The organism is Streptomyces sp. NPDC031479 (genome assembly GCF_055581065.1).
Genome location: NZ_JBVIKC010000018.1, coordinates 26,929 through 82,461, shown reverse-complemented (window position 1 = coordinate 82,461; position 55,533 = coordinate 26,929). Strand labels below are relative to the sequence as shown.

Below are 55,533 nucleotides of genomic sequence, written 5' to 3'. Positions count from 1 at the left end.
CCCCGCCAGCCCCCGCCACTGCCGGGCCAGGACGAAGAGCAGACCGATCGGCACCAGCATCGGCTTGCAGGCGATCGCCAGCCCCACCACCAGCCCCGCCGCGGCCCACGAGCGCCGGTGCGCCAGCAGCAGGGCGACCGGCAGGGCGGCCGCCGAGATCGCCGTCCAGTTCCCGATCAGCACGAGGTTCGCGTACGGCTTGTAGGCCAGCGCGAGCAGCCCGAGACCGGCCACCGCGAACCGCGAGCACAGCGGCACCGCGAACAGCCGCAGCGAGGCCCACCAGCCCACCCCCACGAGCCCGGTCATCCCCAGCGGCAGCAGCCAGCGCAGCGCCTCCCGCGGGACCATCGCCTCGGGCACCGCCATGATCACGGCGCTGGGCAGGTACAGGAACCGCTTGTCCTCGTACGGCGAGACCCCCGACAGCAACGCGTCCGCGGCCTTGACCACGAACGCGTTGTCGGAGCCCCAGTTCGGGCGCAGGCTCGCCGAGACCGAGACCGTCAGCAGGACCAGCAGCGAGAGCGCCCGCCAGGACCGGGGCGCCGGCTCCGTCAGCCAGGCGGTCCGCCGGCCGGCCGCCGACGGGCGGTCCCGCTTCATGAGCCAGATGCCAGGCCGCAGCCCCACAGCGCCTCCCCTTGCCTCGCAGGGGTCGACGGCCTACCGCTTGCGCTCGACCCTGCGTTCGTCCCAGACAGGCTCCTGAGTCTCCCGTACAACACCGTCCGAACCGAAGACCAGGTAACGGTCAAATGTCCGCGCGAACCAGCGGTCGTGCGTCACGCACAGCACCGTGCCGTCGTACGACTCCAGCCCGTCCTGCAGCGCCTCCGCCGACTCCAGGTCGAGGTTGTCCGTCGGCTCGTCCAGCAGCAGCGCCGTGGTGCCGGCCAGCTCCAGCAGCAGGATCTGGAAACGCGCCTGCTGCCCGCCCGAGAGCTTCTCGAACGGCTGCTCCGCCTGACGCTCCAGCTCGTAGCGGCGCAGGGCGCCCATCGCCGCGCCCAGCGGCTTCGCCGCCTCCGTCCACAGGATGTCGACGAGCGTGCGGCCGAACAGCTCCGGATGCGCGTGCGTCTGCGCGAAATGGCCCGGCAGCACCCGTGCGCCCAGCTTCCAGTCGCCCGTGTGCTTGACGTCCTCGCCCGCCAGCAGCCGCAGGAAGTGCGACTTGCCGGAACCGTTCGAGCCGAGCACCGCGACGCGCTCCCCGTAGAACACCTCCAGCGAGAAGGGCTTCATCAGCCCCGTCAGCTCCAGGTTCTCCACGGTCAGCGCGCGCACCCCGGTGCGCCCGCCCTTCAGCCGCATCCTGATGTCCTGCTCGCGCGGCGGCTCCGGCGGCGGTCCGGCCTCCTCGAACTTCTGGAAGCGCGTCTGCATCGCCCGGTAGCGCGAGGCCATGTCGGGGCTGGAAGCCGCCTGGTTGCGCAGCCGCAGCACCAGCGCCTTCAGCCGGGCGTGCTCCTCGTCCCAGCGCCGCTTGAGCTCCTCGAACCGCGCGAAGCGCTCCTTGCGGGCCTCGTGGTACGTCCCGAAGCCCGCGCCGTGCACCCACACGTCGCTGCCCGTCGGGCTCGCCTCCAGACTGATGATCTTCTCGGCGGCCTGGGTCAGCAGCTCCCGGTCGTGGGAGACAAACAGCACCGTCTTGCGGGTGGCCCGCAGCTGCTCCTCCAGCCACCGCTTGCCCGGGACGTCCAGGTAGTTGTCCGGCTCGTCGAGCAGCAGCACCTCGTCCGGCCCGCGCAGCAGCGCCTCCAGGACCAGGCGCTTCTGCTCACCGCCCGACAGCGTGCGCACCTCGCGGAACTGCGCGCTGTCGTACGGGATCGCCAGCGCGGCCATCGTGCAGACGTCCCACAGGGTCTCCGCCTCGTAGCCCTGGACGTCCGCCCAGTCGCTGAGCGCCTGCGCGTACGCCATCTGCGCGGCCTCGTCGTCCACCGTCAGGATCAGCTGCTCGGCCCGGTCCACGGCCTTCGCGGCCTCCCGGATCCGCGGCTGCGCCACCGACACCAGCAGGTCCCGCACGGTCGTCTCGTCCCGCACCGAGCCCACGAACTGCGACATCACGCCGAGCCCGCCGCTGATCGTCACCCCGCCGCCGTGCGGCTGGAGCTCACCGGAGATCAGCTTCAGCAGCGTGGTCTTGCCGGCCCCGTTCGCCCCGACCAGGGCGACGACCGACCCCTCCCCCACACGGAAGGAGACGTCGGGGAGCAGGACCCGCCCGTCGGGAAGGTAGTACTCCAGGTGGCTGGCTTCGAGATGTCCCATGCGGGGCATTGTCCCGGCCCGGCGGCGATCCGCCCAAACGGTTTGGCCCGGTGAGGCCCGGTGGGGCCCGGTGGGGCCCGGTGAGCGCCGCCGGACCGGGGCTCAGCAGCCCCCGCAGCCGCCGCCCGCCCCCGGCAGGGTCCGCATGTTCCGCGCCTCCTTGCTGCGGGCGGCCAGCAGCTCGTCCGCCGGGTAGCCGACCTCCTCCAGGGTCAGCCCGTGCGGCTTCACCACGTGCACCGAGGAGTCCCGTACGGCGGCGGCCAGGACCTGTCCGGGCCACTCCACGGGCCGGTGCCCGTCGCCCACGTGCAGCAGCGCTCCGACCAGCGAGCGGACCATGTTGTGGCAGAACGCGTCGGCCCGCACCGTCGCGGTGACGATCCCGTCCGCGTCCCGCACCCAGCTGAGCTCCTGGAGCGTACGGATGGTCGTGGCACCCTCGCGCTTCTTGCAGTACGCGGCGAAGTCGTGCTCGCCGAGCAGCGCGGCGGCGGCCTCGTTCATGGCGTCCACGTCCAGCGGCCACTGGTGCCACAGCACGTGCCCGCGGCGCAGCGGGTCGACGCCCGCCTGGTGGTCGCCGACCCGGTAGGCGTAGCGGCGCCAGATGGCGGAGAACCGGGCGTTGAAACCCTCGGGGGCCTCCGCGGCCTTCCAGACCCGCACGTCGTGCGGGAGCCGGCCCGCGAGGCGGCGCAACAGCTTGTCGTGGTGCTCGGCCCACACCTCCCCGGCCAGGTCGAACTGCGCGACCTGCCCGCGCGCGTGCACCCCGGCGTCGGTGCGCCCGGCGACGGTCAGGTCGACGGGCTCCTTGAGGCGCATCACGGTCTGCAGGGCGCTCTCCAGCTCGCCCTGCACGGTCCGCAGCGTCCGCTGCTTCGCCCAGCCGGAGAAGTCCTTGCCGTCGTACGACAGGTCCAGCCGCACCCGGACGTGACCGGGCTCCACCTCGTCACCCACGTGACAGATCCTCTCTCAGAAATGCAGAACGGGCCCGCCCCGGGAAGGGGCGGGCCCGTTCAGAGCCGATCAAGAAAACTCGATCCCGTAGCGGGATCAGGCCTCCTTGGTCTCCTCGACAGCCTCGGTCTCGGTGGCCTCGGCCTTGGCCTCCGCCTCCTTGACCGCGCGCTTGGTGGCGGCCTCGGCCTCACCGGTGGCCTGCTGGGCGACCGTCAGGGCCTCGACCAGCTCGATGACCGCCATCGGGGCGTTGTCGCCACGACGGTTGCCGATCTTGGTGATGCGCGTGTAACCACCGGGGCGGTTCTCGTAACGCGGGGCGATCTCGGTGAACAGCGTGTGCACGATGCTCTTGTCCGTGATCGTCTGCAGCACCAGGCGACGGTTGTGGATGTCGCCCTTCTTGGCCTTGGTGACCAGACGCTCGGCGTAGGGACGCAGGCGACGGGCCTTGGCCTCGGTGGTGGTGATGCGGCCGTGCTCGAAGAGCGCCTTCGCGAGGTTCGCGAGGAGGTGCTTCTCGTGCGCGGCGGAACCGCCCAGGCGGGCACCCTTTGCGGGACGCGGCATGGTGTTACTCCTTCATATCTGCACCGGCCGTGTCAGGTACCGGTGTCAGTTCCCCCGGGGCGGACGCCGCGGGAAAGATCTACGGGTGCTGCTTAGTACTGCTCGGTCTCGACGAAACCGGCGTCCGCGTCGTCGTCGGCGCCGAAGGCGTCGGCGGCGGCGGTCGGGTCGAATCCGGGCGGGCTGTCCTTGAGGGCCAGGCCCATGCCGGCCAGCTTCGCCTTGACCTCGTCGATCGACTTCGCACCGAAGTTGCGGATGTCGAGCAGGTCGGCCTCGGAGCGGGCGACGAGCTCACCCACGGAGTGGATGCCCTCGCGCTTGAGGCAGTTGTACGACCGAACGGTGAGCTCCAGCTCCTCGATCGGCAGCGCCAGGTCGGCGGCCAGGGCGGCGTCCGTCGGGGACGGGCCCATGTCGATGCCCTCGGCGTCGATGTTGAGCTCGCGCGCCAGACCGAACAGCTCGACCAGGGTCTTGCCGGCGGACGCCATGGCGTCGCGCGGGCGCATGGCCTGCTTGGTCTCGACGTCGACGATCAGCTTGTCGAAGTCGGTGCGCTGCTCGACTCGGGTCGCCTCGACCTTGTAGGTGACCTTGAGGACCGGGCTGTAGATGGAGTCGACCGGGATGCGGCCGATCTCCTGGCCCAGCTGCTTGTTCTGGACGGCGGAGACGTAGCCGCGACCGCGCTCGACGGTCAGCTCCATCTCCAGCTTGCCCTTGCCGTTGAGCGTGGCGAGGACCAGGTCCGGGTTGTGCACCTCGACACCGGCCGGGGGCGCGATGTCGGCAGCGGTGACCAGGCCGGGACCCTGCTTGCGCAGGTACATCACGACCGGCTCGTCGTGCTCCGAGGAGACGACCAGCTGCTTGATGTTGAGGATGATGTCCGTGACGTCTTCCTTGACGCCCGGCACGGTGGTGAACTCGTGCAGGACGCCGTCCACGCGGATGCTGGTGACAGCGGCACCCGGGATGGAGGACAGGAGGGTACGGCGCAGGGAGTTGCCGAGGGTGTAACCGAAGCCCGGCTCCAGCGGCTCGATCACGAACCGCGAGCGGTACTCGTCGACGACCTCTTCGGTCAGCGAAGGACGCTGAGCGATAAGCATGTCTGTGTTCCTTCAGTCGTGGACGCCCACTATTTGACGCCCGACGGGTGCAGCACGGGGCTGCGGACTAACAAGGGTACGGGCGGTACGTCCCCCGTGAAGGGTTCGTACCGCCCGGACACTCAAGAACGCACAGGTGCGTCCGCTGCGTCAGACGCGGCGGCGCTTGGGCGGGCGGCAGCCGTTGTGCGGGGTGGGGGTGACGTCCTGGATCGAGCCGACCTCAAGGCCGGTGGCCTGGAGGGAGCGGATCGCGGTCTCACGGCCGGAGCCGGGACCCTTGACGAAGACGTCGACCTTGCGCATGCCGTGCTCCTGCGCGCGGCGGGCGGCCGACTCGGCGGCCATCTGCGCGGCGAAGGGGGTGGACTTGCGCGAGCCCTTGAAGCCGACGTGGCCGGCGGAGGCCCAGGAGATCACGTTGCCCGAGGGGTCCGTGATCGAGACGATGGTGTTGTTGAACGTGCTCTTGATGTGGGCGTGCCCGTGAGCGACGTTCTTCTTTTCCTTGCGGCGCACCTTCTTGGCAGCGCCCTGACGACCCTTGGGGGGCATCTAAATCTCCTACGGGAGGTGGTCGGTCCTACAGCGCAAGACCGCTGAACAGGACTACTTCTTGCCCGGCTTCTTCTTACCGGCGATCGCGCGACGCGGGCCCTTGCGGGTACGCGCGTTCGTGCTGGTGCGCTGACCGTGCACCGGGAGGCCGCGACGGTGGCGGATACCCTGGTAGCACTGGATCTCGATCTTGCGGCGGATGTCGCCCTGGATCTCGCGGCGGAGGTCACCCTCGGTACGGAGGTTGGCGTCCACGTACTCGCGGATCTTGACGAGGTCCTCTTCGGCCAGGTCACGAACGCGGGTGTTCGGGTTCACGCCGGTCGAGGCGAGGATCTCCTTGGACCGGGTGCGCCCGATACCGAAGACGTAGGTGAGTGCGATCTCCACGCGCTTTTCGCGCGGGATGTCAACACCGGAAACGCGTGCCACAAATGGCTCCTGTGTGTTCGGGGGTCTTCCGCAGAACCACTCCCGACCGCCGACCACCCTGATGGGTGGTGGTACGTCCGGGTCCCCGGCCCCCGCCGGAGGTGCCGCCGGCCCTTCTCAGGGCTGGGCGGGTTCTGCGTATGTACGTTTTCTTACGTCGCGCGAAGAACTGCGGAAGGCAGGTCGGTCGGCGTGCGTCAGCCCTGGCGCTGCTTGTGGCGCAGGTTGTCGCAGATGACCATGACCCGACCGTGACGGCGGATCACCTTGCACTTGTCGCAGATCTTCTTGACGCTCGGCTTGACCTTCATGTTGGTGAGGTTCTCCGGGTCAGTGCCACCACCCGCACCGGGACGGATGCCCAGGCAGGAGTGAGGACAAGATCTACTTGTATCGGTAGACGATCCGGCCACGCGTGAGGTCGTACGGAGACAGCTCCACAACGACCCGGTCATCCGGGAGGATGCGGATGTAGTGCATACGCATCTTGCCGCTGATGTGCGCGAGGACCTTGTGACCGTTCTGCAGTTCCACCTTGAACATCGCGTTCGGGAGGGACTCGATCACGGTGCCCTCGATTTCGATGGCACCTTGCTTCTTGGCCACGCTTCGCCCTTCGAATCGGCTACCTTGATCGGCCTCGCGCTCCATGCAGGCATGGAAGTGCACGAGAGCCGACGAGTCAGTCTACGTCAGGGCACCCAGAAAGACGAATCCGGAAAGTTTGCCCCAGAGTGTAGATCATTACGCCAGGGGGTCGGGAGCCGTGGTGACCCCGTACTCCGCCAGCTTCGCCTTGCCACAGTCAGGGCTGGTCAGGACGATGGGACCCGCCTCGGTCAGGGCGATGGAGTGCTCCCAGTGCGAGGACCAGGTGCCGTCCGTCGTGATGACCGTCCAGTCGTCCGCCAGTACCTCCGTCTGGGCGGTGCCCAGGGAGACCATCGGCTCGATCGCCAGGCAGAGGCCCGGGACCAGCTTGATCCCCTTGCCCCGCTTGCGCGAGACGTAGTTCAGCAGGTGCGGGTCCATGTGCATCTCGGAACCGATGCCGTGGCCGCCGTAGTCCTCGATGATCCCGAACTTGCCGAGGCTGTGCTCACCGGTGGACGGCCGCGGCTGGCGCTTGATGTACGTCTCGATCGCCTTCGAGATGTCCACCAGGCGGTTGCCGAGCTTCATCGCCGCGATACCGGCCCACATGGACTCCTCGGTGACCCGGGAGAGCTCGACCAGCTCCTGAGCGTGTCCGGTGCCCACGAAGGCCGTGTAGGCCGCGTCGCCGTGCCAGCCGTCCACGATCGCCCCGGCGTCGATGGAGATGATGTCGCCGTCCTTGAGGACCGTCTTGTCGTCCGGGATGCCGTGGACGACGACCTCGTTCACCGAGGTGCAGATGGTCGCGGGGAAGCCGCCGTAGCCGAGGAAGTTCGACTTGGCCCCGGCGTCCGCGATCACCTTGCGGGCCACCATGTCCAGATCACGCGTGGTGGCACCCGGTACGGCCGCCTCGCGGGTCGCCGCGTGGATCGCGGCGACGACCAGCCCCGCCTCTCGCATCTTCGCGATCTGCTCGGGGGTCTTGATCTGCACCATGGGGCGTGCCTTCCAGCTTCGAAACGGGTCTTCTCAACAGTACGGCCGCGATGCCCTGGGGACACCGCGGCCGTACCTGTACGACAGGGGTACTACTTCTTGAGGGCGTCCATCGCCCGCTTGGTGATCTCGTGCACCTCACCGAGGGCGGCGATCGTCACCAGGAGGCCCTGCGACTTGTAGTAGTCGATGATCGGCTCGGTCTGCGTGTGGTAGACCTCCAGCCGGTTGCGGACCGTGGCCTCGGAGTCGTCGTCGCGCTGGTACAGCTCGCCGCCGCAGGTGTCGCAGACACCCTCGGCCTTCGGCGCCGCGTACGTCACGTGGAAGACGTGCGAGGAGTCCAGGCGGCAGATCCGCCGGCCCGCGATGCGCTTGACGACCTCGTCCTCCTCGACCTCCAGGTCGAGGACCGCGTCGAGCTTCATGCCCGCACCCGTGAGCATCTCGTCCAGCGCCTCGGCCTGGGAGACGTTGCGCGGGAAGCCGTCGAGCAGGAAGCCGTTCGCGGCGTCCGCCTGCTCCATACGGTCCTTGGCCATGCCGATGGTGATCTCGTCGGGGACGAGGTCACCGGCGTCCATGAACGCCTTCGCGCGCCGGCCCAGCTCCGTGTTCTGGCTGATGTTGGCGCGGAAGAGGTCGCCCGTGGAGATGTGCGGGATCGACAGGTTCTTGGCAAGGAACGCGGCCTGCGTTCCCTTGCCCGCACCGGGAGGTCCGACGAGGACGATTCGCATCAGCGGAGGAACCCTTCGTAATTGCGCTGCTGGAGCTGGCTCTCGATCTGCTTCACGGTTTCCAGACCCACACCCACGATGATGAGGATGCTCGTCCCGCCGAACGGGAAGTTCTGGTTCGCTCCGAAGCCTGCCAACGCCATTGTCGGCACGAGAGCGATCAGACCCAGGTACAGCGACCCCGGCCAGGTGATCCGGTTGAGTACGTAGCTCAGGTACTCGGCGGTAGGCCGGCCGGCGCGGATGCCCGGGATGAACCCACCATACTTCTTCATGTTGTCGGCAACTTCCTCGGGGTTGAACGAGATCGCCACGTAGAAGAACGCGAAGAAGACGATCAGGAGGAAGTAGGCGGCGATGTAGTACGGGTGGTCGCCCTTGACGAAGTGCTTCTGGATCCAGGTCGCCCAGCCGGCCTGCGAGCCGCTGAACTGCACGATCAGCGCCGGGATGTACAGCAGCGACGAGGCGAAGATGACCGGGATGACACCGGCCTGGTTCACCTTGAGCGGGATGTAGGTGGACGTACCGCCATAAGCCCGGCGGCCGATCATGCGCTTGGCGTACTGAACAGGGATCCTGCGCTGCGCCTGCTCGACGAAGACCACCAGGGCGACCATCGCGAGACCGACCAGGATGACCACGCCGAACTCGACCCAGCCTCCAGCGATCTTGCCCTGGAGCTTGATCGTCCACAGCGCGCCGACGAAACCGGCGGCGATGGAGATGAACATGAGGATCGACATGCCGTTGCCGATGCCGCGGTCGGTGATGAGCTCACCGAGCCACATGACGACACAGGTGCCGGCGGTCATGGTGATCACCATGACGACCGTGGTGAAGATCGTGGGGTTCGGGACGATCTCCCGAGCGACCGGGCAGCTACCGAACAGAGCACCGGTACGCGCGGTGGCGACCAGGCCGGTGCCCTGCAGGATCGCGAGCGCGACCGTCAAATAGCGCGTGTACTGAGTGATCTTCGCCGTGCCGGACTGTCCCTCTTTTTTGAGGTTCTCCAGCTTCGGGATGACCACGGTCAGCAGCTGCAGGATGATGCTGGCGGTGATGTACGGCATGATGCCGAGCGCGAAGATCGTGATCTGCAGCAGCGCACCGCCGCTGAACATGTTGACGAGACCGAAGAGGCTGTTGCTGGTGCCCATCGAGTCGACACAGATCTGAACGTTCTTGTAGCTCACGCCGGGTACCGGGATGTGGGACCCGAGCCGATACAGCACGATGATGCCGAGCGTGAAGAGCAGCTTCTTGCGCAGGTCGGGCGTCTTGAACGCCCGGGCGAACGCGGTGAGCACGGTGCCTCCTGCGACCCCCGCGCTACTGCGTCAGAGGTGACGGTCTGAGGGATCGACGAATACGTACGAGCAAAGGTGCAGGCCACCTTACCGGCGTCTGCGCCCCCCGTGGAACGACCAACCGGGGATGCCCCATATGTGAGGCATCCCCGGTCGGGTTTCTAGCTATTTGTCACTGAGGTTTCGTCTTAGACGAGCTCGGTGACGGTGCCGCCGGCAGCGGCAATCTTCTCCTTGGCGGAGGCGGAGACGGCGTCAACCGAAACCGTCAGCGCCACGGAGATCTCGCCCTGGCCCAGGACCTTGACGAGGCTGTTCTTGCGAACCGCGCCCTTGGCGACCAGGTCGGCCACCGTGACCTCTCCACCCTCGGGGTAGAGAGCGCCGAGCTTGTCCAGGTTGACAACCTGGAACTCGGTGCGGAACGGGTTCTTGAAGCCCTTGAGCTTCGGCAGGCGCATGTGGAGGGGCATCTGCCCACCCTCGAAGCGCTGCGGGATCTGGTAGCGGGCCTTCTGGCCCTTCGTACCACGACCGGCCGTCTTACCCTTCGACGCCTCACCACGACCGACACGGGTCTTCGCGGTCTTGGCGCCGGGGGCGGGACGGAGGTTGTGGGCCTTCAGCGGGCTGTTCTCAGCCATGATTAGTCAACCTCCTCAACCGTCACGAGGTGGCGGACGGTGTGAACCATTCCGCGGAACTCGGGGCGGTCCTCCTTGACGACGACGTCGTTCAGGCGCTTGAGCCCGAGCGAACGCAGCGTGTCGCGGTGGTTCTGCTTGCTGCCGATGTACGACTTCGTCTGCGTGATCTTGAGGCGGGCCATTAGACACCCGCCCCAGCACGCGCACGAAGGAGAGCCGCGGGGGCGACGTCCTCGAGGGGCAGACCACGGCGAGCCGCGATCTCCTCGGGACGCTGCAGGCCCTGGAGGGCCGCCACGGTCGCGTGCACGATGTTGATCGCGTTGTCGGAGCCCAGGGACTTCGACAGGATGTCGTGAACGCCGGCGCACTCCAGAACGGCGCGCACCGGGCCACCGGCGATAACACCGGTACCGGGGGAAGCAGGCTTCAGCAGGACAACGCCGGCCGCCTTCTCGCCCTGGATCGGGTGCGGGATGGTGCCCTGGATGCGCGGAACCTTGAAGAAGTTCTTCTTGGCTTCCTCGACACCCTTGGCAATGGCCGCGGGAACTTCCTTGGCCTTGCCGTAACCGACACCTACAGTGCCGTCACCGTCGCCCACCACGACCAGCGCGGTGAAGCTGAAGCGGCGACCACCCTTGACAACCTTGGCGACGCGGTTGATCGCGACAACGCGCTCAACGTAAGCGGTCTTCTCGACGGCAGCACCACCGTCGCGACCCTTCCGGTCCCGCCGCTCGCCGCCACCGGCACCGCTTCCGCGGCGCTGGGGTCCAGCCATTGGATTACCTCTCTCTGTTACGTCCGTGAGTCCCGGAACCGGGGCTTAGAACTTCAGCCCGGCTTCGCGGGCGGCGTCAGCCAGAGCGGCAATGCGCCCGGCGTATCGGTTGCCACCGCGGTCGAACACGACGGTCTCGACACCCGCAGCCTTGGCACGCTCGGCGACGAGCGCGCCGACAGCCTGGGCCTGGGCGCTCTTGTCGCCTTCGCCACCGCGGATCGAAGCGTCCAGGGTCGACGCGGACGCCAGGGTGTGACCCTGGAGGTCGTCGATGACCTGAGCAACGATGTTGCGGTTCGAACGCGTCACGACGAGGCGCGGACGCTCCGCCGTACCCGAGACGTTCTTGCGGATGCGGATGTGGCGGCGAGCCTTGGCAGCGCGCTTGTACGCGTCGCCCTTGGCGATCTTCACACCGTATGCCATGGCTACTTACCAGCCTTTCCGACCTTGCGGCGGATGACCTCGCCGGCGTACTTGACACCCTTGGCCTTGTACGGGTCGGGCTTCCGCAGCTTGCGGATGTTGGCGGCGACCTCGCCGACCTTCTGCTTGTCGATGCCCTCGACCGAGAACTTGGTGGGCGACTCGACCTTGAAGGAGATGCCCTCGGGCGCCTCGATCAGGATCGGGTGGCTGTAACCAAGCTGGAACTCCAGGTCGGAGCCCTTCGCGGCGACGCGGTAACCGACACCGCTGATCTCGAGCGCCTTGACGTAACCCGTGGTCACGCCGGTGATCATGTTCGCCACCAGCGTGCGGGACAGGCCGTGCAGGGCCTTGTTCTGACGCTCGTCGTTCGGGCGGGTGACGTTCAGAACGCCGTCCTCACCCTTGACGATCTCGATCGGCGCCTTGACGGTGTGCGTGAGGGAACCCTTGGGGCCCTTCACGGCGACCGTCTGGCCAACGATGGTGACGTCCACACCGGCGGGAACCTGGATGGGGAGCTTGCCGATTCGCGACATTGCTTTTCCTCCGTTCCCGACTACCAGACGTAGGCGAGGACTTCCCCACCTACGCCCTTCTTGCCTGCCTGCTGGCCGGTCAGGAGACCGTGGGACGTGGAGATGATCGCCACGCCCAGGCCGCCGAGGACCTTCGGCAGGTTGGTGGACTTCGCGTACACGCGCAGACCGGGCTTCGAGATCCGCTTGATGCCCGCGATGGAGCGCTCACGGTTCGGCCCGAACTTCAGCTCGAGGACGAGGTTCTTGCCGACCTCGGCGTCCTCGACCTTCCAGCCGGTGATGAAACCCTCCTGCTTGAGGATCTCTGCGATGTGCGACTTGATCTTGCTGTGCGGCATCACGACGGTGTCGTGGTACGCCGAGTTAGCGTTACGCAGACGCGTGAGCATGTCTGCGATCGGGTCAGTCATGGTCATGAAGTGGCCTTCGGCCTCTCTCGCCGGGGTTTCCTGTATGCGCCATCCCTCTCCCCGCTCAGTGGCGGGACGGGTGCGGTGCGGGGACCTACGGCGTAGTAAGTCGATTAGGGCGGCGGACGCCCAACCCCACAAGCCTACGGCATGCGGAGCTGGGCACCCACCGACCAGATGCTTACCGAGAGTCTCTGGAACTTCCCAAGTCCTTGCGGACCAGGGGGAGTTACCAGGAGCTCTTGGTCACGCCCGGCAGCTCGCCACGGTGAGCCATCTCACGAAGGCAGACGCGGCACAGGCCGAACTTGCGGTACACGGAGTGGGGACGACCGCAGCGCTGGCAGCGGGTGTACGCACGCACACCGAACTTGGGCTTGCGGGCAGCCTTCGCGATGAGAGCCTTCTTCGCCATCTCGCTTACGCCTCCTTGAAGGGGAAGCCGAGGTGACGAAGGAGCGCGCGGCCCTCAGCGTCGTTGGTCGCCGTGGTGACCACGGTGATGTCCATACCCCGGGTACGGTCGATCTTGTCCTGGTCGATCTCGTGGAACATGACCTGCTCCGTGAGACCGAAGGTGTAGTTGCCACGGCCGTCGAACTGCTTCGGCGACAGACCACGGAAGTCACGGATACGCGGCAGCGCGAGCGACAGCGTACGGTCCAGGAACTCCCACATGCGGTCACCACGGAGGGTGACGTGGCAGCCGATCGGCTGACCCTCACGCAGCTTGAACTGCGCGATGGACTTGCGGGCCTTCGTGACGGCCGGCTTCTGACCGGTGATCGTCGTCAGGTCGCGGATGGCGCCGTCGATCAGCTTGGAGTCGCGGGCGGCGTCGCCCACACCCATGTTGACCACGATCTTCACGAGGCCGGGGATCTGCATGACGTTCTCGTAGGAGAACTCCTCACGCAGCTTGCCCGCGATGTCCTCGCGGTACTTCGTCTTGAGACGCGGAGTGGTAGCCATCAGATGTCCTCACCCGTCCGCTTGGCAACGCGGATCTTGTTGCCCTCGTCGTCGAAGCGGAAACCGACGCGGGTGACGACCTTCTGGCCGTCCTTCTCCACGACCAGCTGAACGTTGCTGACGTGGATCGGCGCCTCGGTGATCACGATGCCACCGGTCTGCGAGCCACCAGCGGTCTGGCCGGCCTTGGTGTGCTTCTTGACCCGGTTGACACCCTCGACGAGGACGCGGTCGTTGGCGGGGAAGGCCGCGATGACCTTGCCCTGCTTGCCCTTGTCCTTACCGGTGATGACCTGGACCAGGTCGCCCTTCTTGATCTTCATGCTTACAGCACCTCCGGCGCGAGCGAGATGATCTTCATGAACTTCTTCTCGCGCAGCTCACGGCCGACGGGGCCGAAGATACGGGTGCCACGAGGGTCGCCGTCGTTCTTCAGAATGACGGCGGCGTTCTCGTCGAAGCGGATGTACGAGCCGTCCTGGCGGCGGCGCTCCTTGACGGTGCGAACGATGACCGCCTTGACGACGTCACCCTTCTTCACGTTGCCACCGGGGATCGCATCCTTGACGGTGGCGACGATGACGTCACCGATGCCCGCGTAGCGGCGACCGGAGCCACCGAGAACACGGATGCAAAGGATCTCCTTGGCACCAGTGTTGTCGGCGACACGCAGTCGCGACTCCTGCTGGATCACGTCTATCTCCTGTTTGTCTGCCGGTTCCCGGCCGGGGCTTCAGAGAAGCCCCGACCGAGCCTGGCGGAACGAACTTGAAGGGTTACCCCTTCAAGAAATTACTTGGCCTTCTCGAGGATCTCGACGATGCGCCAGCGCTTGCTCGCCGACAGCGGACGCGTCTCCATGATGAGGACGCGGTCGCCGACGCCGGCAGCGTTCTGCTCGTCGTGAGCCTTGAGCTTGTTCGTACGGCGGATGACCTTGCCGTACAGCGCGTGCTTGACGCGGTCCTCGACGGCGACGACGACGGTCTTGTCCATCTTGTCGCTGACGACGAGACCCTCACGGGTCTTGCGGAAGCCGCGCTCGTTCGTCTCAGTCACGTTCTTCTCGCTCATCAGGCGCTCTCCACCGTCTCGATACCGAGCTCACGCTCGTGCATCAGGGTGTAGATGCGAGCGATGTCCTTACGGACGGACTTGAGCCGGCCGTTGTTCTCCAGCTGACCCGTGGCCGCCTGGAAGCGGAGCTTGAACAGCTCCTCCTTGGCCTCGCGCAGCTTGCCAACGAGCTCCTCGTTGCCGAGCTCACGCAGCTCGGACGCCTTGGTTCCCGTCGCCATCACGACTCACCTGCCTCGCGCCGAACAATCCGGCACTTCATCGGAAGCTTGTGAGCAGCGCGGGTGAGCGCCTCACGAGCAATCTTCTCGTTCGGGTAGGACAGCTCGAACATGACCCGGCCCGGGTGCACGTTCGCGATCCACCACTCGGGAGAACCCTTACCGGAACCCATGCGGGTTTCGGCCGGCTTCTTCGTCAGCGGACGGTCCGGGTAGATGTTGATCCAGACCTTGCCGCCACGCTTGATGTGGCGGGTCATCGCGATACGAGCCGCCTCGATCTGGCGGTTCGTGACATAGGCGGGGGTGAGCGCCTGGATACCGTACTCGCCGAACGAGACCTCAGTACCGCCCTTGGCCATACCGCGGCGCTTCGGGTGGTGCTGCTTACGGTGCTTGACCCTACGAGGGATCAGCATGTCGGTCAGGCCTCCGTTCCGGTGCTCTCAGCCGGAGCGGCGGCGGGAGCGTCGGCCTTGGGGGCCTCGGCACCAGCAGCCTGCTGCGGCTTGCGGCCACCACGGCCGCCGCGCTCGCCACCACGGCCACCACGGCCGGCGGGACGGTCGCCAGCGCCGGCACCACGGGCCGGGCGGTTACCCGCACGGGCCGCAGCGTTCTCGGCGCGAACCTCGGCGATGTTCTTGACGTCGCCCTTGTAGATCCAGACCTTCACACCGATACGGCCGAAGGTGGTCTTGGCCTCGAAGAAGCCGTAGTCCACGTTCGCGCGCAGCGTGTGCAGCGGCACACGACCCTCGCGGTAGAACTCGGAGCGGGACATCTCGGCGCCGCCGAGGCGACCGCCGCACTGGATCTTGATGCCCTTGGCGCCGGCCTTCATCGTGCCCTGCATGCTCTTGCGCATGGCACGACGGAAGGAGACGCGGGAGGAGAGCTGCTCGGCAACGGCCTGGGCAACCAGCTGAGCGTCGAGCTCGGGGTTCTTGACCTCGAGGATGTTCAGCTGGACCTGCTTGCCCGTGAGCTTCTCGAGGTCACCGCGGATGCGGTCGGCCTCGGCGCCACGGCGGCCGATGACGATGCCCGGACGAGCGGTGTGGATGTCCACACGCACGCGGTCACGGGTGCGCTCGATCTCAACCTTCGAGATGCCGGCGCGCTCCATGCCGGACGTCATCATCCGACGGATGGCGACGTCTTCCTTGACGTAGTCCTTGTACAGCTTGTCGGCGTACCAACGCGACTTGAAGTCGGTGGTGATGCCGAGCCGGAACCCGTGCGGGTTTACCTTCTGGCCCATTACCGGGAACCTTCCTTGCTGCTGACGACCACGGTGATGTGGCTGGTCCGCTTGCGGATCCGGTAGGCACGGCCCTGGGCACGCGGACGGAACCGCTTCAGGGTCGGGCCCTCGTCCACGTACGCCTCGCTGATGACCAGCGTGGAGGCGTCCGGGTGGTTGTAGTTGTGTGCGGCGTTGGCAATGGCGCTGTCAAGCACCTTGCCGACCGGCACGCTCGCGGCCTGCGGGGCGAAACGCAGGACCGCCTGAGCCTCCGTGGCATCCATGCCACGGATAAGGTCCACCACTCGGCGGGCCTTCATGGGCGTGACGCGGATGTACCGCGCCTGGGCCCTGGCTTCCATGGTTGTCCCTTCGGTGTAAGTCATAGTCGTAACCACCCCGCCTTTAGCGGCGCTTCGACTTCCGGTCGTCCTTGACGTGGCCGCGGAAGGTGCGAGTCGGCGAGAACTCGCCGAGCTTGTGGCCGACCATCGACTCGGTGACGAACACCGGGACGTGGGTCTTGCCGTTGTGCACCGCGATGGTGTGACCCAGCATGCTGGGGATGATCATCGAGCGACGGGACCAGGTCTTGATGACGTTCTTGGTGCCGGCTTCGTTCTGGACGTCCACCTTCTTTACGAGGTGGTCGTCGACGAAGGGCCCCTTCTTGAGACTGCGCGGCATCTAAACCCGCTCCTAGCGCTTCTTGTTCGTCTTGCGGCGGCGGACGATGTACTTGCTCGAAGCCTTCTTCGGCGAGCGAGTACGACCCTCCTTCTGACCCCACGGGGAGACCGGGTGGCGACCACCACTGGTCTTGCCCTCACCACCACCGTGCGGGTGGTCAACCGGGTTCATCGCGACACCGCGGACGGACGGGCGAACGCCCTTCCAGCGCATGCGGCCGGCCTTGCCCCAGTTGATGTTCGACTGCTCGGCGTTGCCGACCTCGCCGACCGTGGCGCGGCAGCGCGCGTCGACGAGACGGATCTCGCCCGACGGCATGCGGAGGTGGGCCATGGTGCCCTCCTTCGCCAGCAGCTGCACGGAGGCACCAGCCGAACGCGCGAACTTGGCGCCGCCACCGGGACGGAGCTCGATCGCGTGGATCGTGGTACCGACCGGGATGTTGCGGAGCGCAAGGTTGTTACCGGGCTTGATGTCGGCCGTGGGGCCGTTCTCAATCCGGTCGCCCTGCTTCAGAGCCTTCGGCGCGATGATGTAGCGCTTCTCGCCGTCCGCGTAGTGCAGGAGCGCGATGCGCGCGGTGCGGTTGGGGTCGTACTCGATGTGCGCGACCTTGGCCGGCACGCCGTCCTTGTCGTGACGACGGAAGTCGATCACGCGGTAGGCGCGCTTGTGTCCACCACCCTGGTGGCGAACGGTGATCCGACCGGTGTTGTTACGGCCGCCCTTGCTGTGCAGCGGGCGAACCAGCGACTTCTCCGGCGTGGACCGCGTGATCTCGACAAAGTCGGCGACGCTGGAGCCACGACGGCCCGGGGTCGTCGGCTTGTACTTGCGGATACCCATTTCTCAGTCCTCGTCCGATTCCGGACGACTAGACCTCCGTTAGGAGGCCTGGCCGCCGAAGATGTCGATTCGGTCGCCCTCAGCGAGGGTCACGATGGCGCGCTTGGTGTCAGCGCGCTTGCCGAAACCGGTCTTGGTGCGCTTGCGCTTACCCTGACGGTTGATCGTGTTGACCCCGGTGACCTTGACCGAGAAGACCGCTTCCACAGCCTGCTTGATCTGGGTCTTGTTCGAGCCGGGCGCGACGATGAACGTGTACTTGTTCTCGTCGAGCAGCGCGTAGCTCTTCTCCGAGACAACCGGCTTGATCAGCAGGTCGCGCGGGTCGGTGAAGGTCTTGCTGGTAACGGTCGCGTCAGACATTACGCGTCGCTCCCTTCGGTCTCATCGGCCTTGGGGCCAGACACGAAGGACTCGAAAGCGGCCTGAGTGAAGACCACGTCGTCAGAGACGATCACGTCGTACGTGTTCAGCTGGCCCGGCTCCAGGATGTGAACCTGGGGCAGGTTGCGGGCGGACAGCCACGCGGCCTCTTCGCTGCGGTCGACGACCAGGAGCAGGTTCTTGCGCTCCGAGATCTTGCCGAACAGCGTCTTGGCGGCCTTCGTGGAGGCGGCACCCTCGACCACGCCGGTGACGACGTGGATGCGGGAGTGACGCGCACGGTCCGAGAGGGCACCGCGGAGGGCGGCGGCCTTCATCTTCTTCGGGGTCCGCTGCGAGTAGTCACGCGGCTGCGGGCCGTGGACGACGCCACCGCCGGCGAACTGCGGAGCGCGGGTCGAACCCTGACGGGCGCGGCCGGTGCCCTTCTGGCGGTACGGCTTGCGGCCACCACCACGGACTTCGCCACGGGTCTTGGTCTTGTGCGTGCCCTGACGGGCAGCAGCCAGCTGAGCGACAACGACCTGGTGGATCAGCGGAACGCTGGTCTTGGCGTCGAAGATCTCCGCGGGGAGCTCGACGGTACCGGCCTTGTCGCCTGCCGGCGAAAGGATGTCAATGGTGCTCATTACCTCAAGCCCCCTTGGCCGCGGTACGGACCAGGACGAGGCCGCCGTTCGGACCGGGGACCGCGCCCTTGATGAGCAGCAGACCCTTCTCCGCGTCAACCGCGTGGATGGTCAGGTTCTGGGTGGTGACGCGCTCGTTACCCATGCGACCGGCCATGCGCATGCCCTTGAAGACACGCCCAGGGGTGGCGCAGCCACCGATCGAACCGGGGGAGCGGTGCTTGCGCTGCACACCGTGACCGGCGCCGAGGCCCCGGAAGTTGTGCCGCTTCATGACACCGGCGAAGCCCTTGCCCTTGCTGTTGCCCGTGACGTCAACCTTGACGCCGGACTCGAACACCTGGGCGGTGATCTCCTGGCCGAGCGTGTACTCGCTGGCGTCGGAGGTGCGGAGCTCCACCAGGTGGCGGCGCGGGGTGACGTCGGCCTTGGCGAAGTGGCCCTTGAGGGGCTTGTTCACCTTGCGCGGGTCGATCTCGCCGAAGGCGATCTGGACCGACTCGTAGCCGTCGATGTCGTTCGTACGGACCTGGGTAACGACGCAAGGTCCGGCCTTGACCACGGTGACCGGGACGACACGGTTGTTCTCGTCCCAGACCTGGGTCATGCCGAGCTTCTCGCCCAGGACGCCCTTGATCTGCTTTGCCATCTTCTCGACGCCTCTCAGAGCTTGATCTCGATGTCAACGCCGGCCGGAAGGTCCAGGCGCATCAGCGAGTCAACGGTCTTGGGCGTCGGGTCGAGGATGTCGATCAGGCGCTTGTGCGTGCGCATCTCGAAGTGCTCGCGCGAGTCCTTGTACTTGTGCGGCGACTTGATGACGCAGTACACGTTCTTCTCAGTGGGCAGCGGCACCGGGCCTGCGACCGACGCACCAGTGCGGGTCACCGTCTCGACGATCTTCTTCGCCGAGGAGTCGATGACCTCGTGGTCGTAGGCCTTGAGCCGGATGCGGATCTTCTGTCCCGCCATGGCTACTCCGTAGTCCTGTCTGTATGTGGAAACGCTCTGGCGCTCGGTCGGCTGCGGGACGGATCCCGCGGCTTCTCTCCGACCCACGCGGTCGGGCGTGTCGCACACCCTCTACAGAAAATTCCCATACGGAAATTCCCTCGTCCAAGGGGATGCGGTCCCGGACCGCGCATCGGGGGAGAAACACCCACCGAGTGCCTGGCAAGCACCCTGCTGACACTTCCCAGAAGATTCCCGTACGTCCGCCCTCATTGCTGCCCCGAAAGGCAGATTAAGGACGACGAGTACTGTGGGACTCGCTTCCGGTCCTCCCGGCGGGAGGCGCACAGCATCGGCACTCAACCGAGCAACTTGAGTAGTCTGCCATACGAGACACGTACCTGGCCAATCGGGCGGAAGAGAATACCCCGCCGCGCGATCACGTCAAACCACGGCGCGACGCTTCCCCGGCGGGGTTCTCCCAGGCCGGACCCCTGATCACGAGCGGGAAGCGCTCCCGCAGCCCTCCTGCCGGCCCGTTGCGAGGCTCTTGCTGCGGTCGTACGGGTCGACCGGCGCGCCGGAAGGGGTCGGTCCACTGTCGGCCGGGTCCGAGAAGAAGGACGGGTGCACGTACCCGTCGTACCGGTCACAGGCGCTGTTGGCGATGTCCGGCTGGAAAGCCGCGAGCCGCAGCGCGCCGGGCGCCCCCCGCCACTTGGCCGGGTCGGCGACCGAGAAGGTGATCTCGCGCCGCACGATGGTTCTCGCGACGTCCTCCGGGTTCCCCTTGACCTTCACGAAGGGGTAGACGAAGGAGTAGTCCGCCTTCACCTCCGCCTGTCCGGGCTTCTCCCCCGGCTCCACCCACATCCGGCCCCGCACCTTGACGACGTCGCCCACGGGCTTCAGTTCGGCCGGGTCGTACCGGGTGAACAGGTCCAGCGGGTCCTGCTCGCGCGTCGGCCGGTCGAGGGAGGCCTCCAGCTCCTTACGCAGCTCCTCGTCCTGCGGGTCCAGCAGCTTCAGCGCTGCCTCGGGCCGCCCGCCCCGCAGCGCCGCGGGGTCCAGGTTGGCGGCGATCAGGAACTGCTTCGCCTTCGCCAGCGCGTCCGCGACCTGGTCCCGGGACACCCCGCCGACCTCCGTCGCCTCCGGCGCCTCGATACCGGCGGCGCCATCCGCCCACTGGAGGGCCGGCGAGCCCCGGAAGGGGTCCTTCAGCGTCGGCCGGTCGGGGTACACGGCCTCCGGGGCCGCGGTCGGACGGGCGGTCTCCGCCGGCAGTGGGGCGGCCTTGGCGGCCCCCTCACGGGCTTCGGCCTTGCCCGTCAGCTTGTCGATCACCAGCTCCGGCCGTACGGCGACCAGCGCGAGCGCCGCGATGAAAACGATCGCGGCAGCCGCCTTGAGCCGCCGCTTGCCCTTCCCCCGGCCCTCCATCTCCTGCCACGCCGGCCCGGTCCGCCACCCCGGCGGATCGTTTCGCCCCGGCTTCGGCCGACGCCCGAACCGCCCGCTCCGGGCCGCCCGCGCCCGCTCCTCGTCCTCACGCCGCAGCCGCTCGGTCACCATCCGCGCCCGCGCCGACGGCTCCTTCGGAGCGTCCGCGGACTCCCGTGCGACCTGCTCGCTGAAGCGGGCCCACTCCTCGTCGGAGATGCCGGGTCTGCCGTCGTCCTGCTGCCCCATGTGTCCCACCCTGAACGTTCCCTGTACCGAACTGCGGATGAGCCTCTCACAGGGCCTTTACATGGCCTTTACGCGGGTACGGAGAAGGGCCCCTCCCCCGCCGCCGGAGCGGTGGGGAAGGGGCCCTTCTGCCGAACATGGTGCCCGCTCGCGCGAGCTACCAGGTCAGAGCACGAAATTACTTCGTGATCTTGGTGACCTGGCCGGCGCCCACGGTACGACCACCCTCACGGATGGCGAACTTCAGGCCCTCCTCCATGGCGACCGGCTGGATCAGCGCGACCGTCATGTCGGTGTTGTCGCCCGGCATGACCATCTCGGTGCCCTCGGGGAGGGTCACGACGCCGGTCACGTCCGTGGTACGGAAGTAGAACTGCGGGCGGTAGTTGTTGAAGAACGGGGTGTGACGGCCACCCTCGTCCTTCGACAGGATGTACGCGGCGGCCTCGAACTCGGTGTGCGGCGTGACCGAACCGGGCTTGATGATGACCTGGCCGCGCTCGACGTCCTCGCGCTTGATGCCACGGAGGAGCAGACCGACGTTCTCGCCGGCCTGGCCCTCGTCGAGCAGCTTGCGGAACATCTCGATGCCGGTGACCGTGGTGGTGGTCTTCTCGGTCTTGATGCCGATGATGTCGACGGTCTCGTTGACCTTGAGGACACCACGCTCGATGCGGCCGGTGACGACGGTGCCACGACCGGTGATCGTGAAGACGTCCTCGACGGGCATCAGGAACGGCTTCTCGGTGTCACGCGGCGGGGTCGGGATGGCCTCGTCCACGGCGTCCATCAGGCCGAGGAGCTTGTCACCCCACTCCTTGTCGCCCTCGAGCGCCTTGAGCGCGGAGACCTGGACGACCGGCAGGTCGTCGCCCGGGAAGTCGTACTCGGAGAGCAGCTCACGGACCTCGAGCTCGACGAGCTCCAGGATCTCCTCGTCGTCCACCATGTCGGCCTTGTTCAGGGCGACGACGATGTACGGAACGCCGACCTGGCGGGCCAGGAGCACGTGCTCCTTGGTCTGCGGCATCGGGCCGTCGGTGGCGGCGACCACGAGGATGGCACCGTCCATCTGGGCGGCACCGGTGATCATGTTCTTGATGTAGTCAGCGTGACCCGGGCAGTCGACGTGGGCGTAGTGACGCGCCTCGGTCTGGTACTCGACGTGCGCGATGGAGATGGTGATACCGCGCTGGCGCTCCTCGGGAGCCTTGTCGATCTGGTCGAACGCCGAGGCCGCGTTCAGGTCCGGGTACTTGTCGTGCAGCACCTTGGTAATGGCGGCCGTGAGGGTCGTCTTACCGTGGTCAATGTGACCGATGGTGCCGATGTTGACGTGCGGCTTAGTCCGCTCGAACTTCGCCTTCGCCACGGGGTCCTCCTGAGAGTGGTTCTGTACGCCTTGAATCATCGGCGCCAGGTGATCTTTGCTGGATAGCCGGTTCCCCCGGGGCAACGGGAGATTACTCCTGTTGCCCCAGAGGCTCCGGTGGCAAGCCTAAAACGTGTACTCGGAAGAGTTACTCGCCCTTGGCCTTCGCGATGATCTCCTCAGCGACGTTCCGGGGAACCTCGGCGTAGGAGTCGAACTGCATCGAGTAGCTGGCGCGACCCGAGGTCTTGCTGCGGAGGTCTCCGACGTAGCCGAACATCTCCGAGAGGGGCACGAGGCCCTTGACGACGCGAGCGCCGTGGCGCTCCTCCATGGCCTGGATCTGGCCACGGCGGGAGTTGATGTCGCCGATGACGTCACCCATGTAGTCCTCGGGCGTGGTGACCTCGACGGCCATCATCGGCTCCATGAGCACGGGGGACGCCTTGCGCGCGGCCTCCTTGAAGGCCTGCGAACCGGCGATCTTGAAGGCGAGCTCGGAGGAGTCGACCTCGTGGTAGCCACCGTCGAGAAGCGTGACGCGGACGCCCGTCATCTCGTAGCCGGCCAGGATGCCGAACTGCATGGCTTCCTGCGCACCGGCGTCGACCGAAGGGATGTACTCCTTCGGCACGCGGCCACCGGTGACCTTGTTCACGAACTCGTACGCCGGACCGTCAGCCTCGGTGATGGGCTCGATCGCGATCTGCACCTTGGCGAACTGACCGGTACCACCGGTCTGCTTCTTGTGGGTGTAGTCGTGACGCTCGACGGTGCCGCGGATGGTCTCGCGGTACGCGACCTGCGGCTTGCCGACGTTGGCTTCGACCTTGAACTCGCGCTTCATACGGTCGACCAGCACCTCGAGGTGCAGCTCGCCCATACCGCCGAGGATGGTCTGGCCCGTCTCCTCGTCCGAGTGAACGTGGAAGGAGGGGTCCTCCTCCGCGAGACGCTGGATGGCGACACCCAGCTTCTCCTGGTCACCCTTGGACTTGGGCTCGATGGCGACCTGGATGACCGGGGCCGGGAAGTCCATGGACTCCAGGATCACCTGGTTCTTGTCGTCACACAGCGTCTCACCGGTGGTGGTCTGCTTCAGGCCCATGACGGCGACGATGTCGCCGGCGCCCACCGAGTCGATCTCCTCACGCTTGTTCGCGTGCATGCGGTAGATCTTGCCGATGCGCTCCTTCTTGCCCTTGACGGAGTTCAGCACCGCAGTGCCGGCCTCCAGGCGGCCCGAGTAAACCCGGACGAAGGTGAGCTTGCCGAGGTGCGGGTCGCTCATGATCTTGAACGCCAGCGCCGCGAGGGGCTCCTCGTCGGAAGGCTTGCGCTTCACGACGACCTCGGGGTCCCGGACGTCGTGGCCTTCGATGGCCTCGATGTCCAGGGGCGAGGGCAGGTAGCGGACGACGGCGTCGAGCAGGGGCTGGACGCCCTTGTTCTTGAACGCCGTGCCACAGAACACCGCGGTGATCGTGGGCTCGCCCTTGCCCTTGCCGGAGCCGAGGATGATGCGACGGACGGCGGCGTGCAGCTGCTCCACGGACGGCTCGTCGCCGTTCAGGAAGAGCTCCATGATCTCGTCGTCGTTCTCGGCGACGGTCTCGACCAGCTTGCCGCGCCACTCTTCAGCGGCCTCGGTGTGCGTGGCCGGGATGTCGACGATGTCGTACATCTCGCCCTTGGTCGCCTCGGCGGACCAGACGAACGCCTTCATCGTGACGAGGTCGACGACACCCTGGAAGTCGGCCTCGGCACCGATGGGGAGCTGCATGACGATCGGAACCGCACCGAGGCGGTCCTTGATCATCTCGACGCAGCGGTGGAACTCGGCGCCGGTGCGGTCGAGCTTGTTGACGAAGCAGATGCGCGGCACGCCGTAGCGGTCCGCCTGACGCCAAACGGTCTCGGACTGCGGCTCGACGCCGGCCACACCGTCGAACACGGTGACGGCGCCGTCGAGGACGCGGAGCGAACGCTCCACCTCGACGGTGAAGTCGACGTGACCCGGGGTGTCGATGATGTTGATGGTGTGGTCAACATCTTCGAGCGGCCAGTGGCAGGTGGTAGCGGCAGACGTGATGGTGATACCACGCTCCTGCTCCTGCTCCATCCAGTCCATCGTGGCAGCGCCGTCGTGGACCTCACCGATCTTGTACGACACACCGGTGTAGAACAGGATGCGCTCGGTGGTGGTCGTCTTGCCCGCGTCGATGTGGGCCATGATGCCGATGTTGCGCACCTTGGCCAGGTCAAGCGAAGTGGTAGCCATATCGGCTCAGTCTTCTCTCGGTCTCGATGTGGGTTGGGACTACCAGCGGTAGTGCGCGAAGGCCTTGTTGGACTCGGCCATCTTGTGCGTGTCCTCACGCTTCTTGACGGCAGCGCCAAGACCGTTCGAGGCGTCGAGCAGCTCGTTCATCAGGCGCTCGGTCATGGTCTTCTCGCGGCGGGCGCGGGAGTAACCCACGAGCCAGCGGAGGGCCAGGGTCGACTGACGACCCGGCTTGACCTCGACGGGAACCTGGTAGGTCGCGCCACCGACACGGCGGGACTTGACCTCGAGGGACGGCTTGACGTTCTCCAGCGCGCGCTTCAGCGTGATGACCGGGTCGTTGCCGGTCTTCTCGCGGAGGCCTTCCATGGCGCCGTAAACGATGCGCTCGGCGGTGGAGCGCTTGCCGTTCAGGAGGATCTTGTTGATGAGCGAGGTCACCAGAGGAGATGCGTAGACCGGGTCGATGATGACCGGGCGCTTCGGGGCGGGGCCCTTACGAGGCATTCTTACTTCTCCTTCTTGGCGCCGTAGCGGCTGCGGGCCTGCTTGCGGTTCTTGACAGCCTGGGTGTCAAGCGCACCGCGGATGATCTTGTAACGAACACCCGGCAGGTCCTTCACACGGCCACCACGCACGAGCACGATCGAGTGCTCCTGCAGGTTGTGTCCCTCACCCGGAATGTAAGCGGTGACCTCGATGCCGGAGGTCAGACGCACACGCGCGACCTTACGGAGCGCCGAGTTCGGCTTCTTCGGGGTGGTCGTGAACACACGCGTGCAGACGCCGCGACGCTGGGGCGAAGCCTCAAGCGCGGGGGTCTTTGTCTTCTCGACCTTGTCCTGCCGGCCCTTACGGACCAGCTGCTGGATCGTAGGCACTACTTCTCCGGTTTCTGTGTGCCGTGTAGTGAAGCTAACCTGGAACTTTGCCGACCCACGCGGTCGGGTGTGTCGGATCCGGCGGACCTCCGCGCAAGCACGGAAACGCATGGATCGCGGTGGCCGATGCGGCTCGCGTGCGGTTGATGGACACGCACGGGAGCCCAGGCACACCCCAGGCACAAGGTCTGAGCGTACCCACCGCATCCACTCCGGTCAAAACATAAGCCGCACCGCTCCGGCCCGTACGGCCCCACAGCTCAGGCGCCGCACGGGCGCCGGGCCCCCGAGCCGGGGTGGCCGTGCGCTCTTCGCACCGGCGTGGTAGTGCGGGCGAACTACACTGCCAGCGAATCCCAGCGAGTCAGACCAAACACGTACGAGCGCCAGGAGCAGGACATTGGGGACGGTCACCTCGGAGCCGACGACGGCGGACACCCCGCCCCCGGACGGCGGCCGGACCCCCGGGGCACCACGCCTCGGCGGGCGCCTGACCCGCCTCTACGGGCCCCTGCTGGCCTTCCTGGTCACCTCGGGCGCCTTCTGCGCGGCCTGGGCGGCGCGCGGCAGCTTCCCCTTCGGCAACACCGGCCGGGCCATCAACGACCAGGCCAACCAGTACGTGCCCTTCCACCGCGCCCTGTGGGACCTGGTCCACGGCCAGGCCTCCGGCGACGTCCTGTTCAGCTGGAGCGGAGGTTTCGGGCAGCAGTTCCTGTCCGACTACTACACCTACCTCGGCAACCCCTTCTCCTGGCTCGCCGTCCTCGTCCCGCGCGCACACGTGGACCTGGCCGTCTTCGCGATCACCCCGGTCACGATGGGCGCGGCCGCCGCGCTGATGACCGTCTACCTCGGCAAGCTCCAGCCCGGCCCCTGGTGGCAGCGGGGCACGCTCGGGGCCGTGTACGGGCTGTGCGGGTGGGCGCTGAGCGACGCCTCGTACATCCCGATGTGGCTGTGGGGCCTGGTCGCGCTCCCGCTCCTCGGCATCGCCGTCGAATGGTGCCTGGAGGAGCGGCGCTGGCCGGGCGTCGCCCTGTTCGTCGCCCTCGCGTGGTTCGGGAACTTCTACACCGCCATGATGGCCACGATGGCCGCCTGCGTGCTGCTGGCCGTCCGCCTGGCCACCCTGGACCTGACCGGGGCGCAGCGCCTGCGCGCCCTGTGGCGGGCCGCCTCCGCGACGGTCGTGGGCATCCTGCTGACCCTGCCGCTGCTCCTGCCGTCGTTCCTGTCCAGTGGGGCGGCGCAGCCCACCAAGGCGGCCGCCTTCGACCCCGTCCGCATCGAGGTCTTCCTCGCCGGAATGCTCCCGGCCACCCACCTGTGGGGCGGCCGGCCGCGCCTGTACGTGGCCTCGCTGGGGCTGATCCTGGCGGGCAGCTTCCTGTTCAACACCGCCATCGCGAAGAAGACCCGCCTGGTGTGGGCGGCCGCGACGCTGCTGGTCGTCGCCTCCTTCCAGTTCCCGCCGACCCAGTACGTGTGGCACGGACTGGCCGTCCCGAACGGCAATCCGTACCGCGAGGCCTTCGTCTTCAGCGGCATGGTGGTCATCGTGGCCTGGCTGGCGCTGGCCAACCGGCCGCGCCCGCTGCACCTGGCACTGGCCGCCGCCCTCCTGGTCACGGCCACCTTCGTACTGCGCCACACCGACGACTTCGGCGGCTGGACCTGGCCGGCGGTCCTGGGCGGCGGAGCCGTCTCCCTGCTCGCCCTGACCCTGCTCGCGCTCGGCGACAAGCGCCGCCACCTCGTCCCCGTCGCCGCGGTCCTCATGGTCGGCGTGGTCTTCGCCGAGTCCGCGGTCGCCGCGGCCAACGCCGACGCCCGCCGCGCCCGCGAGCGCTGGGCCACCCCGGCCGCCACCTCCAGCCAGTCGATCACCCGCCACTTCGAAGCGGTCCGGGGGGTGGACGGCTGGCCCGCCTACCGGACGGATTCCGGCGCGCCGCAGACCTCGTACAACGACGGCCTCGCCCTGCGGGCGGAGGGCCCGCAGTACTACAGCAGCTACCTGCCGGAGGCCACGTACCAGGCCCTGGAACCCCTCGGCTACGGCTACAAGAACGACGGCCGGACCTTCTTCGGCGCCGACAACCCGGTGCTCGACGCGATCTTCTCCATCGGCGCCCGGGTCCGCCCCGGAGCCACCCCGGGCACCTGGACCGGCTCGAAGTTCCCGGCGCCGCCCCTGGTCACGGTCCGCGGTGGGGACTACACCTCCCCCCACCCGGCGGACAGCGTCTACGCCCGCCAGGAGACCGTCCTCGGCGCCACCGTCTACGAGGTCCCCGAGGTCACCCGCGGCGGCACCCCCACCGCGCAGACGTACGCGGCCCAGTGCACCCCCGGCTCCGAGGCCTACTGGTACTCCCCCGAGCTGAACGGCACCCTCCGGGCCGGAGCCACCCGGCGGACGCTGGAAGACCGCATGAGCGGCGTCCTCCCCCTGGGCCCGGTCCCCGCGTCCGGCCGCCTGGAGGTCACCGTCGACACCCACACCCGGGACGCCACCGCGGGCGCCCACCCCATCGGCTGCCTGGACCGCGCCGCCCTGGACAGGACGGTCGGCCACCTCACCGCCACCGGCGCCACCGAGGTCACCGCGGGCGGCCACACCATCGAGGCCACCCTCCCGAAGGGCGCCACCGGCACCGCCGTCCTCGCGACGACGGCCGTCCCCGGCTGGCAGTGCACCGCCCCGGTCCGCCCCTTCCACGGCCTGCTCGCGGTCCCCCTCACCCCGGGCACCGACAAGGTCTCCTGCACCTTCACCCCGAAGGGCCTCCCCCCCGGCCTCGCAGCCGCGGCCCTGGCCCTCCTCACCCTCCTGACAGTCCCCCTCACCACCCACTTCCGCAGGCGCCGCGAACGGGGCTGACCGGCGGGCGGGGTCCGCGTCGGGGTGCCAATCCCGCCGTTTCCGCAGACCGCAGGGCCCCGCGGTCAGTAGATTGACCGCCCGCGATTGATCGGGGGGCCACATGGATCCGGCATACCTCCCGGGCGACGGAGGACTGGACGACCGCGTCCCGTTCCTGGCCCGCCTGGAGAACGAGGACGCCACGGCGTTACGCAAGCTGGGACGCGAGCTGCAGTTCGCTCCGCGCTCCCCGTTGATCCAGCAGGACGAGCCGTCCACGCACGTCCTGCTCCTCCTCACCGGCTGGACCAAGGTCACCGCCTCGGCGGCCACCGGCTACCAGGCCCTTCTGGCGTTGCGCGGGCCCGGTGACATCGTCGGGGAATCGGCCGCCGTCACGGGCGGCCCGCGGTCGGCCACGGTCACCGCGCTGGAACGCGTCCGGGCGGTGGCCATCGACCACCGGGCATTCCGCGAGTTCCTGGCCGGCTCCCCCGCGGCCGCATTCACGCTCCTCGGGCTGACCGCCGAACGCACCCGGGCGTCGGACCGGCGGCAGCTGGCACACGCCTCCATGAGCGTGCGCGAGCGCCTGGCGACGCTGCTGCTCGACCTGGCCCGTACCCACGGCCGTCGCGGCACGGACGGAGTGGAGATCGCCGTACCGCTGACCAAACAGGAGCTGGCAGGGGCGGTCGGGGCGTCACGCGAGATGGTCCAGCGCGCACTCAAGGACCTCCGCGACCGGGGTGTCGTCTCCACCGGACGCCGCACGGTGGTGATCGCCCGGCCGGACGTCCTGCGGAGGATCGGCCGGCTCGACACCTGAGCGTTCAGTGCACACGGTCACAGTCGCAGTGCGTCATCTGCCCTCACACCGCGGTCTCCCCCGCCCACACCCTGGAGCGGCACCCGGAAACGCGACCTTTGAGAGGCAGCCATGACGCACCCGCTCAACCGCACCCTGCTCCTGCTCGACATCGAGAAGTTCAGCGACCGGGACGACGTGGAACAGACGTACCTGCGCCGCATGCTCTACGACGTCGTCGAACGCGTGCTCCAGTCGGCCGGCATCGACCAGACCCTCCACCGGCGCGCCGACCGGGGTGACGGGGTGCTCGTGATGATCGACGCGAACGCCTCGCTGCCGCTCCTGTTGCGCGTCCTGCTCAGCGAGGCCCCGGCGCAGCTGAGGGACGTCAACCGGATGGCGTCGAGCGCGGCCCAGATCAGGCTCCGCGCGGTGGTGGCCACCGGCTTCGTCAGCGTCGACGCCATCGACGGCTGGGTCGGCAGCGACCTCAACCAGGCGTGCCGCCTCCTGGACTCGGACACCCTGCGGGCCGCGCTGCGCGAGGGGAGCTCGGACATCGCCCTGTGCGTGTCCGAATCCGTGCACGCGGGGATCGTGCGCCACGACCACCAGGGCATTCCGGCGAACTCCTTCCACCCCATCACGGTGGGGAGCAAGAACGGCCCCCTGAAGGCCTGGCTCCACGGTCGCGTGCCCGCGGCAGCCGACGCCGCCCGGCCCACACATGAGCCCGCGCCCGTGCGTGAGCAGGACCGGACTCCCGCCGGGGGCGGCGGCTCGGTCGAATTCCACGGCACCAACAGCGGGGTGGTCGCGGGCCGGATCGACGGGCCGATGATCCAGGGCGGGGTGATCAACGGCGGCGTCACCTTCAACGGGGCCCCGGGTGACAGCCGATGAGCACCCCGGCCCCGGCCGGGGCGGCAGAGGCCAAGGCCGATCCGGGCAGGCCGACCGAGCCCTCGGGTCAGGACGACCCGAAGCAGGGGGCCGACGAAAAGGGCGCCCTGCAGCAGGAGGAGGCCCCGCCGCAACGGGCCTGGGACACCCGGCGGGACATCGACCTGCACGCCCCCGCCTCTGCCCGGTTCACCGGGCGGAACAGCGGCGTGGTCGCGGGCTCGATCAACGGCAACGTCACCAGGTCCGAGCACCACTACTACGGCGCCTCCGGCCCCACCCGGACCTCCGGGGAAGTTCCGGCCGCGGAGCTCGACCGGCTGGCCCTCACGTTCGTCTCCGAGGGCACCCCGTTCGAGGAGCTCCTGGAGCGGCTCCGCAACGAGCGGGTCCTGGTGCTGACCGGCGTCCCCTTCACCGGGCGCCGCGCTGCCGCCCTGATGCTGCTGCGACGGGCGGGGGCGACTCCGGTACACGCGCTCGACCGGGAGACGACCCCGGGCGCGCTCCTGGAGCAGGTCCAGAAAGGCGGGGCCTCCGGTCATGTGCTGTGCGACCTGGTCACCTCCCGCACCGGGCCGCTCCGCGAGACGCACCTCCTGTCGCTCCGCGACCACCTGCGCAAGCACGACGGCCACCTCGTGATCACCACCGGTCTGCGGCCCTGGATCGAGGACGACGTCCGCACCTGGCCCTGGACCTCGCCCGACGCCCAGGCCCTCCTGCACTTCTGCCTGGAGCGGGCGGCCGGTGAGGCCACCACCCGCAGGCTGCTGTCGCTGGCCGAGGTCCGCCAGTTCCTGCCCCGCGCCCACCAGCCGCGCGAGGTGGTCGCCTTCAGCCATCAGCTCCTGCGCGTGGCGTCGGGAGAGATCCAGGAAGAAGATCTCCGTGACACCACGGCCGAGCTGCTGGACGAGCAGGTGCGCGAGTGGTTCGAGGCGGACGAAGACACGCTCCACCTGCGGGAGAAGGCCTTCCTCATCGCTCTCGCCGCATTCGACGCAGGCCCGTACGCCCTCACCGCCGAACTCAGCGACCTGCTGTTCCAGGAGCTCCAGGCGACCGTCAACTCCGACCTGCCCAAGGCCGTCCCCGTGTTCGGCACCCACATCGGCAACCGGCTGAGGACGGCCCGCGCCCGGCCCTACCCCGACCGGGAGATGACCGAGTGGGGTCCCGTGGAGCAGCTCAAGGCCGAGTTCCTGGACGACAGGACCGCCTTCGTACTGCTACGCGAGGTCTGGACGGGGCACCCTTCGGCCCGTCCCGCCCTGGTCGCCTGGCTCGGGAAGCTCATCGTCGACGGCCGGCCCTTCGTCCGCACCCGGGCCGCAGCCACCGTCGGGGCGCTCGCCTTCACCGACCTGCCGTCCGCGATGGCCCTGGTCATCGAGCCCTGGGCCGTGTCCCGCAACGCCCAGCAGCGAGTCGGCGCGGTCAGCGCCCTGGCCCTGGCACACCGGGTGGGGGCCCCGAACATCCTGCGGATCACCGACAGCTGGACCGCCGACAACGACCCGCACCTCTCCTGGGTGGGCATCCGGGTCCAGGGCCTGCTGGGGGCCGAACGCCCCCGCGAGGCGCTCGCCGCGCTCCGCGTGCAGGCGCGCAAACAGTACGACCCCGACGAGCGCGAGCCGGGGCCACTGGAGAACGAGATCGCCCAGTCGGTCGAGCTCCTGCTGCTCTCCGAGGAGGCCGAGGACGTCCTCTCCGAGGTCCTGCGGACCCTGGACGACCACCGCTCGGTGTTCCAGATCTCCGTGGCGGGGTTCCTCGGCGCCTGCCGGCACGTGGCGGAAGAGGCGCCCGACCTGCCGCTCGTCCTGCGCACCTACCGGCAGGCCCGCCTCGGCGGAACACCGGCCGCCCACGGGATCCCCAGGCTGTGGAGGGCCGCCCTCGGCGACCCCTCGTTCACCGCCAAGGCTCTGTACGTCCTCCGCGACTGGGTCCTCGCGGCAGACCGGGACGACGCCACCTCCTGGGCCCTAGCGGACCTGCTGCCGAAGCTGGCGGACGACACCACGGCGCGACAGCGCATCCAGCACCTCCTGCGGACGGTCCGCGGCGACGACGGCGGCCCGCGCCCGGCCTCGGCCGACGACCTCCTCACGGCCCTGCACCGGGCCTGACCCCAAGGAGCCCCAGATGTCCCCCGCACACTTCGACTGGTTACAGGCCGCCGACCGGCACACGGAGCTGATCGACCCGGTCATCAGCGTCCGCCAGCTCGCCCGCTGGGACCTGCGCCGCAAGCGCCACACCCGCTTCGACCACTGTCTGGTCTACGCGACGCCCCGGGGCGAGTACGTGGAGTTCCAGCCGCCCGTGCGCCCCAGAGCGACGGCCCGGTACAGCGCCGTGTACGAGGTGGACCTGGGCGTCCACCTGGTACGCAGGGAGCTGACGCTGCCCAGCTCGAACGACGCCCTGGAGTTCCAGGCCGAGGCCGAATTCCGCTGGCGGGTGCAGGATCCGGTCGGGTTCGTCCGCAGCGGGCAGCGCGACGTGCCGCGCCTCCTGCGCAACGAACTCGAAGAGCGCGCGCGGGGCCTCGTACGGCTCCATCCCGTCACCGACAGCGCCACCGCCGAGGCCGCGCTCCTGGCCGCCGCTGCCGGATGGCCCCGGCTGGGAGCCGCGGCGGGCCTGGACACGGCGTGGACCCTGCGCCTGCGCCGCAACCAGCAGGCGGTCGAGCACCAGGTCCGGCTGCAAGGGATCGCGCAGGACGCCGAGGCGAAGATCCTCGGTGCCGTGCTCGGGAAGGACGTGGACGCCGCTGCCGAACAGCGCGAGGCCGCCCTCCTCCGGCTCCAGGCCGAGAAGGTCGGCCTGTACGAGGACTACCTGGAACAGGGTGGAATCCGGGCCTCGGCCTGGTATCTGAGCCGGCATCCCGAGGCGGGGCAGGAGGTCATGGTCAACCTGCGGGAGGACCAGCGGCAACTGGTCGAGAAGCAGCTGGAACTGGTCACGAAGCTGTTCGATTCGGCGGAGGCCGAGACACACGAGCTGGCCGAGCCCCGCAGGCACGCCGTCCGCGCTCTGACCGAGGTCCTCACCCAGCGGTTCCCGGGCACCTCCACCGACGCCGGTGACGCGGTAGCCGAGGGACCGCCCGCCCAGGACCTGCCGCCCGGCTACGGCCGGACGCCCGTCGACCCGGCCAAGGGGTGACCGTGGACAAGGACTCCGAGCCCGGCGACGACCTCTACTACCGACACGCTCCCGGTACCCGGATCCACTACCGGGCGCGGAACCGCGCCACCGACCTCGCGGCCGCCGGCCGCCTCGCCCTGCACCTGCCCGGCGCCCTGTTCGGCCTGCTGCTCGTCGCCCTGGCGGCCCGCAGCCTGCAGCCCGCCACCGGGGTCCCGTACGGGATACCCATCGGGCTGTGGCTGGCGGCCGGAGCGCTCGCCTTCCACCCGCCCTCCGAAGCCCTGCTGGCCCGGTACCTGCTGCGGCTCGGGCGCCCCCTGCCGCACGAGCTGGCCGTACTGGCACCCGTGTGGCGCGAGGTGACGGCCCGCGCCGGCGTGGACGGCAGCCGCTACCAGCTGTGGATCGAGGAGGGCGGGGAGCCGACGGCTTCGGGCGCCGGCGGGCACCTCGTCATCGTCACCCGGCACGCGCTGGAGACACTGCCCACGTCACAGCTGGCGGCGGTCCTCGCCCACGAGCTCGGACACCACACGGCAGGGCACTCCTGGGCCCAGCTGCTGGGCTGGTGGTACGCGCTGCCCGGCAGGCTCGCCGGGCGGGCCCTGGCCGCAGCGGTCCGTTCGGTCCGGCAGGCGGTCCGGAGCGTGCCGACGTACACGGTCGTGCTGTCGGCCGTGGTCCTCACCCTGGCCGCCTACCGGGTCCTGGCCCTCACCTTCGGCCTGCCGCTGCTCCTGGCCTTCCTGCCCTTCCTGATCGCCGCCGTGGGCCGGCGCACCGAACTGCGGGCGGACCGGCACGCCGCCGCCCTGGGCTTCGGCCCGGACCTCGCCCTGATGCTCACGGAACAGCCCGAGGAAGACGGGCCCGGACTCCTCCGGCTCCTGCTCTCTCCCCATCCCCATCCCCGCACCCGCCTGCACCACCTCCAGCAGTACCTCTGAGGCACCCCGGGAACGCCGCAGGGCGGCCACCCTCTCGGGTGACCGCCCTGCGGTTACTGCTCTGCTGCGACTCAGCCGTTGTACGGGCCGTAGTCGTAGTCCTCCAGCGGGACAGCCTGGCCGGAGCCGGTGCCGAAGGGCGAGTAGTCGATGTCGTCGTAGCCGACGGCCGAGTACATCGCGGCCTTGGCCTCTTCGGTGGGCTCGACCCGGATGTTGCGGTAGCGGGACAGACCCGTACCGGCCGGGATGAGCTTACCGATGATGACGTTCTCCTTGAGGCCGATGAGGCTGTCGGACTTGGCGTTGATCGCCGCATCCGTCAGGACTCGGGTCGTCTCCTGGAAGGAGGCGGCCGACAGCCAGGATTCCGTCGCCAGCGAGGCCTTGGTGATACCCATCAGCTGCGGACGGCCGGAGGCGGGGTGACCGCCCTCGGTGACCACGCGACGGTTCTCGGTCTCGAACTTCGAGCGCTCGACGAGCTCGCCCGGCAGGAGCTCCGCGTCGCCGGACTCGATGATCGTCACGCGGCGCAGCATCTGCCGGATGATGATCTCGATGTGCTTGTCGTGGATCGACACGCCCTGCGAGTTGTAGACCTTCTGGACTTCGCCGACCAGGTGGACCTGGACGGCACGCTGGCCGAGGATGCGCAGCACGTCGTGCGGGTTGGTGGCACCCATGGTGAGCTTCTGGCCCACCTCGACGTGGTCGCCCTCGTGCACGATGACCTTGGCGCGCTTGGAGATCGGGAAGGCCGTCTCCTCGCTGCCGTCGTCGGGCGTGATGACGATCTTCTTCGTCTTCTCGGTCTCCTCGATCCGCACGCGGCCGGCGGCCTCGGAGATCGGGGCGACACCCTTCGGGGTACGGGCCTCGAAGAGCTCGACGACACGCGGCAGACCCTGCGTGATGTCGTCACCGGCCACACCACCGGTGTGGAAGGTACGCATCGTCAGCTGGGTACCGGGCTCACCGATGGACTGGGCGGCGATGATGCCGACCGCCTCACCGATGTCGACCAGCTTGCCGGTGGCCAGCGAGCGGCCGTAGCAGAAGGCACAGGTGCCGACGGCGGACTCACAGGTCAGGACCGAGCGGGTCTTGACCTCCTCGACGCCGTTCGCGATGAGGGCGTCGATGAGCACGTCGCCGAGGTCCACGTTCGCCGGCGCGATGACCTTGCCGTCGATGACGACGTCCTCGGCCAGCATGCGGGCGTACACGGAGGTCTCGACGTCGTCCGCCTTGCGGAGGACACCCGCCTCGTCCTTGACACCGATCTTGAGCTTGAGGCCGCGCTCGGTGCCGCAGTCCTCCTCGCGGATGATGACGTCCTGCGAGACGTCCACCAGACGACGGGTGAGGTAACCCGAGTCGGCGGTACGCAGGGCGGTGTCCGCCAGACCCTTACGGGCACCGTGCGTGGAGATGAAGTACTCCAGAACGGTGAGGCCCTCACGGAAGGACGCCTTGATCGGACGCGGGATGGTCTCGTTCTTCGCGTTCGACACCAGACCACGCATACCGGCGATCTGTCGCATCTGCATCATGTTTCCTCGGGCACCCGAGTCAACCATCATGAAGATGGGGTTCGTCTTGGGGAAGTTCGCGTTCATCGCCTCGGCGACCTCGTTGGTCGCCTGCGTCCAGATCTGGATGAGCTCCTGAGTGCGCTCTTCCTTGGTGATCAGACCGCGCTCGTACTGCTTCTGGACCTTCTCGTCCTTGGCCTCGTAGCCCGCGACGATTTCCTTCTTCGCCTCGGGAACGACGACGTCGGAGATGGCCACGGTGACGCCCGAACGGGTCGCCCAGTGGAAACCGGCCGCCTTCAGGTTGTCGAGCGTCGCCGCCACGATGACCTTGGGGTAGCGCTCCGCCAGGTCGTTGACGATCTCGGAGAGCTGCTTCTTGCCCACCGAGTAGTCGACGAACGGGTAGTCCTCGGGCAGCAGCTCGTTGAAGAGCGCGCGACCCAGGGTCGTCTTCAGACGGAAGCTGTCGCCCGGCTGGAACTCCTGCTCGCCCTCTTCGGCGACCGGCGCCACCCAGCCGCGCGGCGGGATGGTGCCCACCGGGAAGCGGATGTCGACGGACGACTGCAGCGCGAGCTCGCCGGCGTCGAACGCCATGATCGCCTCGGCGGTGGAGCCGAACGCACGGCCCTCGCCCTTGACGTCACGGAGCTCACCGTCGGTGGTCAGGAAGAACAGACCCAGGACCATGTCCTGCGTCGGCATCGTGACCGGACGGCCGTCGGCCGGCTTGAGGATGTTGTTCGAGGACAGCATCAGGATGCGGGCCTCGGCCTGCGCCTCCGCGGAGAGCGGGAGGTGCACGGCCATCTGGTCACCGTCGAAGTCCGCGTTGAACGCGGTGCAGACGAGCGGGTGGATCTGGATGGCCTTGCCTTCGACCAGCTGGGGCTCGAAGGCCTGGATGCCGAGGCGGTGCAGCGTGGGCGCACGGTTCAGGAGGACCGGGTGCTCGGCGATGACCTCTTCGAGGACGTCGTACACGACCGTGCGGCCGCGCTCGACCATCCGCTTGGCGCTCTTGATGTTCTGCGCGTGGTTCAGGTCGACCAGGCGCTTCATCACGAACGGCTTGAAGAGCTCCAGCGCCATGGCCTTGGGCAGACCACACTGGTGCAGCTTCAGCTGCGGACCGACGACGATCACGGAACGCGCGGAGTAGTCCACGCGCTTGCCGAGGAGGTTCTGACGGAATCGACCCTGCTTGCCCTTGAGCATGTCGCTCAGGGACTTCAGCGGACGGTTGCCGGGGCCCGTGACCGGGCGACCACGACGGCCGTTGTCGAAGAGGGCGTCGACCGCCTCCTGGAGCATGCGCTTCTCGTTGTTCACGATGATCTCGGGGGCACCGAGGTCGAGAAGGCGCTTCAGGCGGTTGTTGCGGTTGATCACACGGCGGTACAGGTCGTTCAGGTCGGAGGTCGCGAAGCGGCCACCGTCCAGCTGCACCATCGGACGAAGGTCCGGCGGGATGACCGGCACGCAGTCGAGCACCATGCCCTTGGGGCTGTTGCTGGTCTGCAGGAACGCGGAGACGACCTTGAGGCGCTTGAGCGCACGGGTCTTCTTCTGGCCCTTGCCGGTACGGATGATCTCGCGGAGGCGCTCGGCCTCCTCCTCCAGGTCGAAGGACTCCAGGCGCTTCTGCAGCGCCGCGGCACCCATCGAACCGTCGAAGTACGTACCGAAGCGGTCGCGCAGCTCGCGGTAGAGCAGCTCGTCGCCCTCCAGGTCCTGGACCTTGAGGTTCTTGAAGCGGTTCCACACCTCGTCGAGGCGGTCGATCTCGCGCTGGGCGCGGTCACGGAGCTGCTTCATCTCGCGCTCGGCACCCTCGCGCACCTTGCGGCGCACGTCGGCCTTCGCACCCTCGGCCTCAAGCTCGGCCAGGTCGGTCTCGAGCTTCTTGGCCCGGCCTTCGAGGTCCGCGTCACGGCGGTTCTCGATCTGCTGGCGCTCGACGGAGACGTGGGCCTCCAGCGACGGCAGGTCGCGCTGACGGCGCTCGTCGTCGACGAACGTGATCATGTACGCGGCGAAGTAGATGACCTTCTCAAGGTCCTTCGGCGCGAGGTCCAGCAGGTAGCCCAGTCGCGACGGGACGCCCTTGAAGTACCAGATGTGAGTGACGGGAGCGGCAAGCTCGATGTGGCCCATCCGCTCACGGCGCACCTTGGCGCGCGTGACCTCGACGCCACAACGCTCACAGATGATGCCCTTGAAGCGGACACGCTTGTACTTGCCGCAGTAGCACTCCCAGTCCCGGGTAGGACCGAAGATCTTCTCGCAGAAGAGTCCGTCCTTCTCGGGCTTGAGGGTGCGGTAGTTGATGGTCTCCGGCTTCTTGACCTCGCCGTGCGACCAGGTTCGGATGTCGTCCGCGGTGGCAAGGCCGATCCGCAGCTCGTCGAAGAAGTTGACGTCGAGCACTGTGCGTCAATCCCTCTTTCGGGGTCGAGTCTCAATCATGGTCTGAACGGTCCCGGGGATGACGGGGGGCTCTTGAGCGAGCCCCCCGTCAGGCCCGTCAGACCTCTTCGACGCTGCTCGGCTCGCGCCGGGACAGGTCGATACCGAGCTCCTCCGCCGCGCGGAAGACGTCCTCGTCGGTGTCGCGCATCTCGATGGACATGCCGTCCGAGGACAGCACCTCCACGTTGAGGCAGAGCGACTGCATTTCCTTGATGAGCACCTTGAAGGACTCGGGAATGCCCGGCTCGGGGATGTTCTCGCCCTTGACGATGGCCTCGTAGACCTTCACGCGGCCGGTGACGTCATCGGACTTGATGGTCAGCAGCTCCTGGAGGGCGTAAGCGGCGCCATAAGCCTCGAGCGCCCACACCTCCATCTCACCGAAGCGCTGGCCACCGAACTGCGCCTTACCACCCAGCGGCTGCTGCGTGATCATCGAGTAGGGGCCGGTCGAACGCGCGTGGAGCTTGTCGTCGACCAGGTGGTGGAGCTTGAGGATGTACATGTACCCGATCGAGATCGGGTCCGGGAACGGCTCACCGGAGCGGCCGTCGAACAGGCGCGCCTTGCCGGACGGGAGGACCAGGCGGTCACCGTCGCGGTTCGGGATGGTGTGCTCGAACAGGCCGGCGAGCTCGTCCTCACGGGCGCCGTCGAACACGGGGGTGGCGACGTTGGTGCCGGGCTCGACGCGGTCGGCGCCGATGACCTTCAGACGCTCGGCCCAGTCCTCCGCGAGACCGGAGACGTCCCAGCCGCGGCTGGCGAGCCAGCCGAGGTGGATCTCCAGGACCTGTCCCGGGTTCATTCGGGACGGGACACCCAGCGGGTTCAGGATGATGTCGACCGGCGTGCCGTCCTCAAGGAAGGGCATGTCCTCGATCGGAAGGATCTTGGAGATGACACCCTTGTTGCCGTGGCGGCCGGCGAGCTTGTCACCGTCGGTGATCTTGCGCTTCTGGGCGACGTAGACGCGGACCAGCTGGTTCACGCCCGGAGGAAGCTCGTCGCCCTCCTCGCGGTCGAAGACGCGGACACCGATGACCTTGCCGATCTCACCGTGAGGGACCTTGAGCGAGGTGTCACGCACCTCGCGGGCCTTCTCACCGAAGATCGCGCGGAGCAGGCGCTCCTCCGGGGTCAGCTCGGTCTCACCCTTGGGCGTGACCTTGCCGACCAGGATGTCGCCGGCGACGACGTCCGCACCGATGCGGATGATGCCGCGCTCGTCGAGGTCCGCGAGGACCTCCTCGGAGACGTTCGGGATGTCCCGGGTGATCTCCTCGGGGCCCAGCTTGGTGTCACGGGCGTCGACCTCGTGCTCCTCGATGTGGATCGAGGAGAGGACGTCGTCCTGCACGAGGCGCTGCGACAGGATGATCGCGTCCTCGTAGTTGTGACCTTCCCAGGGCATGAACGCGACGAGCAGGTTCTTGCCGAGGGCCATTTCGCCCTCTTCGGTCGCGGGACCGTCGGCGAGGACCTGGGCCTCGATGATGCGGTCACCCTCGTTGACGATGACCTTCTGGTTGACCGAGGTGCCCTGGTTCGAGCGGGAGAACTTGGCGACGCGGTACGTGGTGTACGTGCCGTCGTCGTTGGCGACGGTGATGTAGTCGGCCGAGACCTCCTGGACGACACCGTCCTTCTCCGCCTTGATCGAGTCACCGGCGTCGACCGCACAGCGGTACTCCATGCCGGTGCCGACGAGCGGGGCCTCCGCCTTGATGAGCGGAACGGCCTGGCGCATCATGTTCGCGCCCATGAGGGCACGGTTGGCGTCGTCGTGCTCCAGGAAGGGGATCATCGCGGTCGCGACGGACACCATCTGGCGCGGGGAGACGTCCATGTAGTCGACGTCGTCGCCGGCGATGTAGTCGATCTCGCCGCCACGACGGCGGACCAGCACGCGGTTCTCGGTGAAGCGCATCTCGTCGTTCAGGCCGGCGTTGGCCTGGGCGATCACGAAGCGGTCTTCCTCGTCCGCGGTCAGGTAGTCGACGTCGTCGGTGACGACGCCCTCGACGACCTTGCGGTACGGGGTCTCCACGAAACCGAACGCGTTGACGCGGCCGTAGGAGGCGAGCGAGCCGATCAGACCGATGTTCGGGCCTTCGGGGGTCTCGATCGGGCACATGCGGCCGTAGTGCGACGGGTGGACGTCACGGACCTCGAAGCCGGCCCGCTCACGGGACAGACCACCGGGACCCAGCGCCGAGAGACGACGCTTGTGCGTCAGACCCGACAGCGGGTTGTTCTGGTCCATGAACTGCGACAGCTGGCTGGTGCCGAAGAACTCCTTGATGGAGGCGACGACCGGCCGGATGTTGATCAGGGTCTGCGGCGTGATCGCCTCGACGTCCTGCGTGGTCATGCGCTCGCGCACGACGCGCTCCATACGAGCCAGACCCGTGCGGACCTGGTTCTGGATGAGCTCGCCGACGTTGCGCAGACGACGGTTGCCGAAGTGGTCGATGTCGTCGGTCTCGACGACGATCGAACGGCCCGACTCACCGATGGTCTCGGCCTCGCCCGCGTGGAGCTTCACGAGGTACTTGATCGTCGCGATGATGTCGTCGGTGGTGAGCACACCGGCGTCCAGCGGCTCATCGGCGCCGAGCTTCTTGTTCACCTTGTAGCGGCCGACCTTGGCGAGGTCGTAGCGCTTCGGGTTGAAGTAGAGGTTCTCGAGCAGCGTCTGAGCGGCCTCGCGGGTCGGCGGTTCGCCCGGACGCAGCTTGCGGTAGATGTCGAGCAGCGCGTCGTCCTGGCCCTGGGTGTGGTCCTTCTCCAGGGTGGCGCGCATGGACTCGTACTCGCCGAACTCTTCGAGGATCTGCTCGGTGGTCCAGCCGAGAGCCTTCAGGAGGACGGTGACGGACTGCTTGCGCTTGCGGTCGATGCGGACACCGACCATGTCGCGCTTGTCGACCTCCATCTCCAGCCAGGCACCCCGGGACGGGATGATCTTGGCGGAGAAGATGTCCTTGTCGGACGTCTTGTCGATGGAGGAGTCGAAGTAGACACCCGGGGAACGGACGAGCTGCGACACGACGACGCGCTCGGTGCCGTTGATGACGAAGGTGCCCTTGTTGGTCATGAGCGGGAAGTCGCCCATGAAGACCGTCTGAGACTTGATCTCACCGGTCTCGTTGTTCGTGAACTCGGCCGTGACGAAGAGCGGCGCCGCGTACGTGAAGTCGCGCTCCTTGCACTCGTCGACAGAGTTCTTCGCCGGCTCGAAACGGTGGTCGCGGAAGGTCAGCGACATCGACCCGGAGAAGTCCTCGATCGGCGAGATCTCCTCGAAGATCTCTTCCAGACCGGACTTGGTGGGGACGTCCTGTCCACTCTCAAGCGCCGACTCGACGCGGGACTTCCAGGCGGCGTTGCCGAGCAGCCAGTCAAAGCTCTCGGTCTGCAGCGCCAGGAGGTTCGGAACCTCGAGGGGCTCCTTGATCTTTGCAAAGGAGATGCGCAGCGGGGCGGTGCTGGCACCGTTGTTCGTATTGGTCGAGGCGTTGCGCGAGGCGGCCAAGAGGGGGTCCTTCCGAGGGCTCGGACTCACTACGCGCGTACCGGTCCCAGCCGACACAGAAGACGGAGTGTCCCCAGCTGGCCAAAAGACCAGGTCAGGGCATATCAATCAGGTGTGCTCAAGCGTGGGCATGACCCTGGCGACGGGCAGGGGTCAGCTAACAGGCAGCGCAAAGGGTCAGTGTAGCCACTCGGCTCACTGATGTCCAGACCAGGTTTCCGGAAACCGGCAACAGGCCTTCCCCAGCTCGTTCAAACCAACACCAACGCTGCGACCCTCGTACACAGAGCGCGTATCAGTACTGCCCTCTTCGTAGTCGATCCATGCCTCGAATCCGGGATCGACCCGGCCGAGCTGGCGACGGCTCTGAGAATTGCGCGCCGCTGGCCGTTCGTCAAGGCCCCGTGCTCCGAGCGGATCATCCGCGGACCCCGCACCGGGGCAACGATGATCACCCTACTCCCCAACGAGACCAGGGCAAGTCAGGCACTGGGGGTACGCCAAAGGGCGACCACCCTTACGGGTGATCGCCCTTTGAAGGGGCCTCAGAGGGCCCCAGAGGTGTTACTTGACCTCGACGCCAGCGCCGGCGGCCTTGAGGGCCTCGGCGGCCTTGTCAGCGGCCTCCTTGTTGACCTTCTCGAGGACCGGCTTCGGGGTGCCGTCGACGAGGTCCTTGGCCTCCTTCAGACCCAGGGAGGTCAGCTCGCGCACGACCTTGATGACCTGGATCTTCTTGTCGCCCGCACCGGTGAGGATGACGTCGAACTCGTCCTTCTCCTCCTCGGCCTCGGCGGCGGGGCCGACACCGGCCGGACCGGCAACGGCGACGGCCGCGGCGGCGGTGACGTCGAACTTCTCCTCGAAGGCCTTCACGAACTCGGAGAGCTCGATGAGGGTCATCTCCTCGAACTGGGCGAGGAGGTCGTCCTGAGAGAGCTTCGCCATGATGGGCGATCCTTCCACTAATTCGGCAGGTGCCGGATGTATTGAGAGGCGGGCGTAACGGCCCGCTACGACCCACGCACTAGGCGGCGTAGATCAGTGCGCGAGCCGAATTACTCGGCACCGCCCTGCTCGGCGAGCTTGACGCGAAGCGCTTCCGCAGTGCGGACGAACTTCGACGGCAGCGCCTGGAAGAGCGAGGCAGCCTGGGACTGCTTGCCCTTGAACGCGCCGGCCAGCTTGCTGAGCAGAACCTCGCGGGACTCGAGGTCCGCGAGCTTCTTGATCTCATCGGCGGTCAGCGCCTTACCGTCAAGGACACCGCCCTTGATGATGAGGTTCGGGTTCTCCTTGGCGAAGTCACGAAGACCCTTCGCCGACTCCACCGGGTCACCGGTGATGAAGGCGGCGCCCGTCGGACCGGTGAACTGGTCGTCGAGCGAGGTGATCCCGGCGTTGTTGGCCGCAATCTTGGTCAGCGTGTTCTTCACCACGGCGTACTGGGCGTTCTCACCGAGCGAACGACGCAGCGTCTTGAGCTGCGCAACGGTGAGACCCCGGTACTCGGTCAGCACAACGGCGTTCGAGCTGCGGAACTGGTCCTCAAGCTCGGCTACCGCAGCAGCCTTGTCGGGCCTTGCCATAGAGCGTCGGCCTCCTTCCGGGTGATGAGGACCGCTCAGAAGGGGCTGGACAAACAAAACGCCCCGGCGCATGGCGCACGGGGCACGGCTCAACCGAAATGACATTCCGGGAACTTTCCTCGAACACCTGCGCAGGACGTCCGCTCGCAGCGAATCCTTCGGCCACCGTCCTCTTTCGAGCACGGCAACGACCAGCGGTCTTTGGCTTCTCCGGAAGCGTACGCGAAGGCAACCGGACGAGGCAAATCGCCTCAGGAGCCGCCCTTCAGCACCGCGTCGAAGTCGGCGACCTGGTCGGCCGGCGGGGCCTTCACCGGCGCGACCTGGCCGAAGCCGTCGAAGGTGGCGCTGGTGCTGGAGGTTCCCTTGTCGTCCTTGCTCACCATGAGGACGCGCGAGGGGAAGCCGTCCTTGCCGATCCATACGTCCGCCTCCAGGGCCGTGAGGTGCTTCACGGCCTCGTGGAGGTTCCGGCGGTCCTGCTCCGGCATCACCTTGGTGGACTCGTCGGCCGCCTGGAGGTCCGCGCCGGTGAGAAGGGCCCGGTAGTGCCGGGACCCGGGGGTGTCGGCGGCCATGGCCGGGACCAGGGCGACCTTGGGCTGGCCCAGGAGCAGGGCGAGGTACTCCGCCGGGTCCTCGTTCATCCGTACGCCGGGCTTGCCTCCCGAGGACAGGTCCAGCTTCATCCAGGGCTTGCCGTCGACCGGGGTCTTGAGCTCGGTGTAGACCACGTCGCCGGTCATGACGGAGCGGGACTCCGACGTGGGGCCCTTGATCTTCAGGTCGTGGGCCGACGGGTACCAGCCCTTCGTGCCGGTCTGGGTGGTGGTCTTGCCCTCGCTGTCCGTGCCGGACATCTCTGCCATGGCGAACTTCGCCGCCGCCGTCTTGAGCCAGGACGCCTTGACCGCCTCCACGGGGGACGGCGCCCGGTCCGCGGGAGTCGTGGCGCCCCCGCCGGCCGCACCCCCGCCCGCGTCGGCGCCAGCCCCGCCATCGCAGGCGGTGAGGCCGCCCACGAGCAGCAGGACACCCGCCATGGCGGCGCCGGTCCGTGTCCGGACAGCCTGATTCATCTGGTTCTCCCCCGTGTGCGGTCCCCCTGCGACCCCCGACCCTACGCGGAAGATCGAAAAGGCCGCCACGAAGAAACCGGGCCCCCGGCTCCCGGAAGGGAGGCGGAGGCCCGGTCTCAGGTGCGCCGCGGCGCGGTCAGGCGCCGCCCGTACCGCCCGAGTCCTTCATCATCTCGGCCAGGTCCACGATCTGGTCGGCCGGCGGAGCGGAGACCTCGACCGGCTTGTTGATGTCCTTGAACTTGATGGTGATGTCCATCGGGCCGGACGTGCCCTGGCCCTGCGTGCGGACCTGCTTGGCCTGGTCGGCCTCGTCGATCCAGATGTCCATGGTCAGGCTCTTGATGCCCTGCTCTTCGAGCGCCTTGGCGTTCTTCTCCTGGCGGTCCTTGGCCTCGGGGGTCGAGGTGGCGCTGAGGGCCTTCAGCTCGTCGATCGTGACGGTGCCGGCCAGGTGCGTCGTCTTCTGGCCGTCGATGGTCTCCTCGCCGACCTTCTTGAGGTCCTTGGAGGCGCTCAGGCTGCCGGCCGTGTCGGCCGGGTTCTGGCCCTGCTGGGCCGAGCCGAGCGAGTCCAGCTCCTTGGCCTGCTCCGGAGCCAGCGCCTTGAGGTCGAACTTCAGCCACTTGCCGTCGCTGCCCATGTACATGACGCCGTCGAGAAGACGCATCTCCACCTTGGCGCCCGGCTCCTCGGGCGAGTCCATCTTCATCGACATGGCCATCGCGGGCTTGAGCCGCATGGCGACCTCGCCGGTGATGCTCTGCCCCGCGGCCTTGCCGGTCATGGTGTAGCCGAGGGAGGTGATCTCCTCGGACTTCTTCTTCGTCTTCTCCAGGTACGCGGCCGGCGCGACCTCCGCCGGCTTCTTCGCGGCCTGGGACGGGGCCGCCGGGGCCCCGTTGTCCTTCTTCTTCGCTCCGTCCCCGTTCTCGCACGCGGTGGCGCCGCCTGCGAGCAGGAGCGCGGCCAGGACGGCTCCGACGGTCTTCTTCTGGTACGCCTTCATGTGTTCCCCACCCCGGGTATGCAAGGCAGCGGCCCGCTCCGGGCGGTCTTGCCCGTGGCCTTGCTGCCGGCACTGACTGTACGTCTCACCGCTGACAGTAATCGCACAGCATTCGCACATGAAGCAGAAAACGGGCCCTCCGCCCCCGGAAGGGGGCGAAGGGCCCGTTCAACCACGCGGTGGTCGGATCAGGCAGAGGCCGGATCAGACAGCGGCCGGGTCTTCCTCGACGAGGAGGTTCCGGGTGCGGTTGGAGTCCAGCTGGATGCCGGGGCCCATCGTGGTGCTGAGGGCGGCCTTCTTGATGTAGCGGCCCTTGGCGGCGGACGGCTTCAGACGGATGATCTCGTCCAGGGCCGCCGCGTAGTTCTCGACCAGCTGCTCATCGGAGAAGGAGACCTTGCCGATGATGAAGTGCAGGTTCGAGTGCTTGTCGACGCGGAACTCGATCTTGCCACCCTTGATCTCGGTGACAGCCTTGGCGACGTCCATCGTGACGGTGCCGGTCTTCGGGTTCGGCATGAGGCCACGGGGACCGAGCACGCGGCCGAGGCGGCCGACCTTGCCCATGAGGTCCGGGGTGGCCACAACGGCGTCGAACTCGTTGAGGCGGTTGCCCTTAGCGATCTCGTTGATCAGCTCGTCGTCGCCGACAATGTCGGCGCCGGCGGCCACCGCGGCCGCAGCACGGTCACCGGTCGCGAAGACCAGGACCCGGGCGGTCTTGCCGGTGCCGTGCGGGAGGTTCACGGTGCCACGGACCATCTGGTCGGCCTTACGCGGGTCGACACCCAGACGGAAGGCGACCTCGACGGTGCTGTCGAACTTGGTCGCGGAGGTCTCCTTGGCGAGACGGACGGCCTCGAGCGGGGCGTAGAGCTTTTCCCGGTCGACCTTGGCGTCCGCAGCGCGGAGAGTCTTGCTGCGCTTCACTTCTGCTCCTGTGTTGTGACTTCAGGCGTGGAGTCGTGGTGCGGACCAGCGCTTGGTCCTACCACTGTCGTGCTGGGGTGGCTGAATCAGCCTTCGACCGTGATGCCCATCGAACGCGCGGTGCCGGCGATGATCTTCTCGGCGGCGTCGATGTCGTTGGCGTTCAGGTCGGGCATCTTGATCGTGGCGATCTCGCGGACCTGGTCACGCGTCAGCTTGGCGACCTTGGTCTTGTGCGGCTCGCCAGAGCCCTTCTCCACGCCCGCGCTCTTCAGGATGAGGCGCGCGGCCGGCGGAGTCTTGGTGATGAAGGTGAAGGAACGGTCCTCGTAGACCGTGATCTCCACCGGCACGACCATGCCACGCTGCGACTCGGTCGCGGCGTTGTAGGCCTTGCAGAACTCCATGATGTTGACGCCGTGCTGACCGAGCGCGGGGCCGACCGGCGGAGCCGGGTTGGCCGCACCGGCCTTGATCTGGAGCTTGATAAGCCCCGTGATCTTCTTCTTCTTGGGAGGCATTGCTCTCTCCGGGTCCTAGTGAGAGTTTTCAGCCGCCAACCGGTCATCCGGATGGAGGCATACCGCACCACGATAACGGGTATAGGCGCGGGGCTAAAAACCGAGCAGGTCAGACCGCCCTTCGCGGGCTGGTCTGACCTGTTTCGGAAGCGTCGCTCAGAAGATCTGGATCAGTTCTTCTGGATCTGGTCGAAGCTCAGCTCGACCGGGGTCTCGCGGCCGAAGATCTCCACGAGGCCCTTGACCTTCTTCGAGTCCGGGTTGATCTCGTTGATCGTCGCCTGCAGCGTGGCGAACGGGCCGTCGGTGACGGTGACCGAGTCGCCGACCTCGAAGTCCAGGACCTCGATGGTGCGCTTGACGGCGGGGGCCGGCAGACCGGCCTCCTCGGCAGCCTGCTTGGCCGCCTTCTCCTGCGCCTCGGGGGCGAGCATCTTGACGATCTCGTCGAGGGTCAGCGGGTACGGGTCGTAGGCGTTGCCCACGAAGCCGGTGACGCCCGGGGTGTTGCGGACGACGCCCCAGGACTCGTTCGTCAGATCCATGCGGACGAGAACGTAACCGGGCAGCTTGTTCTGCCGGACGTTCTTGCGCTCGCCGTTCTTGATCTGGACGATCTCTTCCTCGGGCACCTCGGCCTGGTAGATGAACTCCTCGACGTTCAGCGAGACGGCACGCTGTTCGAGGTTCGCCTTCACGCGCTTCTCGTAGCCCGCGTAGGTGTGGATCACGTACCACTCGCCGGGGAGCAGGCGCAGCTCGTCGCGGAGGGCCTGGATGGGGTCGACCGGCTCGGCGGGCTCGACCTCGGCGGCCTCTTCGGCCTCCTCGTCGGCCTCGGCCAGGGCGTCGCCCTCGTCCTCGTCGGCGTCCTCGTCCTCGACGTCGGCGGCCTCTTCGGCGTCGGCGGCCTCTTCGGCGTCGGCGTCGTCATCGGCCTCGGCGTCGACCTCGTCCTCGACGTGCAGGGCGGCTTCCTCGGCGGCGATGCCGGCCTCGGCGTCGGCGAGCTCGGCCTCGTCGGGGTCCACAGCGTCTGCCGCCTCGACGATGTCGAGCTCGTCCTCGACGGACTCGACGGAGTCGTGGCTCACGTTCAGGTTCGGGTCAGACACGGTGGCTGCTTCTTCCTGGATACAAAAGGTGGTGGAACATGCGAAAACGGGCGGCACCCATCAAGGCGCCGCCCTCCGCGGGGATCAGCCGAAGACGAACTTGATGGCTTCCTGGAACCCATAGTCAATCACGGTCACCAGACCGATCATGATGACGACGAAGACAATCACCACGGTGGTGTACGTCGAGAGCTGGTTACGGGTGGGCCATACGACCTTGCGGAGTTCCGCGACGATCTGGCGGTAGAAAAGCGCGAGACGGCCGAGAGGGCCCTTCTTGCCGCGCTTGCCGCCCTTGCGGGCCTTCTTCTCGCGGGTGTCGTCCTCGGCGTCAGGCATGTCGATGGAGCCCAGGGCGTCCGTCACGTCTCTCACCTGAATCCGGGTCGTGGCCGTAGCCGCGCCCGGTTGCGCCGCACGGCGTTGCATCGAAGTACGTACCTGCGCACACGTCCGAGAGGAGTGTGAAGCAGGGCCGGAGGGACTCGAACCCCCAACCGCTGGTTTTGGAGACCAGTGCTCTACCAATTGAGCTACGACCCTTTGCGCCCCCCAACCTACCGCATCCGAGCGAGTGCACGGAGTGCTCACGCTCTGGGGCCGCTGTTGAGGACCAACGACAGGTGAGTGTACGTGGTCCGGGCCCTGACGTCGAACAGAAGACATCCGGACCTGCTCCGTCCGGTGTTTGAAACGGTGTGCGGCGGCTCGAAGGCGTCTGGGACGATTGGCCGCATGACCTCTGCAACGCCTTCCTCCGAGCGCCGGGTGTCCGCCCGTATCGGCGCCATTTCCGAGTCCGCCACCCTCGCCGTCGACGCCAAGGCCAAGGCCCTCAAGGCCGCCGGGCGCCCGGTGATCGGCTTCGGTGCGGGCGAGCCCGACTTCCCGACCCCGGACTACATCGTCGAGGCCGCGGTCGAGGCCTGCCGCAACCCGAAGTACCACCGCTACACGCCGGCCGGCGGTCTGCCCGAGCTGAAGGCCGCGATCGCCGCCAAGACGCTGCGCGACTCGGGCTACGAGGTGGACGCCTCCCAGGTCCTGGTGACCAACGGCGGCAAGCAGGCCATCTACGAGGCCTTCGCCGCCGTCCTCGACCCGGGCGACGAGGTCATCGTCCCGGCCCCGTACTGGACCACCTACCCGGAGTCGATCCGCCTCGCGGGCGGCGTCCCGGTCGAGGTCGTCGCCGACGAGACCACCGGCTACCGGGTCTCCGTCGAGCAGCTGGAGGCCGCGCGCACCGAGCGCACCAAGGTCGTCCTGTTCGTCTCCCCGTCCAACCCGACGGGCGCCGTGTACTCCGAGGCCGACGCGAAGGCGATCGGCGAGTGGGCCGCCGAGCACGGCCTGTGGGTGCTCACGGACGAGATCTACGAGCACCTGGTCTACGGCGACGCGAAGTTCACCTCGCTGCCGGTCCTGGTCCCGGCGCTGCGCGACAAGTGCATCGTCGTCAACGGCGTCGCCAAGACGTACGCGATGACGGGCTGGCGCGTGGGCTGGGTCATCGCCCCGCAGGACGTCATCAAGGCGGCGACCAACCTGCAGTCGCACGCCACCTCCAACGTCTCCAACGTGGCCCAGGTCGCGGCGCTGGCCGCCGTCTCGGGCAACCTGGACGCGGTCGCGGAGATGCGCAAGGCCTTCGACCGCCGCCGCCAGACCATGGTCAGGATGCTGAACGAGATCGACGGCGTCTTCTGCCCGACCCCCGAGGGCGCGTTCTACGCGTACCCGTCGGTGAAGGAGCTCCTCGGCAAGGAGATCCGCGGCAAGCGCCCGCAGACCTCGGTCGAGCTCGCGGCCCTGATCCTGGACGAGGCCGAGGTCGCGGTCGTCCCGGGCGAGGCCTTCGGCACCCCGGGCTACCTGCGCCTGTCCTACGCCCTGGGCGACGAGGACCTGGTCGAGGGCGTCTCCCGCGTCCAGAAGCTCCTGGCGGAGGCCAAGGCCTAGGCCTGGGTCCGGGAGCGGGTACGGAGCGGCGCCACCCTGTCGGGTGGCGCCGCTCCGGCGTTTCCGGCCCCCGGGAAACCGGGAACGGCGGGGGCCGGCCGGCATCGGATTCACGTTCGGGCAATGTCCCGTTCAGGTAATCCGCTGCCAATCGGGTGAGCGATGCGGCAGGATCACCAGATGGAGCACGTACGCGATCTCACGCTTCTGCCGAAGGCCCACCTGCACCTGCACTTCACCGGCTCGATGCGCCCGTCGACCCTGCTGGAGCTGGCCGACAAGTACGGCGTCCGGCTGCCGGACGCCCTGACCGCCGGGGAACCGCCCAAGCTCCGGGCCACGGACGAGCGCGGCTGGTTCCGCTTCCAGCGGCTCTACGACGCCGCCCGGTCCTGCCTGCGCGAGCCCGACGACATCCGCCGCCTGGTCCGCGAGGCCGCCGAGGAGGACGTCCGGGACGGCAGCGGGTGGCTGGAGATCCAGGTGGACCCCACCTCCTACGCCCCGCTGCTCGGCGGCATGATCCCGGCCGTGGAGATCATCCTCGACGCCGTCGACGCGGCCTCCCGCGAGACGGGCCTGGGCATGCGGGTCCTCATCGCCGCCAACCGCATGAAGCACCCCCTCGACGCCCGTACCCTCGCCCGCCTCGCCGTCCGCTACGCCGACCGCGGCATCGTCGGCTTCGGGCTCTCCAACGACGAACGCCGCGGCATGGCCCGGGACTTCGACCGCGCCTTCGCCATCGCCCGGGAGGGCGGTCTGCTCGCGGCCCCGCACGGCGGTGAGCTCACCGGGCCCTCCTCCGTCCGCGACTGCCTCGACGATCTGCACGCGGCCCGCATCGGGCACGGCGTACGGGCCGCCGAGGACCCCCGGCTGCTGAAGCGGCTCGCCGACCGGCAGATCACCTGCGAGGTCTGCCCGGCCTCCAACGTGGCGCTCGGCGTCTACGAGCGGCCCGAGGACGTGCCGCTGCGCACCCTCTTCGAAGCCGGGGTGCCCATGGCGCTGGGCGCGGACGACCCGCTGCTGTTCGGGTCCCGGCTCGCGGCCCAGTACGAGATCGCCCGCCGCCACCACGCCTTCACGGACGCGGAGCTCGCCGAGCTGGCGCGGCAGTCGGTGCGCGGCTCGGCCGCGCCCGAAGAGGTGAAGGCCAAGCTGCTGGACGGGATCGACCACTGGCTCAACGGGTGAGCCGCAGGTCCCCCTCGTAGCAGTCGGCCCGTACCCGGTGGCCGTCCACGAAGACGATCTCCAGGTGGGTACGGCCCTGCTCGGGGACGGCGAACTCGGCGACCGAGGCGACGGTCTGGCCGAGGTGGCGCAGGAAGGGGTGGTCGCCGAGGTCCTCGCCGACCTCGATCCGGCCCCACTCCCCCATGTCGTAGGGCTCGTGGGGCGTGGCGGACTCGACGATGAGGCACTGGTCCGAGCCGGTGGTGATCCGCGTGGACTCGCCGTCGCTGTCGATCAGCCAGACGTCGAGCGGCGCCTCGGAGCGCTCGCCCTCGCAGATGTGCCAGGAGGCGACGACCCGGCTGATCTCGCGGCCCACCAGGCGGGTGGGGTCCGTACCGGCCCCGTGCAGGGGGCAGTGCATGTCAGAGGTGGACGCCGACCGTCACCGGCTCGTTGACGAGGGTGACGCCGAACGCCGCGTGGACTCCGGCGACGACCTCGCGGGCCAGGGTGAGGAGGTCTTCGGTGGTGGCCTCGCCGCGGTTGGTGAGGGCGAGGGTGTGCTTGGTGGAGATGCGGGCGGGGCCGGTGCCGTAGCCCTTGGTGAATCCGGCCTTGTCGATCAGCCAGGCCGCGCTGGTCTTCGTACGGCCCTCGCCGGCCGGGTAGGCGGGCGGGGCGGTGTCGGGGCCGAGGCGGTCCTGGGCGCGGGCGAGGAAGGCGGCGTAGGCCTCGTCGGTCAGGATCGGGTTGTGGAAGAAGGAGCCCGCGGACCAGGTGTCGTGGTCCGCGGGGTCGAGGACCATGCCCTTGCCCGCGCGCAGGCGCAGGACGGTCTCGCGGGCGAGGGCGGCCGGGACCCGGTCGCCGGCCTCGACGCCGAGGGCGCGGGCCGTCTCGGGGTACTTGACCGGGGCGGAGAGGCCGCCGGCGTCCTCCAGGGCGAAGCGGACGCGCAGGACGACGTATCGGTCGGGCTGGTCCTTGAAGGTGCTGTTGCGGTAGCGGAACGCGCACTCGGCGGCGGAGAGGGTGACCGTCGTGCCGGTGGCGCGGTCGTAGGCGACGACCTCGGTGATGGTGTCGCAGACTTCCTGGCCGTACGCCCCGACGTTCTGGATCGGGGTGGCTCCGGCCGAGCCGGGGATGCCGGCGAGGCATTCGATGCCCGCGAGGCCCGCTTCGACGGTGCGGGCGACGGCGTCGCTCCAGTTCTCGCCGGCGGCGAGTTCCAGGGTGGTGCCGTCCAGGGTGAAGCCCGTGGTCGCGATGCGCAGGGCGGTTCCGGCGAAGCCCCGGTCGCCGATGACCAGGTTGCTGCCGCCTCCGATGATCAGGAGGGGGGTGCCGCTCGCGTCGGCGGCGCGTACGGCGTCGACCACCTCGGCGTCGGTGGTCGCGGTGACCAGCCGGGCCGCCGGGCCGCCGAGGCGGAAGGTGGTCAGCGGGGCGAGGGGGGCGTCGTGGAGTTCCTGCACGTGGACAAGAGTACGGTCCGTCCCCCTCGCATCCCGGCGGGGCACTCAGTAGGCCCGCTTCCGCTCCGCCAGACGGCGCTCGGCCTCGGCCCAGCCGATGGGCAGCTCCGAGGCGGGCGCGGTCCAGTAGGTGAAGGCGGACTCCTTCATGAAGGCTGCGGCCGCGCGCGAGCTGGAGCGGTGGGGCTCGCTGCGGGCGAAGCGGTGGAGGGCGTCCCGGTCCTCCCAGGCGGAGAGGGTCAGGAAGGTGCGGCGGGTCACCCGGGCGCGGAGGGCGACGCCGTGGGCGCCGGGGGCCTTGCGGATCTGACGGATGATGCCGGGGGCCTTGAGGAAGAACCTGAGCGCCCCGATGAGGGTCTCGGTCTCGAAGCGGGAGGCCATGACGTAGACCTCGGCGTCGGGGGCGGGCTCGTCGGGCGTGGACCAGGGCACGTCGGGCATGACTGTCGTTCCTTCGCTCTCGTCCGGGGCTTCAGCGGGTGGTGGGGACCTTGTCCGTGGATACGGCCGCGGTGGGGGTGGGGGTGGCCTGGGCGGACTGGGCGGGCTGGGCGGGCTGGGCGGGCTGGGTGGAGCGGCGGGGCAGGAGCAGGGCCAGGGCGGCCGCCAGGGCGACCGCGGCGGCGCCGATCCACAGGGCGGGGACGGTCCCGTCGGTGAAGGCCTGCGGGCTCTCGTAGCCGCCCCGGCTGGAGAAGACCGAGGCCAGGACTGCCACGCCGAGGGCTCCGCCGACCTCGCGGAGGGCGTTGTTGGTGCCGGAGGCCTTGCCCTGGTCGGCGGGGGTGACGGTGGACATCAGCACGTTGTTGGCCGGGGCGAAGTACAGGGACATGCCGATCCCGCTGAGGACCAGGGCGGGGAGCTGGGCGACGTAGGAGACGTCCGGGGCGAGGACCACCGCGAACCAGCCGAGGCCGAGCGCCTGGAGGGCCAGCCCGGCGACGACGACGGGGCGTCCGCCGATCCGGTCGGACACGATGCCCGCGATCGGGGCGACGATCATCCCCATGCCGGTCCAGGGCAGCATGCGCAGACCCGCCTCGGTGGGCGAGTAGCCGGCGACGCCCTGGAGGAACTGGCTGAGCAGGAAGATCGACCCGAACATGCCGAGGTACATCAGCAGGCTGGCGAAGTTGATCCCGAAGAAGCCCCGGCTGCGGAAGAGCCGCATGGGGAGCATGGGGTTCGCGCTGTTGAAGCCGTGGTGGACGAAGCCCCCGATGAGGGCGCTGCCCGCGATCAGGCCGGTGAGGACGGGGGCGCTGGTCCAGCCGTGGGCGTTGGCGTTGACGAGTCCGTAGACGACCCCGAAGAGCCCGCCGCTGATGAGGAGGGTGCCGGGAACGTCGAGGCGGGAGTTCGGGGCGGTGGACTCGGCGAGGCGCAGGCGGGCGAGCGGGATCAGGGCGAGGCCGATCGGCACGTTGAGCCAGAAGATCCACTGCCAGGAGATGTGCTCGGTGAGGCTGCCCCCGATCAGCGGACCACTGGCGACGGCCAGACCGCTGACGGCTCCGTAGATGCCGAGCGCCATGCCGCGCCGGGCGGCCGGGACGGCGGCGGTGAGCAGGGTGAGGGACAGCGGCATCATGACGGCGGCCCCGACGCCCTGGACGGCGCGGGCGGCGATCAGCTGGCCTATCCCGGGCGAGAGGGCGGCCGCGGCGGAGGCGGTGGTGAACACGGCGAGTCCGGCGATGAAGAGCCGGCGGCGCCCGAAGCGGTCCCCGAGGGCGGAGCCGAACATGAGCAGGACGGCGAAGGTGAGCGTGTAGGCGTTCACCGTCCACTCCAGGTCCTCCAGCTTGCCGCCGAGGTCGGCGCGGATGGCGGGGAGGGCAGTGGTGACGACGAGGTTGTCGAGCGCGGCCATGAAGCTGGCGGCCCCGGTGAGGACGAGGGCCCATACCGCGGGCCTGCTGAGCCGGTCTTGCTGGTTCACGATTCCCCCTGAAGGTTGTTAGTTATTGCTGACTAACTTCGAAGCCCAGAAACCGGCCCGGGTCCGGGCCGGAGGGTGGGGTGGGGTGGAGTGGGGCTAACGCGCGGGGGGTGCGGGCCGGGGTGACCCTGCACTCCCGGCGGCCGGCTCCCCCACGCCACCGTCGGCCCCTTCGGCCCGTTCGACCCATTCGACCCCTTCGCCCCCGCCCGAGGGGTGGAGCCCCTCCCAGATGCGGTGGCCGGGCGGGAAGCCCATGGCGGTGAGGGTGTTGATGAGCATCCCGTAGGCCATGAAGGTGGTGGTCTCCTTGACGTCGCCACCGATCGGCACCGTCACGGTGTCCCACAACTTCAGCCAGCCCTCCCGCACGAGCTCACCGAGCTCGTGGTCGCCGGCGGCCTCCGCGGCGGAGACGGTGACGTACATCTGGAGCTGCATCTGGAGCACGTGCGGGTCTTCGGCGATCAGCCGCATGTACGCGTCCGCCATCGCGCTCCGGGCCTCTTCGCCCTCCAGCCCCTCGGCCGCCCGGGCGAAAACGGCCCGGGTGGTCTCCAGGCACCGCGCGGACGCCGCGAGGAACATGGCCTGCTTGTTCGGAAAGAGCCGGAAGAGGTAGGGCTGCGAAACACCGACCTGCTTGGCGATCGCCTCGGTGGAGGTCCCGTAGTACCCCCCACGAGCGAACTCCTTGGCCGCCGCCCGAATGACGCTCTCACGCCGCTCTTCTGCACTCATCCTCACCATGCCTCAAAGTTAGTGCTCACTCACTAACTACGTCAAGGGGTGGGGACGGGCACCGGGGCGGGGTCGGCGG

61 protein-coding genes and 1 tRNA gene (1 of these 62 only partly in view) are annotated in these 55,533 nt (G+C 68.2%); 8 read left to right on the top strand and 54 right to left on the bottom strand.

The annotated features are described in order from the left end of the window. The 38 genes from ACZ5D2_RS21505 to rpsL form a co-directional block, all read right to left on the bottom strand. Positions 1-606, bottom strand: partial view of a glycosyltransferase family 87 protein gene (locus ACZ5D2_RS21505; RefSeq protein WP_468931132.1) — the 5' portion only. It extends 651 nt beyond the left edge of the window; 606 of the gene's 1,257 nt are visible here — the first part of the coding sequence; it begins with the start codon at positions 604-606; its stop codon lies beyond the left edge, outside the window. Between the two features lie 60 nt (positions 607-666). Next, complete coding sequence (locus ACZ5D2_RS21500; RefSeq protein ID WP_371677124.1) at positions 667-2,286, bottom strand: ABC-F family ATP-binding cassette domain-containing protein; 1,620 nt, start codon at positions 2,284-2,286, stop codon at positions 667-669. A gap of 102 nt (positions 2,287-2,388) precedes the next feature. Continuing rightward, positions 2,389-3,252: a tRNA pseudouridine(38-40) synthase TruA gene (gene truA, locus ACZ5D2_RS21495; protein WP_371677125.1), complete on the bottom strand. Its 864-nt coding sequence runs from the start codon at positions 3,250-3,252 to the stop codon at positions 2,389-2,391. Between the two features lie 96 nt (positions 3,253-3,348). Beyond that, positions 3,349-3,825 (bottom strand): 50S ribosomal protein L17, encoded by a 477-nt coding sequence (gene rplQ / locus ACZ5D2_RS21490; protein WP_007265921.1) that lies wholly within the window; start codon positions 3,823-3,825, stop codon positions 3,349-3,351. Between the two features lie 92 nt (positions 3,826-3,917). Continuing rightward, entirely contained in the window at positions 3,918-4,940 is a 1,023-nt protein-coding gene (locus tag ACZ5D2_RS21485; RefSeq protein ID WP_007265920.1) for a DNA-directed RNA polymerase subunit alpha, read from the bottom strand. 150 nt (positions 4,941-5,090) lie between these two features. After that, positions 5,091-5,495, bottom strand: a complete 405-nt coding sequence (gene rpsK, locus ACZ5D2_RS21480; RefSeq protein ID WP_003956432.1) for a 30S ribosomal protein S11 — start codon at positions 5,493-5,495, stop codon at positions 5,091-5,093. Between the two features lie 54 nt (positions 5,496-5,549). Next, positions 5,550-5,930, bottom strand: a complete 381-nt coding sequence (gene rpsM, locus ACZ5D2_RS21475; RefSeq protein WP_007265919.1) for a 30S ribosomal protein S13 — start codon at positions 5,928-5,930, stop codon at positions 5,550-5,552. A 197-nt stretch (positions 5,931-6,127) separates the two neighbouring features. Then, positions 6,128-6,241, bottom strand: a complete 114-nt coding sequence (gene rpmJ / locus ACZ5D2_RS21470) for a 50S ribosomal protein L36 (RefSeq protein ID WP_003956441.1) — start codon at positions 6,239-6,241, stop codon at positions 6,128-6,130. Between the two features lie 73 nt (positions 6,242-6,314). After that, a complete protein-coding gene (gene infA / locus ACZ5D2_RS21465) occupies positions 6,315-6,536 on the bottom strand; it encodes a translation initiation factor IF-1 (RefSeq protein WP_003956442.1) in 222 nt (73 codons plus the stop codon). A gap of 138 nt (positions 6,537-6,674) precedes the next feature. Next, positions 6,675-7,526, bottom strand: a complete 852-nt coding sequence (gene map, locus ACZ5D2_RS21460; RefSeq protein WP_371677127.1) for a type I methionyl aminopeptidase — start codon at positions 7,524-7,526, stop codon at positions 6,675-6,677. A 92-nt stretch (positions 7,527-7,618) separates the two neighbouring features. Continuing rightward, positions 7,619-8,266 carry an adenylate kinase gene (locus tag ACZ5D2_RS21455; protein WP_356218038.1) on the bottom strand — a complete coding sequence of 216 codons (648 nt, stop codon included), beginning with the start codon at positions 8,264-8,266 and terminating at the stop codon, positions 7,619-7,621. Then, on the bottom strand, positions 8,266-9,579 hold the full coding sequence (gene secY / locus ACZ5D2_RS21450; protein WP_371677128.1) for a preprotein translocase subunit SecY: 1,314 nt from the start codon (positions 9,577-9,579) through the stop codon (positions 8,266-8,268). The genes ACZ5D2_RS21455 and secY overlap by 1 nt, the downstream gene beginning before the upstream one ends. A gap of 188 nt (positions 9,580-9,767) precedes the next feature. Further along, positions 9,768-10,223 (bottom strand): 50S ribosomal protein L15, encoded by a 456-nt coding sequence (gene rplO, locus ACZ5D2_RS21445; RefSeq protein ID WP_030154704.1) that lies wholly within the window; start codon positions 10,221-10,223, stop codon positions 9,768-9,770. Between the two features lie 2 nt (positions 10,224-10,225). Continuing rightward, on the bottom strand, positions 10,226-10,408 hold the full coding sequence (gene rpmD, locus ACZ5D2_RS21440) for a 50S ribosomal protein L30 (protein WP_005313525.1): 183 nt from the start codon (positions 10,406-10,408) through the stop codon (positions 10,226-10,228). Next, complete coding sequence (gene rpsE / locus ACZ5D2_RS21435; RefSeq protein WP_266841145.1) at positions 10,408-11,010, bottom strand: 30S ribosomal protein S5; 603 nt, start codon at positions 11,008-11,010, stop codon at positions 10,408-10,410. The genes rpmD and rpsE overlap by 1 nt, the downstream gene beginning before the upstream one ends. A gap of 45 nt (positions 11,011-11,055) precedes the next feature. Continuing rightward, entirely contained in the window at positions 11,056-11,439 is a 384-nt protein-coding gene (gene rplR, locus ACZ5D2_RS21430) for a 50S ribosomal protein L18 (protein WP_030026334.1), read from the bottom strand. 2 nt (positions 11,440-11,441) lie between these two features. Next, positions 11,442-11,981, bottom strand: a complete 540-nt coding sequence (rplF, locus tag ACZ5D2_RS21425; protein WP_266841143.1) for a 50S ribosomal protein L6 — start codon at positions 11,979-11,981, stop codon at positions 11,442-11,444. A 20-nt stretch (positions 11,982-12,001) separates the two neighbouring features. Next, positions 12,002-12,400: a 30S ribosomal protein S8 gene (rpsH, locus tag ACZ5D2_RS21420; protein ID WP_007265911.1), complete on the bottom strand. Its 399-nt coding sequence runs from the start codon at positions 12,398-12,400 to the stop codon at positions 12,002-12,004. A 223-nt stretch (positions 12,401-12,623) separates the two neighbouring features. Further along, positions 12,624-12,809 carry a type Z 30S ribosomal protein S14 gene (locus ACZ5D2_RS21415; RefSeq protein WP_003956452.1) on the bottom strand — a complete coding sequence of 62 codons (186 nt, stop codon included), beginning with the start codon at positions 12,807-12,809 and terminating at the stop codon, positions 12,624-12,626. Positions 12,810-12,814: 5 nt separating this feature from the next. Then, positions 12,815-13,366: a 50S ribosomal protein L5 gene (rplE, locus tag ACZ5D2_RS21410; RefSeq protein ID WP_030154702.1), complete on the bottom strand. Its 552-nt coding sequence runs from the start codon at positions 13,364-13,366 to the stop codon at positions 12,815-12,817. Next, entirely contained in the window at positions 13,366-13,689 is a 324-nt protein-coding gene (rplX, locus tag ACZ5D2_RS21405; protein ID WP_030230645.1) for a 50S ribosomal protein L24, read from the bottom strand. The genes rplE and rplX overlap by 1 nt, the downstream gene beginning before the upstream one ends. 2 nt (positions 13,690-13,691) lie before the next feature. Next, complete coding sequence (gene rplN, locus ACZ5D2_RS21400; protein WP_003956455.1) at positions 13,692-14,060, bottom strand: 50S ribosomal protein L14; 369 nt, start codon at positions 14,058-14,060, stop codon at positions 13,692-13,694. Between the two features lie 98 nt (positions 14,061-14,158). Then, on the bottom strand, positions 14,159-14,440 hold the full coding sequence (gene rpsQ / locus ACZ5D2_RS21395; RefSeq protein WP_030026328.1) for a 30S ribosomal protein S17: 282 nt from the start codon (positions 14,438-14,440) through the stop codon (positions 14,159-14,161). Further along, positions 14,440-14,664, bottom strand: a complete 225-nt coding sequence (rpmC, locus tag ACZ5D2_RS21390; RefSeq protein ID WP_008739703.1) for a 50S ribosomal protein L29 — start codon at positions 14,662-14,664, stop codon at positions 14,440-14,442. Before rpmC ends, rpsQ begins: the two co-directional genes overlap by 1 nt. Continuing rightward, a complete protein-coding gene (gene rplP / locus ACZ5D2_RS21385) occupies positions 14,664-15,083 on the bottom strand; it encodes a 50S ribosomal protein L16 (RefSeq protein ID WP_030026326.1) in 420 nt (139 codons plus the stop codon). The genes rpmC and rplP overlap by 1 nt, the downstream gene beginning before the upstream one ends. Positions 15,084-15,088: 5 nt before the next feature. After that, positions 15,089-15,928: a 30S ribosomal protein S3 gene (gene rpsC / locus ACZ5D2_RS21380; RefSeq protein WP_007265905.1), complete on the bottom strand. Its 840-nt coding sequence runs from the start codon at positions 15,926-15,928 to the stop codon at positions 15,089-15,091. Beyond that, a complete protein-coding gene (rplV, locus tag ACZ5D2_RS21375) occupies positions 15,928-16,275 on the bottom strand; it encodes a 50S ribosomal protein L22 (RefSeq protein WP_007265904.1) in 348 nt (115 codons plus the stop codon). Before rplV ends, rpsC begins: the two co-directional genes overlap by 1 nt. A gap of 43 nt (positions 16,276-16,318) precedes the next feature. Continuing rightward, entirely contained in the window at positions 16,319-16,600 is a 282-nt protein-coding gene (gene rpsS, locus ACZ5D2_RS21370) for a 30S ribosomal protein S19 (protein WP_008739713.1), read from the bottom strand. 12 nt (positions 16,601-16,612) lie between these two features. Further along, a complete protein-coding gene (rplB, locus tag ACZ5D2_RS21365) occupies positions 16,613-17,449 on the bottom strand; it encodes a 50S ribosomal protein L2 (RefSeq protein ID WP_008739715.1) in 837 nt (278 codons plus the stop codon). Between the two features lie 39 nt (positions 17,450-17,488). Next, positions 17,489-17,812 carry a 50S ribosomal protein L23 gene (gene rplW / locus ACZ5D2_RS21360; protein ID WP_215023440.1) on the bottom strand — a complete coding sequence of 108 codons (324 nt, stop codon included), beginning with the start codon at positions 17,810-17,812 and terminating at the stop codon, positions 17,489-17,491. Further along, complete coding sequence (rplD, locus tag ACZ5D2_RS21355) at positions 17,812-18,462, bottom strand: 50S ribosomal protein L4 (RefSeq protein ID WP_266841138.1); 651 nt, start codon at positions 18,460-18,462, stop codon at positions 17,812-17,814. The genes rplW and rplD overlap by 1 nt, the downstream gene beginning before the upstream one ends. Before the next feature lie 4 nt (positions 18,463-18,466). Next, positions 18,467-19,111 (bottom strand): 50S ribosomal protein L3, encoded by a 645-nt coding sequence (gene rplC, locus ACZ5D2_RS21350; RefSeq protein WP_008739720.1) that lies wholly within the window; start codon positions 19,109-19,111, stop codon positions 18,467-18,469. Positions 19,112-19,125: 14 nt separating this feature from the next. Then, the gene (gene rpsJ, locus ACZ5D2_RS21345) at positions 19,126-19,434 is read right to left on the bottom strand and encodes a 30S ribosomal protein S10 (protein ID WP_003948644.1); all 309 of its coding nucleotides are present in this window, start codon (positions 19,432-19,434) and stop codon (positions 19,126-19,128) included. A 477-nt stretch (positions 19,435-19,911) separates the two neighbouring features. Further along, positions 19,912-21,105, bottom strand: coding sequence for a hypothetical protein (locus ACZ5D2_RS21340; RefSeq protein ID WP_468931119.1), 1,194 nt, complete (start codon positions 21,103-21,105; stop codon positions 19,912-19,914). A gap of 178 nt (positions 21,106-21,283) precedes the next feature. Beyond that, positions 21,284-22,477 (bottom strand): elongation factor Tu, encoded by a 1,194-nt coding sequence (tuf, locus tag ACZ5D2_RS21335; protein WP_266841135.1) that lies wholly within the window; start codon positions 22,475-22,477, stop codon positions 21,284-21,286. 148 nt (positions 22,478-22,625) lie between these two features. Continuing rightward, complete coding sequence (gene fusA, locus ACZ5D2_RS21330) at positions 22,626-24,758, bottom strand: elongation factor G (protein ID WP_030230624.1); 2,133 nt, start codon at positions 24,756-24,758, stop codon at positions 22,626-22,628. Between the two features lie 39 nt (positions 24,759-24,797). Further along, positions 24,798-25,268 carry a 30S ribosomal protein S7 gene (gene rpsG, locus ACZ5D2_RS21325; protein ID WP_007265894.1) on the bottom strand — a complete coding sequence of 157 codons (471 nt, stop codon included), beginning with the start codon at positions 25,266-25,268 and terminating at the stop codon, positions 24,798-24,800. 2 nt (positions 25,269-25,270) lie between these two features. Continuing rightward, positions 25,271-25,642, bottom strand: coding sequence for a 30S ribosomal protein S12 (gene rpsL, locus ACZ5D2_RS21320; RefSeq protein ID WP_007265893.1), 372 nt, complete (start codon positions 25,640-25,642; stop codon positions 25,271-25,273). Between the two features lie 400 nt (positions 25,643-26,042). Here rpsL and ACZ5D2_RS21315 point away from each other — a divergent pair, with 400 nt between their 5' ends. The 6 genes from ACZ5D2_RS21315 (at position 26,043) to ACZ5D2_RS21290 (ending at position 34,343) form a co-directional block, all read left to right on the top strand. After that, on the top strand, positions 26,043-28,529 hold the full coding sequence (locus ACZ5D2_RS21315) for a YfhO family protein (RefSeq protein ID WP_468931114.1): 2,487 nt from the start codon (positions 26,043-26,045) through the stop codon (positions 28,527-28,529). A gap of 103 nt (positions 28,530-28,632) precedes the next feature. Next, on the top strand, positions 28,633-29,340 hold the full coding sequence (locus ACZ5D2_RS21310; RefSeq protein WP_468931112.1) for a Crp/Fnr family transcriptional regulator: 708 nt from the start codon (positions 28,633-28,635) through the stop codon (positions 29,338-29,340). Positions 29,341-29,451: 111 nt separating this feature from the next. Then, positions 29,452-30,225: a hypothetical protein gene (locus tag ACZ5D2_RS21305; RefSeq protein ID WP_468931109.1), complete on the top strand. Its 774-nt coding sequence runs from the start codon at positions 29,452-29,454 to the stop codon at positions 30,223-30,225. Further along, positions 30,222-32,363 (top strand): hypothetical protein, encoded by a 2,142-nt coding sequence (locus ACZ5D2_RS21300; RefSeq protein WP_468931106.1) that lies wholly within the window; start codon positions 30,222-30,224, stop codon positions 32,361-32,363. The genes ACZ5D2_RS21305 and ACZ5D2_RS21300 overlap by 4 nt, the downstream gene beginning before the upstream one ends. Positions 32,364-32,379: 16 nt before the next feature. After that, on the top strand, positions 32,380-33,411 hold the full coding sequence (locus tag ACZ5D2_RS21295; protein WP_468931103.1) for a hypothetical protein: 1,032 nt from the start codon (positions 32,380-32,382) through the stop codon (positions 33,409-33,411). Positions 33,412-33,413: 2 nt separating this feature from the next. Further along, positions 33,414-34,343, top strand: a complete 930-nt coding sequence (locus ACZ5D2_RS21290) for a M48 family metalloprotease (RefSeq protein WP_468931100.1) — start codon at positions 33,414-33,416, stop codon at positions 34,341-34,343. Between the two features lie 71 nt (positions 34,344-34,414). Here the strand turns inward: ACZ5D2_RS21290 and ACZ5D2_RS21285 are convergent, their stop codons facing one another. From ACZ5D2_RS21285 to ACZ5D2_RS21235, 11 genes are all read right to left on the bottom strand, one after another. After that, a complete protein-coding gene (locus ACZ5D2_RS21285) occupies positions 34,415-38,314 on the bottom strand; it encodes a DNA-directed RNA polymerase subunit beta' (RefSeq protein ID WP_030230602.1) in 3,900 nt (1,299 codons plus the stop codon). 97 nt (positions 38,315-38,411) lie between these two features. Beyond that, positions 38,412-41,894: a DNA-directed RNA polymerase subunit beta gene (gene rpoB, locus ACZ5D2_RS21280; RefSeq protein WP_371677138.1), complete on the bottom strand. Its 3,483-nt coding sequence runs from the start codon at positions 41,892-41,894 to the stop codon at positions 38,412-38,414. Between the two features lie 564 nt (positions 41,895-42,458). After that, positions 42,459-42,842: a 50S ribosomal protein L7/L12 gene (gene rplL, locus ACZ5D2_RS21275; RefSeq protein WP_266574554.1), complete on the bottom strand. Its 384-nt coding sequence runs from the start codon at positions 42,840-42,842 to the stop codon at positions 42,459-42,461. Between the two features lie 110 nt (positions 42,843-42,952). Beyond that, the gene (gene rplJ, locus ACZ5D2_RS21270) at positions 42,953-43,483 is read right to left on the bottom strand and encodes a 50S ribosomal protein L10 (RefSeq protein WP_266574556.1); all 531 of its coding nucleotides are present in this window, start codon (positions 43,481-43,483) and stop codon (positions 42,953-42,955) included. Positions 43,484-43,734: 251 nt separating this feature from the next. Further along, positions 43,735-44,562, bottom strand: coding sequence for an SCO4651 family lipoprotein (locus ACZ5D2_RS21265; RefSeq protein WP_371677139.1), 828 nt, complete (start codon positions 44,560-44,562; stop codon positions 43,735-43,737). A 136-nt stretch (positions 44,563-44,698) separates the two neighbouring features. Next, the gene (locus tag ACZ5D2_RS21260) at positions 44,699-45,571 is read right to left on the bottom strand and encodes an SCO4651 family lipoprotein (protein WP_371677140.1); all 873 of its coding nucleotides are present in this window, start codon (positions 45,569-45,571) and stop codon (positions 44,699-44,701) included. Between the two features lie 204 nt (positions 45,572-45,775). Further along, a complete protein-coding gene (gene rplA / locus ACZ5D2_RS21255; protein ID WP_266841125.1) occupies positions 45,776-46,504 on the bottom strand; it encodes a 50S ribosomal protein L1 in 729 nt (242 codons plus the stop codon). An 86-nt stretch (positions 46,505-46,590) separates the two neighbouring features. Continuing rightward, positions 46,591-47,025 carry a 50S ribosomal protein L11 gene (rplK, locus tag ACZ5D2_RS21250; RefSeq protein WP_030230579.1) on the bottom strand — a complete coding sequence of 145 codons (435 nt, stop codon included), beginning with the start codon at positions 47,023-47,025 and terminating at the stop codon, positions 46,591-46,593. Between the two features lie 170 nt (positions 47,026-47,195). After that, the gene (gene nusG, locus ACZ5D2_RS21245) at positions 47,196-48,140 is read right to left on the bottom strand and encodes a transcription termination/antitermination protein NusG (RefSeq protein WP_468931090.1); all 945 of its coding nucleotides are present in this window, start codon (positions 48,138-48,140) and stop codon (positions 47,196-47,198) included. Between the two features lie 84 nt (positions 48,141-48,224). Next, positions 48,225-48,506 carry a preprotein translocase subunit SecE gene (secE, locus tag ACZ5D2_RS21240; protein WP_030230573.1) on the bottom strand — a complete coding sequence of 94 codons (282 nt, stop codon included), beginning with the start codon at positions 48,504-48,506 and terminating at the stop codon, positions 48,225-48,227. Between the two features lie 104 nt (positions 48,507-48,610). After that, a tRNA-Trp gene (locus ACZ5D2_RS21235) sits at positions 48,611-48,683 on the bottom strand. A gap of 192 nt (positions 48,684-48,875) precedes the next feature. On the opposite strand from ACZ5D2_RS21235, the gene ACZ5D2_RS21230 reads away from it, so the two are divergent. Then, entirely contained in the window at positions 48,876-50,102 is a 1,227-nt protein-coding gene (locus ACZ5D2_RS21230; RefSeq protein WP_266841122.1) for a pyridoxal phosphate-dependent aminotransferase, read from the top strand. A 180-nt stretch (positions 50,103-50,282) separates the two neighbouring features. Continuing rightward, complete coding sequence (locus ACZ5D2_RS21225; protein ID WP_371677142.1) at positions 50,283-51,302, top strand: adenosine deaminase; 1,020 nt, start codon at positions 50,283-50,285, stop codon at positions 51,300-51,302. On the opposite strand, the gene ACZ5D2_RS21220 is transcribed toward ACZ5D2_RS21225, so the two are convergent. The 5 genes from ACZ5D2_RS21220 to ACZ5D2_RS21200 all read right to left on the bottom strand — a co-directional run bounded on the left by ACZ5D2_RS21220 (position 51,292) and on the right by ACZ5D2_RS21200 (position 55,463). Continuing rightward, a complete protein-coding gene (locus ACZ5D2_RS21220) occupies positions 51,292-51,708 on the bottom strand; it encodes a hypothetical protein (protein WP_371677143.1) in 417 nt (138 codons plus the stop codon). The genes ACZ5D2_RS21225 and ACZ5D2_RS21220 overlap by 11 nt on opposite strands. A gap of 1 nt (position 51,709) precedes the next feature. Then, a complete protein-coding gene (locus tag ACZ5D2_RS21215) occupies positions 51,710-52,810 on the bottom strand; it encodes a UDP-N-acetylmuramate dehydrogenase (RefSeq protein ID WP_371677144.1) in 1,101 nt (366 codons plus the stop codon). Continuing rightward, positions 52,811-53,209, bottom strand: coding sequence for a DUF3291 domain-containing protein (locus ACZ5D2_RS21210; protein WP_468931084.1), 399 nt, complete (start codon positions 53,207-53,209; stop codon positions 52,811-52,813). It lies immediately after the preceding gene. Positions 53,210-53,240: 31 nt separating this feature from the next. Next, positions 53,241-54,713 (bottom strand): DHA2 family efflux MFS transporter permease subunit, encoded by a 1,473-nt coding sequence (locus tag ACZ5D2_RS21205; RefSeq protein WP_468931081.1) that lies wholly within the window; start codon positions 54,711-54,713, stop codon positions 53,241-53,243. 96 nt (positions 54,714-54,809) lie between these two features. Next, positions 54,810-55,463: a TetR/AcrR family transcriptional regulator gene (locus ACZ5D2_RS21200; protein ID WP_468931079.1), complete on the bottom strand. Its 654-nt coding sequence runs from the start codon at positions 55,461-55,463 to the stop codon at positions 54,810-54,812. Between the last annotated feature and the right edge of the window lie 70 nt (positions 55,464-55,533).

Bases quoted from the DNA above. Each gene is read 5' to 3' on its own strand.
- ACZ5D2_RS21500 (WP_371677124.1), bottom strand. From the start codon at position 2,286: ATGGGACATCTCGAAGCCAGCCACCTGGAGTACTACCTTCCCGACGGG.
- rplQ (WP_007265921.1), bottom strand. From the start codon at position 3,825: ATGCCGCGTCCCGCAAAGGGTGCCCGCCTGGGCGGTTCCGCCGCGCAC.
- ACZ5D2_RS21485 (WP_007265920.1), bottom strand. From the start codon at position 4,940: ATGCTTATCGCTCAGCGTCCTTCGCTGACCGAAGAGGTCGTCGACGAG.
- rpsK (WP_003956432.1), bottom strand. From the start codon at position 5,495: ATGCCCCCCAAGGGTCGTCAGGGCGCTGCCAAGAAGGTGCGCCGCAAG.
- rpmJ (WP_003956441.1), bottom strand. From the start codon at position 6,241: ATGAAGGTCAAGCCGAGCGTCAAGAAGATCTGCGACAAGTGCAAGGTG.
- map (WP_371677127.1), bottom strand. From the start codon at position 7,526: ATGGTGCAGATCAAGACCCCCGAGCAGATCGCGAAGATGCGAGAGGCG.
- ACZ5D2_RS21455 (WP_356218038.1), bottom strand. From the start codon at position 8,266: ATGCGAATCGTCCTCGTCGGACCTCCCGGTGCGGGCAAGGGAACGCAG.
- rplO (WP_030154704.1), bottom strand. From the start codon at position 10,223: ATGGCTGAGAACAGCCCGCTGAAGGCCCACAACCTCCGTCCCGCCCCC.
- rpmD (WP_005313525.1), bottom strand. From the start codon at position 10,408: ATGGCCCGCCTCAAGATCACGCAGACGAAGTCGTACATCGGCAGCAAG.
- rpsE (WP_266841145.1), bottom strand. From the start codon at position 11,010: ATGGCTGGACCCCAGCGCCGCGGAAGCGGTGCCGGTGGCGGCGAGCGG.
- rplR (WP_030026334.1), bottom strand. From the start codon at position 11,439: ATGGCATACGGTGTGAAGATCGCCAAGGGCGACGCGTACAAGCGCGCT.
- rplF (WP_266841143.1), bottom strand. From the start codon at position 11,981: ATGTCGCGAATCGGCAAGCTCCCCATCCAGGTTCCCGCCGGTGTGGAC.
- rpsH (WP_007265911.1), bottom strand. From the start codon at position 12,400: ATGACCATGACTGACCCGATCGCAGACATGCTCACGCGTCTGCGTAAC.
- ACZ5D2_RS21415 (WP_003956452.1), bottom strand. From the start codon at position 12,809: ATGGCGAAGAAGGCTCTCATCGCGAAGGCTGCCCGCAAGCCCAAGTTC.
- rplE (WP_030154702.1), bottom strand. From the start codon at position 13,366: ATGGCTACCACTCCGCGTCTCAAGACGAAGTACCGCGAGGACATCGCG.
- rplX (WP_030230645.1), bottom strand. From the start codon at position 13,689: ATGAAGATCAAGAAGGGCGACCTGGTCCAGGTCATCACCGGTAAGGAC.
- rpsQ (WP_030026328.1), bottom strand. From the start codon at position 14,440: ATGAGCGAGAAGAACGTGACTGAGACGAACGAGCGCGGCTTCCGCAAG.
- rpmC (WP_008739703.1), bottom strand. From the start codon at position 14,664: ATGGCGACGGGAACCAAGGCGTCCGAGCTGCGTGAGCTCGGCAACGAG.
- rplP (WP_030026326.1), bottom strand. From the start codon at position 15,083: ATGCTGATCCCTCGTAGGGTCAAGCACCGTAAGCAGCACCACCCGAAG.
- rpsC (WP_007265905.1), bottom strand. From the start codon at position 15,928: ATGGGCCAGAAGGTAAACCCGCACGGGTTCCGGCTCGGCATCACCACC.
- rplV (WP_007265904.1), bottom strand. From the start codon at position 16,275: ATGGAAGCCAGGGCCCAGGCGCGGTACATCCGCGTCACGCCCATGAAG.
- rpsS (WP_008739713.1), bottom strand. From the start codon at position 16,600: ATGCCGCGCAGTCTCAAGAAGGGGCCCTTCGTCGACGACCACCTCGTA.
- rplB (WP_008739715.1), bottom strand. From the start codon at position 17,449: ATGGGTATCCGCAAGTACAAGCCGACGACCCCGGGCCGTCGTGGCTCC.
- rplW (WP_215023440.1), bottom strand. From the start codon at position 17,812: ATGTCTGACGCGACCGTTACCAGCAAGACCTTCACCGACCCGCGCGAC.
- rplD (WP_266841138.1), bottom strand. From the start codon at position 18,462: ATGAGCACCATTGACATCCTTTCGCCGGCAGGCGACAAGGCCGGTACC.
- rplC (WP_008739720.1), bottom strand. From the start codon at position 19,111: ATGGCAAAGCAGATCAAGGGCGTCCTGGGCGAGAAGCTCGGCATGACC.
- rpsJ (WP_003948644.1), bottom strand. From the start codon at position 19,434: ATGGCGGGACAGAAGATCCGCATCCGGCTCAAGGCCTACGACCACGAG.
- ACZ5D2_RS21340 (WP_468931119.1), bottom strand. From the start codon at position 21,105: ATGGGGCAGCAGGACGACGGCAGACCCGGCATCTCCGACGAGGAGTGG.
- fusA (WP_030230624.1), bottom strand. From the start codon at position 24,758: ATGGCTACCACTTCGCTTGACCTGGCCAAGGTGCGCAACATCGGCATC.
- rpsG (WP_007265894.1), bottom strand. From the start codon at position 25,268: ATGCCTCGTAAGGGCCCCGCCCCGAAGCGCCCGGTCATCATCGACCCG.
- ACZ5D2_RS21310 (WP_468931112.1), top strand. From the start codon at position 28,633: ATGGATCCGGCATACCTCCCGGGCGACGGAGGACTGGACGACCGCGTC.
- ACZ5D2_RS21305 (WP_468931109.1), top strand. From the start codon at position 29,452: ATGACGCACCCGCTCAACCGCACCCTGCTCCTGCTCGACATCGAGAAG.
- ACZ5D2_RS21300 (WP_468931106.1), top strand. From the start codon at position 30,222: ATGAGCACCCCGGCCCCGGCCGGGGCGGCAGAGGCCAAGGCCGATCCG.
- ACZ5D2_RS21295 (WP_468931103.1), top strand. From the start codon at position 32,380: ATGTCCCCCGCACACTTCGACTGGTTACAGGCCGCCGACCGGCACACG.
- rplL (WP_266574554.1), bottom strand. From the start codon at position 42,842: ATGGCGAAGCTCTCTCAGGACGACCTCCTCGCCCAGTTCGAGGAGATG.
- rplJ (WP_266574556.1), bottom strand. From the start codon at position 43,483: ATGGCAAGGCCCGACAAGGCTGCTGCGGTAGCCGAGCTTGAGGACCAG.
- ACZ5D2_RS21265 (WP_371677139.1), bottom strand. From the start codon at position 44,562: ATGAATCAGGCTGTCCGGACACGGACCGGCGCCGCCATGGCGGGTGTC.
- ACZ5D2_RS21260 (WP_371677140.1), bottom strand. From the start codon at position 45,571: ATGAAGGCGTACCAGAAGAAGACCGTCGGAGCCGTCCTGGCCGCGCTC.
- rplK (WP_030230579.1), bottom strand. From the start codon at position 47,025: ATGCCTCCCAAGAAGAAGAAGATCACGGGGCTTATCAAGCTCCAGATC.
- ACZ5D2_RS21230 (WP_266841122.1), top strand. From the start codon at position 48,876: ATGACCTCTGCAACGCCTTCCTCCGAGCGCCGGGTGTCCGCCCGTATC.
- ACZ5D2_RS21225 (WP_371677142.1), top strand. From the start codon at position 50,283: ATGGAGCACGTACGCGATCTCACGCTTCTGCCGAAGGCCCACCTGCAC.
- ACZ5D2_RS21220 (WP_371677143.1), bottom strand. From the start codon at position 51,708: ATGCACTGCCCCCTGCACGGGGCCGGTACGGACCCCACCCGCCTGGTG.
- ACZ5D2_RS21210 (WP_468931084.1), bottom strand. From the start codon at position 53,209: ATGCCCGACGTGCCCTGGTCCACGCCCGACGAGCCCGCCCCCGACGCC.
- ACZ5D2_RS21200 (WP_468931079.1), bottom strand. From the start codon at position 55,463: ATGGTGAGGATGAGTGCAGAAGAGCGGCGTGAGAGCGTCATTCGGGCG.